Annotated in this window: 42 protein-coding genes and 1 pseudogene (2 of these 43 only partly in view); 19 read left to right on the forward strand and 24 right to left on the reverse strand. The window is 75.9% G+C overall.

The genetic code is table 11. From position 1 onward, the window contains the following. From ACZ6CZ_RS05270 to ACZ6CZ_RS05295, 6 genes are all read right to left on the reverse strand, one after another. Positions 1 to 27, reverse strand: partial view of a PP2C family protein-serine/threonine phosphatase gene (locus ACZ6CZ_RS05270; RefSeq protein ID WP_469014978.1) — the 5' end (the start) only. Its footprint begins 1,683 nt before the window's first position; the window shows 27 of its 1,710 coding nt (coding positions 1-27); it begins with the start codon at positions 25 to 27; its stop codon lies off the left edge, out of view. Continuing rightward, positions 11 to 1,072: a SpoIIE family protein phosphatase gene (locus tag ACZ6CZ_RS05275; protein ID WP_469016542.1), complete on the reverse strand. Its 1,062-nt coding sequence runs from the start codon at positions 1,070 to 1,072 to the stop codon at positions 11 to 13. The genes ACZ6CZ_RS05270 and ACZ6CZ_RS05275 overlap by 17 nt, the downstream gene beginning before the upstream one ends. Then, a complete protein-coding gene (locus ACZ6CZ_RS05280; protein WP_469014983.1) occupies positions 1,069 to 1,515 on the reverse strand; it encodes an anti-sigma regulatory factor in 447 nt (148 codons plus the stop codon). The genes ACZ6CZ_RS05275 and ACZ6CZ_RS05280 overlap by 4 nt, the downstream gene beginning before the upstream one ends. Then, positions 1,515 to 1,895, reverse strand: a complete 381-nt coding sequence (locus ACZ6CZ_RS05285; protein WP_469014988.1) for an STAS domain-containing protein — start codon at positions 1,893 to 1,895, stop codon at positions 1,515 to 1,517. Before ACZ6CZ_RS05285 ends, ACZ6CZ_RS05280 begins: the two co-directional genes overlap by 1 nt. Continuing rightward, a complete protein-coding gene (locus ACZ6CZ_RS05290) occupies positions 1,892 to 2,782 on the reverse strand; it encodes an STAS domain-containing protein (protein WP_469014992.1) in 891 nt (296 codons plus the stop codon). Before ACZ6CZ_RS05290 ends, ACZ6CZ_RS05285 begins: the two co-directional genes overlap by 4 nt. A gap of 141 nt (positions 2,783 to 2,923) precedes the next feature. Continuing rightward, positions 2,924 to 4,093 carry a PP2C family protein-serine/threonine phosphatase gene (locus ACZ6CZ_RS05295; protein WP_469014998.1) on the reverse strand — a complete coding sequence of 390 codons (1,170 nt, stop codon included), beginning with the start codon at positions 4,091 to 4,093 and terminating at the stop codon, positions 2,924 to 2,926. A 202-nt stretch (positions 4,094 to 4,295) separates the two neighbouring features. Between ACZ6CZ_RS05295 and ACZ6CZ_RS05300 the strand changes: the two genes are divergently transcribed. Continuing rightward, positions 4,296 to 4,733 (forward strand): MarR family winged helix-turn-helix transcriptional regulator, encoded by a 438-nt coding sequence (locus ACZ6CZ_RS05300; RefSeq protein ID WP_469015002.1) that lies wholly within the window; start codon positions 4,296 to 4,298, stop codon positions 4,731 to 4,733. A gap of 414 nt (positions 4,734 to 5,147) precedes the next feature. Here the strand turns inward: ACZ6CZ_RS05300 and ACZ6CZ_RS05305 are convergent, their stop codons facing one another. From ACZ6CZ_RS05305 to ACZ6CZ_RS05315, 3 genes and pseudogenes are all read right to left on the reverse strand, one after another. Continuing rightward, positions 5,148 to 5,582, reverse strand: a complete 435-nt coding sequence (locus ACZ6CZ_RS05305; RefSeq protein ID WP_469015005.1) for an ATP-binding protein — start codon at positions 5,580 to 5,582, stop codon at positions 5,148 to 5,150. Positions 5,583 to 5,768: 186 nt separating this feature from the next. Continuing rightward, positions 5,769 to 5,861, reverse strand: a pseudogene (locus tag ACZ6CZ_RS05310). Between the two features lie 184 nt (positions 5,862 to 6,045). Next, positions 6,046 to 7,266, reverse strand: coding sequence for an acyltransferase family protein (locus ACZ6CZ_RS05315; protein WP_469015009.1), 1,221 nt, complete (start codon positions 7,264 to 7,266; stop codon positions 6,046 to 6,048). A 392-nt stretch (positions 7,267 to 7,658) separates the two neighbouring features. Here ACZ6CZ_RS05315 and ACZ6CZ_RS05320 point away from each other — a divergent pair, with 392 nt between their 5' ends. From ACZ6CZ_RS05320 to ACZ6CZ_RS05335, 4 genes are all read left to right on the forward strand, one after another. Then, positions 7,659 to 13,970 carry an amino acid adenylation domain-containing protein gene (locus ACZ6CZ_RS05320; protein ID WP_469015012.1) on the forward strand — a complete coding sequence of 2,104 codons (6,312 nt, stop codon included), beginning with the start codon at positions 7,659 to 7,661 and terminating at the stop codon, positions 13,968 to 13,970. 65 nt (positions 13,971 to 14,035) lie between these two features. Next, complete coding sequence (locus ACZ6CZ_RS05325; RefSeq protein ID WP_469015014.1) at positions 14,036 to 21,346, forward strand: amino acid adenylation domain-containing protein; 7,311 nt, start codon at positions 14,036 to 14,038, stop codon at positions 21,344 to 21,346. Further along, entirely contained in the window at positions 21,343 to 22,578 is a 1,236-nt protein-coding gene (locus ACZ6CZ_RS05330) for a cytochrome P450 (RefSeq protein ID WP_469015018.1), read from the forward strand. Before ACZ6CZ_RS05325 ends, ACZ6CZ_RS05330 begins: the two co-directional genes overlap by 4 nt. 77 nt (positions 22,579 to 22,655) lie before the next feature. After that, positions 22,656 to 23,924: an MFS transporter gene (locus tag ACZ6CZ_RS05335; protein WP_469015021.1), complete on the forward strand. Its 1,269-nt coding sequence runs from the start codon at positions 22,656 to 22,658 to the stop codon at positions 23,922 to 23,924. A 15-nt stretch (positions 23,925 to 23,939) separates the two neighbouring features. On the opposite strand, the gene ACZ6CZ_RS05340 is transcribed toward ACZ6CZ_RS05335, so the two are convergent. The 3 genes from ACZ6CZ_RS05340 to ACZ6CZ_RS05350 form a co-directional block, all read right to left on the reverse strand. After that, positions 23,940 to 26,855, reverse strand: coding sequence for a helix-turn-helix transcriptional regulator (locus ACZ6CZ_RS05340; RefSeq protein ID WP_469015024.1), 2,916 nt, complete (start codon positions 26,853 to 26,855; stop codon positions 23,940 to 23,942). 151 nt (positions 26,856 to 27,006) lie between these two features. Further along, on the reverse strand, positions 27,007 to 27,210 hold the full coding sequence (locus tag ACZ6CZ_RS05345; RefSeq protein ID WP_469015027.1) for a hypothetical protein: 204 nt from the start codon (positions 27,208 to 27,210) through the stop codon (positions 27,007 to 27,009). Between the two features lie 187 nt (positions 27,211 to 27,397). Further along, the gene (locus ACZ6CZ_RS05350) at positions 27,398 to 30,535 is read right to left on the reverse strand and encodes a type 2 lanthipeptide synthetase LanM family protein (RefSeq protein ID WP_469015030.1); all 3,138 of its coding nucleotides are present in this window, start codon (positions 30,533 to 30,535) and stop codon (positions 27,398 to 27,400) included. Between the two features lie 611 nt (positions 30,536 to 31,146). On the opposite strand from ACZ6CZ_RS05350, the gene ACZ6CZ_RS05355 reads away from it, so the two are divergent. Both ACZ6CZ_RS05355 and ACZ6CZ_RS05360 read left to right on the forward strand, forming a co-directional pair. Next, on the forward strand, positions 31,147 to 31,758 hold the full coding sequence (locus ACZ6CZ_RS05355) for a LuxR C-terminal-related transcriptional regulator (RefSeq protein WP_469015032.1): 612 nt from the start codon (positions 31,147 to 31,149) through the stop codon (positions 31,756 to 31,758). Continuing rightward, positions 31,755 to 32,429 (forward strand): response regulator transcription factor, encoded by a 675-nt coding sequence (locus ACZ6CZ_RS05360; RefSeq protein WP_469015036.1) that lies wholly within the window; start codon positions 31,755 to 31,757, stop codon positions 32,427 to 32,429. The genes ACZ6CZ_RS05355 and ACZ6CZ_RS05360 overlap by 4 nt, the downstream gene beginning before the upstream one ends. A 63-nt stretch (positions 32,430 to 32,492) precedes the next feature. Here the strand turns inward: ACZ6CZ_RS05360 and ACZ6CZ_RS05365 are convergent, their stop codons facing one another. From ACZ6CZ_RS05365 to ACZ6CZ_RS05375, 3 genes are all read right to left on the reverse strand, one after another. Beyond that, on the reverse strand, positions 32,493 to 33,233 hold the full coding sequence (locus ACZ6CZ_RS05365) for a Type 1 glutamine amidotransferase-like domain-containing protein (RefSeq protein WP_469015037.1): 741 nt from the start codon (positions 33,231 to 33,233) through the stop codon (positions 32,493 to 32,495). A gap of 332 nt (positions 33,234 to 33,565) precedes the next feature. Continuing rightward, the gene (locus tag ACZ6CZ_RS05370; RefSeq protein ID WP_469015041.1) at positions 33,566 to 34,411 is read right to left on the reverse strand and encodes a 4'-phosphopantetheinyl transferase family protein; all 846 of its coding nucleotides are present in this window, start codon (positions 34,409 to 34,411) and stop codon (positions 33,566 to 33,568) included. Continuing rightward, the gene (locus ACZ6CZ_RS05375; protein ID WP_469016545.1) at positions 34,404 to 34,637 is read right to left on the reverse strand and encodes an MbtH family protein; all 234 of its coding nucleotides are present in this window, start codon (positions 34,635 to 34,637) and stop codon (positions 34,404 to 34,406) included. The genes ACZ6CZ_RS05370 and ACZ6CZ_RS05375 overlap by 8 nt, the downstream gene beginning before the upstream one ends. A 357-nt stretch (positions 34,638 to 34,994) precedes the next feature. On the opposite strand from ACZ6CZ_RS05375, the gene ACZ6CZ_RS05380 reads away from it, so the two are divergent. The 5 genes from ACZ6CZ_RS05380 to ACZ6CZ_RS05400 all read left to right on the forward strand — a co-directional run bounded on the left by ACZ6CZ_RS05380 (position 34,995) and on the right by ACZ6CZ_RS05400 (position 42,711). Continuing rightward, positions 34,995 to 37,322 carry a lantibiotic dehydratase gene (locus ACZ6CZ_RS05380; RefSeq protein WP_469015043.1) on the forward strand — a complete coding sequence of 776 codons (2,328 nt, stop codon included), beginning with the start codon at positions 34,995 to 34,997 and terminating at the stop codon, positions 37,320 to 37,322. Then, complete coding sequence (locus ACZ6CZ_RS05385; protein ID WP_469015045.1) at positions 37,322 to 38,950, forward strand: amino acid adenylation domain-containing protein; 1,629 nt, start codon at positions 37,322 to 37,324, stop codon at positions 38,948 to 38,950. The genes ACZ6CZ_RS05380 and ACZ6CZ_RS05385 overlap by 1 nt, the downstream gene beginning before the upstream one ends. Beyond that, positions 38,947 to 39,915 carry a threonine ammonia-lyase gene (locus ACZ6CZ_RS05390; protein WP_469015048.1) on the forward strand — a complete coding sequence of 323 codons (969 nt, stop codon included), beginning with the start codon at positions 38,947 to 38,949 and terminating at the stop codon, positions 39,913 to 39,915. The genes ACZ6CZ_RS05385 and ACZ6CZ_RS05390 overlap by 4 nt, the downstream gene beginning before the upstream one ends. After that, positions 39,912 to 40,178 (forward strand): acyl carrier protein, encoded by a 267-nt coding sequence (locus tag ACZ6CZ_RS05395; protein ID WP_469015053.1) that lies wholly within the window; start codon positions 39,912 to 39,914, stop codon positions 40,176 to 40,178. The genes ACZ6CZ_RS05390 and ACZ6CZ_RS05395 overlap by 4 nt, the downstream gene beginning before the upstream one ends. Positions 40,179 to 40,368: 190 nt before the next feature. Next, entirely contained in the window at positions 40,369 to 42,711 is a 2,343-nt protein-coding gene (locus ACZ6CZ_RS05400) for a lantibiotic dehydratase (protein WP_469015057.1), read from the forward strand. Between the two features lie 69 nt (positions 42,712 to 42,780). Here the strand turns inward: ACZ6CZ_RS05400 and ACZ6CZ_RS05405 are convergent, their stop codons facing one another. Continuing rightward, on the reverse strand, positions 42,781 to 43,971 hold the full coding sequence (locus tag ACZ6CZ_RS05405) for an AI-2E family transporter (RefSeq protein ID WP_469016547.1): 1,191 nt from the start codon (positions 43,969 to 43,971) through the stop codon (positions 42,781 to 42,783). A gap of 239 nt (positions 43,972 to 44,210) precedes the next feature. Between ACZ6CZ_RS05405 and ACZ6CZ_RS05410 the strand changes: the two genes are divergently transcribed. From ACZ6CZ_RS05410 to hypE, 7 genes are all read left to right on the forward strand, one after another. After that, positions 44,211 to 46,010 carry an enoyl-CoA hydratase-related protein gene (locus tag ACZ6CZ_RS05410; RefSeq protein ID WP_469015063.1) on the forward strand — a complete coding sequence of 600 codons (1,800 nt, stop codon included), beginning with the start codon at positions 44,211 to 44,213 and terminating at the stop codon, positions 46,008 to 46,010. Then, a complete protein-coding gene (locus ACZ6CZ_RS05415) occupies positions 46,007 to 46,594 on the forward strand; it encodes a hydrogenase maturation protease (RefSeq protein WP_469015068.1) in 588 nt (195 codons plus the stop codon). The genes ACZ6CZ_RS05410 and ACZ6CZ_RS05415 overlap by 4 nt, the downstream gene beginning before the upstream one ends. A gap of 30 nt (positions 46,595 to 46,624) precedes the next feature. Further along, positions 46,625 to 47,356 carry a hydrogenase nickel incorporation protein HypB gene (gene hypB, locus ACZ6CZ_RS05420; protein WP_469015072.1) on the forward strand — a complete coding sequence of 244 codons (732 nt, stop codon included), beginning with the start codon at positions 46,625 to 46,627 and terminating at the stop codon, positions 47,354 to 47,356. After that, entirely contained in the window at positions 47,353 to 49,743 is a 2,391-nt protein-coding gene (gene hypF, locus ACZ6CZ_RS05425) for a carbamoyltransferase HypF (protein ID WP_469015078.1), read from the forward strand. Before hypB ends, hypF begins: the two co-directional genes overlap by 4 nt. Before the next feature lie 76 nt (positions 49,744 to 49,819). Next, positions 49,820 to 50,155 carry a HypC/HybG/HupF family hydrogenase formation chaperone gene (locus tag ACZ6CZ_RS05430; RefSeq protein WP_469015081.1) on the forward strand — a complete coding sequence of 112 codons (336 nt, stop codon included), beginning with the start codon at positions 49,820 to 49,822 and terminating at the stop codon, positions 50,153 to 50,155. Then, positions 50,152 to 51,294, forward strand: a complete 1,143-nt coding sequence (gene hypD / locus ACZ6CZ_RS05435) for a hydrogenase formation protein HypD (RefSeq protein ID WP_469015085.1) — start codon at positions 50,152 to 50,154, stop codon at positions 51,292 to 51,294. The genes ACZ6CZ_RS05430 and hypD overlap by 4 nt, the downstream gene beginning before the upstream one ends. 97 nt (positions 51,295 to 51,391) lie before the next feature. After that, positions 51,392 to 52,381, forward strand: a complete 990-nt coding sequence (gene hypE, locus ACZ6CZ_RS05440) for a hydrogenase expression/formation protein HypE (RefSeq protein WP_469016550.1) — start codon at positions 51,392 to 51,394, stop codon at positions 52,379 to 52,381. A gap of 61 nt (positions 52,382 to 52,442) precedes the next feature. Here the strand turns inward: hypE and hypA are convergent, their stop codons facing one another. The 8 genes from hypA to ACZ6CZ_RS05480 form a co-directional block, all read right to left on the reverse strand. After that, a complete protein-coding gene (gene hypA / locus ACZ6CZ_RS05445) occupies positions 52,443 to 52,805 on the reverse strand; it encodes a hydrogenase maturation nickel metallochaperone HypA (protein ID WP_469015089.1) in 363 nt (120 codons plus the stop codon). 7 nt (positions 52,806 to 52,812) lie between these two features. Continuing rightward, entirely contained in the window at positions 52,813 to 52,962 is a 150-nt protein-coding gene (locus ACZ6CZ_RS05450; RefSeq protein WP_469015094.1) for a hypothetical protein, read from the reverse strand. 92 nt (positions 52,963 to 53,054) lie between these two features. Beyond that, complete coding sequence (locus tag ACZ6CZ_RS05455) at positions 53,055 to 53,261, reverse strand: hypothetical protein (protein WP_469015097.1); 207 nt, start codon at positions 53,259 to 53,261, stop codon at positions 53,055 to 53,057. A 62-nt stretch (positions 53,262 to 53,323) separates the two neighbouring features. Next, positions 53,324 to 53,917 carry a DUF5947 family protein gene (locus ACZ6CZ_RS05460; RefSeq protein WP_469015099.1) on the reverse strand — a complete coding sequence of 198 codons (594 nt, stop codon included), beginning with the start codon at positions 53,915 to 53,917 and terminating at the stop codon, positions 53,324 to 53,326. Then, a complete protein-coding gene (locus ACZ6CZ_RS05465; RefSeq protein ID WP_469015101.1) occupies positions 53,914 to 54,498 on the reverse strand; it encodes a NifU family protein in 585 nt (194 codons plus the stop codon). The genes ACZ6CZ_RS05460 and ACZ6CZ_RS05465 overlap by 4 nt, the downstream gene beginning before the upstream one ends. Next, positions 54,491 to 56,284: a nickel-dependent hydrogenase large subunit gene (locus tag ACZ6CZ_RS05470; RefSeq protein ID WP_469015105.1), complete on the reverse strand. Its 1,794-nt coding sequence runs from the start codon at positions 56,282 to 56,284 to the stop codon at positions 54,491 to 54,493. The genes ACZ6CZ_RS05465 and ACZ6CZ_RS05470 overlap by 8 nt, the downstream gene beginning before the upstream one ends. 91 nt (positions 56,285 to 56,375) lie before the next feature. Continuing rightward, positions 56,376 to 57,467 (reverse strand): NADH-quinone oxidoreductase subunit B family protein, encoded by a 1,092-nt coding sequence (locus tag ACZ6CZ_RS05475; RefSeq protein WP_469015106.1) that lies wholly within the window; start codon positions 57,465 to 57,467, stop codon positions 56,376 to 56,378. Beyond that, positions 57,464 to 57,671 carry the final stretch of a hypothetical protein gene (locus tag ACZ6CZ_RS05480; RefSeq protein WP_469015108.1) on the reverse strand. Its footprint extends 1,388 nt past the window's final position, so the window shows 208 of its 1,596 coding nt (coding positions 1,389-1,596); its start codon lies beyond the right edge, outside the window; it ends in the stop codon at positions 57,464 to 57,466. The genes ACZ6CZ_RS05475 and ACZ6CZ_RS05480 overlap by 4 nt, the downstream gene beginning before the upstream one ends.

Raw genomic sequence — 57,671 nt, forward strand, 5'->3', positions numbered from 1 at the left:
CGTCCAGAGGTCAGTGTCGGCTGTCATCGGCGCTGGTCCGGCGGTCGGGGGCCAGTACGGCCACGCTGGTGTCGTCGCGTACGGGGCGGGCCGGACTGCTGGCGTCGCGCAGGACCGCCGCGGCCACCACCGCCGGTTCGAGTGTGAGCAGGTGGGGGTCGCCGGGTGGGGACCAGCGGCTGGGCAGCCCGTCGCTGTGCATGACGAGCAGACTGTCCGCACGCCAGGGCGCGCGTCGTACCGGCACCATGGCCGGGAAGTAGGCGCCCACGATCCCCGGGTGGGAGATCAGCGGGGTCCACGACTCACCGGTGCGCAGGCGCGCGCCGATGTTGCCGACTCCGGCGTAGTGGAGTTCCTCCGCCTTCAGGTCCAGCTGTGCGACGGCGACGGCCGCGCCCCGGGTGGGACGCAGCTCGGTGTGCAGCCGGCGCAGCATCTCGTCGGGCGGCAGGTGCGCCGCGCCGGGCAGTGCCTGCACCGCGGCGGCGGAGGCGCGGGAGGCCTTGGCGCCGTGTCCGAGGCCGTCGGCGAGCAGCAGCGTCAGCCACGGCCCGGAGCGCGCCCAGCTCCAGGCGTCACCGGAGTACGGGTCCTGGGCGAGGGCGACGTTGATCCCGCCGACCCGCGGGCCCGCGGCCGGACCGGAGTCGCGCACCGGCGGCTCCGGGTCGATCCGGGCCGCCGCCACGGTCCCGCGGCCCCGGACGCTGTACACGTCGAAGGCGTTGGCGATCCGCCGGCAGCTGCCCAGCCCGGCGCCGAGCGAGGTGCCCGTGGTGTAGCCGTCCCGCATCGCCGCGCCGACGTCGGCGATCCCGGGGCCGTGGTCCAGGGAGCACACCTGCACCGAGGACGCGCGGACACCGGCCGGCGGCTCGACGAGATTGACCACCATGCCGCCGCCGCCGGCGTGCTTGAGCAGGTTGGTGGCCAGCTCGGTGGCCACCAGCTCCGCCACCGCCGTACGGTCCCGGTCCAGGCCGGCGAGCGTACCGGCCTCCTGGACCGCCACCCGGACGTCCCGTACCCGCGTGGAGTCGTGCACGGGGACCTCCCACACCCGGCTCATCCCGCCCCCGGCCGGGCCGACGGCACCGCCGTCACCCATGCGACGGCCGTGACGGTGGTGCCGCGGCCGGGCTCGGTCTCGACGCCGAACTCGTGCACGAGCCGCTTGGCGCCGCTCATGCCCAGCCCCAGGCCGCCCCCGGTGGTGTAGCCGTCGGTCATCGCCAGGTCGAGGTCGCGGATGCCGGGACCGGTGTCGGTGAAGGTCATCCGCAGCCCGCGGGCGCGGCCGTTGTCGAGCGCCGCGATCTCCGCCTGGCCGCCGCCGCCGTGCACCAGGGTGTTGCGCGCGAGTTCGCTGGCCGCGGTGACCAGCTTGGTCTGCTGCACCAGCCCGAAGCCGAGCCGGGCCGCGTACTGCCGGACCTGCCGGCGGACCCAGGCGAGGTCCGCGTCCGAGCCGATCGGCAGGGTGGTCGCACAGGCATGACGTGACGCGGGCATCACGGCTCCCTCGGGCCGAGCAGTTCCATCGCGCGCTCGACGTCCAGGGCGGTGTCCAGGCCGGGCAGGGTGAGACCCAGCTCAACCAGCGTGATCGCCACGGCGGGCCGCATGCCGGCGAGGACCGTACGGGCCGCCAGCAGCCGGGCGGTGGAGGCGATCTCCGCGAGCACCCGGCCGAGGAACGAGTCGAGTATGTCCACGCCGGAGATGTCGATGACCACACCGCCGACCGGGCCGGCGGCGATGCGCCGGCTGAGGTCCTGCTGGAGCTGCTCGGCCAGGGAGTCGTGCAGTTCCCCCGGCAGCGTGACGAGCAGCACGTCTCCCAGCGCCAGCACCGGCACCGGACCCGACTGCACGGGGTAGGAGTGGGTCACCGCGCGATCGCCCCGAACTCCGGACGGACGGAGATCTCGATGCCCTGTTTGCCGAGCGCGTAGGCGAGGGCGTCCGCCAGGGAGGCCCGGGTCTGCACGGTCCCGAGGTCGATGCCCAGGTGCACGATGGTCTGCGCGATCGCGGGCCGGATGCCGGAGACGATGCACTCGGCGCCCATCAGCCGGGCGGCGGCGACCGTCTTCATCAGGTGCTGGGCGACGAGCGAGTCCACCGTCGGCACACCGGTGATGTCCAGGATGGCGTACCGGGCACGCTGTTCGACGATCGCCTCCAGCAGGCTCTCCATGACCACCTGGCTGCGGGCGCTGTCCAGGGTCCCGATCAGCGGGACGGCGACCGTGCCCTCCCACAGCTTGATGACCGGGGTGGCGACCTCCATCAGCTGCTCGCGCTGCCGCTCGATCAGGTCCTCGCTCTCCATGATCGCCGTCTCCATCACCACCAGGCGCAGCGTGCCCATCAGCACGGTGAGGGCGAGGACGCCCTCCTGCGCCTCGGCGCCGGCCGGGTCGGAGTACTCCTGGCGCAGCAGGGCCACCGCGGGGGCGCGCAGCGCGGCCACCTCGTCGGCGATCTGGGCGGGGGTGGAGCCGGTGCGCGCCCGCGAGGCGGCCATCCGCGCCAGCTGGTCACGGACCGACACGAACCCGGGGGCCGCGATGTCCTCGAGCCGCCCGCTCAGCGCCACCTCCGAGAGCGCGTCCAGCACCGCCTTGCACGCCTCGACCGCCTCGTCGCGGGAGACGGTGAAGACCGTGCGGAACAGGGGGGCGTCCGCCCAGCGCTGGGCGATCTGCTCCCGCCGGCTCTCGAGGAAGGCGCTCACCACCCGGGGCGCCGCCTGGGCCGCGTCCTGCTCCGACACTACGCATCCTCTCCCTTCGACGAGCCGACCGGATGGCTCGGCTCCTCGGCTTCAAGTCAATCCTTGCCGCATGACAACAGTAGCCCGCGCGTTCCCGCGCGAACAAACCTCCGCACGCCCCCGCACCTCCTGCGACCTGCCTCAACCGGGTGAACGTCCGCGCCAGTCGAGGCACACCACCATGGCGTCGTCGTCGGGCGTGACGTGCCCGCGGTGACCGGTCAGCTCCCGCAGCACGGCACGCGGCACGTCGGCGGCCGGCAGCAGCCGGGTGGCCTGGATCGCCCGGGCCAGGGCGGCGTCGCCGTACACCTCGCCGCGCGGGGAGGCGACGGAGTACACGCCGTCGCTGACGAGGACCAGGCGGTCGCCGGGCTCGACCCGGAACGACTCGGCCACGTAGTCGGTCTCCTCGAACATGCCCAGCGGCAGCTGGGCCTCGAAGGGGACCCGCTCCACCGTCCCCCGGCGCACCCGCAGCAGCCGCGGGGACCCGGCGTCCACCACCCACGCCCGGCCGGTGTCCAGCTCGAAGTCGAACATCAGCGCCGACACGTAGCCGCGGCCCTGGTAATGGGCGTAGACGGCCTGGTCGGCCAGCGCCGCCTGGTCGGCGAGCGGGAGCCCGGCCCGCCGCGCGTTGCGCAGCGCGCTCACGGCGAGGCTGGTCAGGAGGGACGCCTCCATCCCCTCGCCCATGCCGTTGGTGACGTACAGCAGCAGGTGGTCCTCGGTGGCCGACCAGTCGAAGTTGTCGCCGAAGATCGCATAGGCCGGCTCCAGCTGGGCACCCAGCTCGTACTCGGGGCGCGAGCAGGAGCGGCCGGGCAGCAGCTGCCACTGCATCTCGGCGGCCAGGGTCAGCCGGTCCTTGCGCCGGGCCTGCATGTACAGGTCGGTGTCCCGGTCGGCGACCACCACCTCGTGCGCCAGCACCTGCGCGATCTCCGCCAGCTCGCTCAGACAGCCGCCCAGGTGGTCGCCGCCCGGCAGGGTCACGGTGAGCACGCCGAGGCGGTCGCCGCGCACGGTCACCGGCAGGTGGGCGCGGACCAGATCGTCCTCGGCGGGCTCGACGAAGGGTTCCTGCGAGCCGAACGCCCGGCCGGGCGGGCTGCCGTGCACCGGCAGCGGCTCCAGGGTGTCCGGCAGCACGGTCACCGGCTGCAGAACCGAAAGGCCGTAATCGGCCATGAGCAACACGACGGTCCGCGCCGCGTACCGTTCGGTCAGGACGCGGCGTGCCGCCTCGGGCAACTCATGGGGAGCCGCTGTACGCAAAGCGCGCTCAGCGGCCACGAATCTGTTCATGATGGACTGATGCAACCAATCATCCGCCGGACACGAAGGGCCTGGTCCGGGCGACGGTACGGCCCTCCGGCGCGAACGCACCGGCGCCGGACCGTCTCCTGCCGCGTGGCGTGCCTAGTACGCTGGCGGCCGTCCCAGTGCCTGCGAGAGTGTGACAGTGCCTGACTTCCCGCCCCGCCCGCAATCCGCCGAGGTCGCACGTATGACCGCGACGGCCGCGGAGCTGCTGGAAGTCCTGTGGGGGCGGGCTTCCACCGCGCCCGCTTCCGCGTCCCAGGTCCGGGTGCTGCTGGTCCTGGAACACCATGACGGCATCAACCTGCGCACGCTCGCCGACAGTCTGGCCTCCACACCGCCGTCCACGAGCCGGCTGTGCGACCGGCTCCAGGCCGCCGGTTTCATCGAGCGTGCCGTGAGCGCCGCCGACCGGCGCGAGGTGCGCCTGCGCCTCAGCGGCCGCGGCCGGGCGTACCTGGCCGACCTGCGGCTGCGCAGAGAGCAGGAGGTGCGGGAAGTGCTGGCCCTGATGCCCGCCGCCGGCCGGAGCGCGCTGCTGGCGGGCCTGGAGACGTTCTGCGACGCGGCGGCGGCGCAGATCCGGGACGACGAGCCCGGCGACCCGGGCCGCCGTACGGCCTGAGCCGTGAGCACCCGACGGTGCGACACGTGCCGGTGCGGGAGCACGGGTCTCGGGCCGCTGCCCGTGTCCCGTGACCGACCGGATGGTTTCCCGCGCACGTCCGACTGGCACCTCACTGGATCGAGCGGCGGCCGCCGTCTGGCAGCCGCCGGCTTGAGTTCGTCTCGAGGTCCGTCTACCCCGATTCCGGCCGGCCTCTCCTGTCGCGTGTGCCGGAGGGGCCGGCCGGGGCGGGTTCACCGGGGTGCGTGCGGCGGGGTCTGCGGGGTCTCTGCGGGGTCGGACGTGGCCGCGCCAGGCGCCGGTCTCCACGCCGCCGCGCCGCTCGGTGACGTGGTGGCGGAGTCGTCCGTCCGGTGGTGACGACGCCGGCCTGCTCGGCCCCGCCGGACACCGTGAGCGCCCCGGCCGCCCTCAGGCGGTCAGGGGCAGGACGGCGGCGACGCGCTTGCCGTCGGTGAGGCGGGTGATGTCGACCCGTTCGCTCAGCGCGTGCACCAGCCGCAGCCCGTGCCCGCCGACCCGGCCCGGGTCGGCGGGCTGGAGCCGGGGCGGCCGGGGCGAGGTGTCCCGGACGGTCACGCGCAGCACGCTCCGGTCGGCGGCCAGCTCCAGCAGCAGCCCGCACGGCCCGGGGGCGTGCCTGACGGCGTTGGTGATCAGTTCGCTGACGACCAGCAGGGCGTCCTGGAGCGGCCGGGTGTCGAGGGCGAGACCCGCCCGGCAGGCGAGGGCGGCCAGGGCGCGCCGCGCGTCGGCGACACGCGGCACCCCACGCGCCCAGGTCGCCTGGTAGCGCAGCTCGGATACGGGTGCCTGCGTCGCGTGCGTGCGGGTGGAGAGGTCCATGCGCGGTGCCCTTTGAGGTGGGGGGTCCGTCGGCCTTCCGGGGGGTGTGGGGTCCCGGAGACCCGGGTTCGCAAAGGTGTGCCGTCAGCCCGGCTACCCGCTGGGACGTCACTCAAAGGCGGAGCGGCGCGCGGATCTCCGCGTGCGTCTCCGGGCGGCGCGTGGCGCGCCCCGGTGGGGCGTGGGCGGAAAGGGCAGGATTCGAACCTGCGTGGGCGGTGAAGCCCGACCTCGAGACGTGCTCGCGGGTCCCCGATAAGCCGCTCCGGGCACCTTTCCCTGTTCCCGGCCACCGTTCCGGCGTGCCGTTCACAGGAACGACAGTGCCAGGGCCGCCTCGAGCGGCGCCGGGGCGGCGGTGGTGGCCGCACGGAGTATCTCTCGAGCACAAAGCCCCCCGGCCGGGCGGCGGCGGCGCGGTACGGCGGTGCGCGGCCGCCCGCCCAGGAGGGGGGTACGGGGCTCAGCCGGAGGCGGCGTCCGGGGCGGGGGCGGCGCCGGCCGGTTCCGGTGCGCCGGTGCGCGCCCGGGGCTGCGCCGGAGGTGACTGCGGCGGGGCGGAGGGCGTTCGGCGCCCGCCGAGCAGCAGCCGGCGCGCCGGGCGCTCCACCGCCTCGTACAGGACCCAGGACAGCGCGAGGGAGACGGCGAAGGCCGCGGCCGTGGCGGCCAGACCCGCGCCGGCGCCGAGCCGGGGACGGGTGCCGAGCACGCTCGTGCCGGCCTTCAGCACCAGCAGGTGGACCATGTAGAAGGCGAAGGAGAGTTCCCCCAGCCGGACCAGCCGCCGGCGTCGCCACAGCGAGGGCAGCCCGTGCAGGTCCGCCACGGCCGCCGCCGGGATCAGCAGGGCGAACCCGGCGAGGGTGCAGAGCGTCGCGGAATACCCGGGGGAGACCTGCGGCACCAGGAAGTAGCCGGTGACCGTCAGGGCCAGCGACGCCTCCGGGCCGGGCCCCCGCCACCGCCCCAGGAGCACCAGCCGCGCCACGGCGGCGCCCAGCACGAACTCGGGCAGCCGGGCGGCGGGCAGGGAGCTGAGCGGCTGGTCCAGCCAGTGGTGGGTCTCCGCCCGGGCCAGCACCGCCACCGCGAGCACCGACGCCCCGGCCAGTGCCGTCGCCCCGCGGGCGCCGAGGCGGCGCAGCAGCAGGGCCAGCAGCGGGAAGCAGGCGTAGAAGAAGGCCTCGCAGGCCAGCGACCAGCTGACCGGGTCCAGCGTCTGCCACCAGGGACGCCACCAGGAGTGGACGAGCAGGAGGTTGGCCAGGCCCTGCCGCGGTGTCGGCCGCGCCAGGTGCATGGGCGCGTACGCCATCACCAGGGCGAGCACCAGGGTGACCAGGTGCACCGGGTACACGCGGGCGAACCGGCGCCGCCAGAAGGCGAGGGCCCGGTCCTCGGTCCGCGCGGACCACATGAGGACGAACCCCGAGAGGACGAAGAAGAACGACACGCCGCTGGCCCCGGCGCCGAAGCCCCAGGTCATCAGGCGGCCGCCGCGGCCTCCGAAGTAGTGGAAGTTGCTCACGTGCAGCCCGAAGACCAGCAGGGCGGCCACCCAGCGCAGCGCGGTCAGGGACGGCAGCGACGGCGCCGGTGCGGGCGGAGGGGGCGTGGGACGGGTCGGGGTCGTGGTGGCGGTGGCGGGTGGCGTCCGGGGCACCCTGGTCGCCGTCGTCATGGGGTCCTCACCTGCCGGTGGTGTTCGCTCGGGGCATGAGGGGGGACGTCGCCCGTTCCCCTCCTTCCGGTAGCCGCCCCTGCGGCCGTCCCGCTCACGGGCGGACACGGAGGGCGTCAGGGACATGGAGGACATCACCCTGCCGCCGCCCGGCCGCGCGCGGCGGGCCGTACACCCCGACCGCCCGGCGAGGCCACCCGTTCGGGGGAGGAAACGGCCTTACCGGGCGCCACCCGCGGCGCGACTTCCGGGCGCCGCGGGACCGCGGACCCGGCCCAGGTGCGGAAAGGACGGTCCGGCAGCCGGGACTGCGTCCGGTGCTGCGTCTTCTTCCCTATGGGCCGCGGGCCGCCGGCGGCAGGCTGCTGCAAAACACGGCTTGGAGGCTCACAGTGACAGCAGGCCCGGCCCCGGAAGGGGCACCGAACGACGGCGACACCCTCACGGCATCCTTCGCCCAGCGGCGGCTGTGGTTCCTGGACCAGCTGGCCGGCACCTCCACCGGCGCGATGCTCCCGCTGGTCCTGCGTCTGCGCGGCGACCTCGACCCGGACCGCCTGGAGCGCTCCCTCGCCGGGATCGTGCGGCGGCACGACGTGCTGCGCACCCGGTTCACGGCCGTCGACGGCGAGCCCGTACCGATCGTCGACGCCCCCGCCGGCACCCTGCTGGAGCGGACCCGGGCCAGTGGCTCCGAGGACCTGTTCGCCCGGTACCTGGGCCGCCCGGTCGACCTGGCCGCCCAGCACCCCCTGCGCGCCACCCTCGCCCGCGTGGCGCCCGACGAGCACCTGCTGCTGATCGAGGTCCACCACATCGCCGTGGACGGCTGGTCCTGGGGCATCCTGCTGGACGAACTCGCCGCCGGCTACCGCGGTGAACCGGTGGCGCCGCCCGCCGTCGCCTACGCCGACCTCGCCCGCGCCCAGGCCGGCCGGCTCTCCGGCGGCCGCCTGGAACGCCTGCTCGGCCACTGGCGCGACCGCCTGGCCGGACTGACCCCGCTGGAGCTGCCCACCGACCGACCCCGGCCCCGCGTCTGGGACGGTTCGGGCGACGTCGTCCGCTTCGACCTGCCCGCCGACCTGATCGCCGGCGCCGACGCCCTCGCCCGCGCCCACCGCGCCACCCGGTACATGCTGCTGCTCACCGCCTACCAGGCGCTCCTCGGGCAGTGGGCGGGCCGCACCGACGTCGCCGTGTGCAGCACCCTCGCCGACCGCGCCCAGCGCGGCGCCACCGGCGTCGTCGGACCGCTGGTCAACACGGTCGTGCTGCGCACCGAGCTGTCCGGGAGGCCGGGCTTCGCGGACCTGCTGGAGCGGGTGCGCGGCCGCGTCCTGGAGGACCTCTCGCACGCCGAGGCGCCCTTCGACCAGGTGGTCGGCGCGGTCGGCGGGCACCGGGACCTGTCCCGGCACCCGCTCGCCCAGGCGTCGTTCACCCTGCTCAACAGCCCGCTGCGCCCGGTGGAGATGCCCGGTCTGGACGTCGGGCTGGTGCAGCCGCCGCTGGCCGAGACCCCGCTGGACGTCTTCCTGGACCTGACCCTGCGCACCGACGGCAGCGTCGCCGCCGTCCTGCAGTACGCCACCGCCCTCTTCGACGCCGCCACCATGCGGTCCTTCGCCCGCGCCTACGTGGCGCTGCTGCGGGCCGTCGTGGCCGATCCCCACGCGCCGGTGGCCGACCTGGCCCGCGCCGCCCTGACCGCGGGCCGGGGCACGGCCGGCCGGCCCCGTCCGGAGTGGCACCACGCCCCCGACCGTCCCACCGCACCGCCGGCCCCGCTCGCCTTCGCCGGCCGGCCCGACGCGACCGCGCTGGTCTGCGGCGACGAACGCGTCAGCTACGCAGAGCTGGACGGCATGACCGGCGGCCTCGCCGCCGCGCTCACCGCCGCCGGGGCCGGCCCCGGCAGCGCCGTCGGCGTCCTGCTGCGCCGCGGCCCCTGGTCGGTCGCCGCGATCGAGGGCGTCTGGCGGGCGGGCGGCGTCTACGTCCCCCTCGACCCCGAACTGCCGGCCGAGCGGCTGCGGTTCATGGCGCGGGAGGCCGGCCTGAGCTGTGTCGTCGCCGACGCGGCGACCGGGGCGGCGGCGGCCGGGCTGGCGCCGGTCACGGTCGGCGTCGACGCCGTGGCGGCCGACCCGCACGGGCCCCGGCACCGGCCCGACCCGCGCGACCTCGCCCACGTCATCTTCACGTCCGGCTCCACCGGCCGGCCCAAGGCGGTCGGCGTGGAGCACACCGCGCTCGCCTCCCACGTCGAGGCCGCCCGCCGGCGCCTGGGCGTCACCGCCGCCGACCGGGTGCTCGCCTTCGCCTCCTTCTCCTTCGACGCCTCCCTCGACCAGGTGCTGCCCGCGCTGACCTCGGGCGCCACCGTCGTCATGCGCCCCGACGAGCCGTGGCTGCCCACCCAGGTGCCCGAGGTCGTCCAGCGGCACGCCCTCACCGTCGTCAACGTGCCGCCGACGTACTGGTCGGAACTGACGCTGTCCCTCGACCGCCGCGCCGCGGCCCGGCTCGCCTCCCTGCGGCTGCTCGTCCTCGGCGGCGAGGCCGTCCCGGCCGACACCCTCGCCGTCTGGCGCGCCGCGGTGCCGTGGGCGCGGGTGTGCAACGCCTACGGGCCCACCGAGACCACGGTCACCGCGACCACCTACGAGGCCGAGGGGCCGACCGCCGACACCGTGCCCATCGGCCGCCCCCTGGGCGAGCGCCGGGTGTACGTCGTCGACGCCGACGGGGAGCCGGTCCCGGTCGGTGTCTGCGGCGAACTCCTCATCGGCGGCCGCGAGGTGGCCCGCGGCTACCTGGGCCGCCCCGCCCTGACCGCCGAACGCTTCGTGCCGGACCCGTTCGGCCCGCCCGGCGGCCGCCTCTACCGCACCGGCGACCTGGTGCGCTGGACGCCCTCGGGGAACCTGGAGTTCCTGGGACGCGGCGACGACCAGGTGAAGATCCGGGGCTTCCGCATCGAACTCGGCGAGGTCGAGTCGGTGCTGCGCGCCTGCCCGCTGGTCGCCGCCGCCGCCGTACGGCCCGACCGGGCCACCGGGCGCAGCCTCACCGGCTACGTCGTGCCCGCCGCACCGGCCGACGGCGACGCGTCCGCCACCGTGCCGCGCGCCGACCTGCGTGCCTGGTGCGCGCGTTACCTGCCGCACTACGCCGTCCCGTCCGAGTTCGTGGTCCTGGACGCCCTGCCCGTCGGCGTCTCCGGCAAGCTCGACCGGGCCGCCCTGCCCGACCCCGCCCACGCCCGCGGCGCCGACGGCGCGCCGCAGGTGGAGCCCCGGGACGAGACCGAGCGGATCGTGGCCGAGATCTGGGCCGACGTCCTGGGCCTGGAGCGCATCGGCATCGACGACAGCTTCTTCGACCTCGGTGGCCACTCCCTGCTCGCCACCATGGCGGTCTCCCGCATCGCCCAGCGCCTGGGCCGGGACATCGAGCTGCGGACCGTCTTCGAGAACCCGACCGTGCGCGGCTTCGCCCCGCGGGTCGCGGCCGCCCGCGCGGCCGGCGCCACCGAGGTGGTGCCCGTGGACCGGTCGCAGCCGCTGCCGCTGTCCTTCGCCCAGGAACGCCTGTGGTTCCTGGACCGCACCTCGGACCGCGGCGACTCCTACCTGCTGTGGTACTGCTGGCGGGTGCGCGGCGGCCTGGACCGCGCCGCCTGGCAGCAGGCCCTGGACGACCTGGTCGGGCGGCACGAGGTGCTGCGCACCGCCCTCACCGAGAGCGACGGCCGCCCCGTGCAGCAGGTCCTGGACGCCGTACCCGTGCCGCTGCACTGGGAGCGGGCCCCCGGCGGCGAGCCGGCCGAGCGCCTGGCGGCGGTGCGGCGCGCGGCGGTCGCCCTGGCCACCCGCCGCTTCGACCTGGCCCGGCCGCCGCTGCTGCGGGCCGGGGTGTGGGAACTCGCCGGTGACGACCACGTGGTCGTGCTGTCGCTGCACCACGCCGTCACCGACGGCTGGTCCAAGGGCGTCCTCGTGGAGGAGCTGGCGCAGCACTACGCCGCCCGGCTGGCCGGCCGGCCCGCCGGACTCGCTCCGCTGGCCGTGCAGTACGCCGACTTCGCCGTCTGGCAGCGCGAGCGCGCCGACAGCGGCGCCCTGGAGGAGCAACTCGCCTACTGGGAGCGGACCCTGGCGGCCGCCCCCGCCCTGGAACTGCCCACCGACCGGCCGCGGCCCGCGGTGTTCAGCGGCCGGGGCGGCGCGGTCGAGGTCGACCTGCCCGCCGGCCTCGCCGACCGGGTGGACGCCTGGGCCCGGGAGCGCGGCGTCACCCGCTTCATGGTGCTGCTGGCCGCCGCCCAGGCCGTCCTGGCCCGCTGGACGGGACAGACCGACGTGACGGTGGGCACCCCCGTCGCCGGCCGCGGCCGGGTCGAACTGGAGCCGCTCGTCGGCTTCTTCGTCAACACCGTGGTGCTGCGCACCGACCTGTCCGGACGGCCGGACTTCGCGGCGCTCCTGGAGCGCGTCCGGGACGGGGTGCTGGGCGCGTTCGACCACCAGGACGTGCCGTTCGAGCGGGTCGTGGAGCGGCTGCGGCCCGAACGCGACCTGTCCCGCAACCCGTTGTTCCAGGTGATGGTCGACGTGCAGGACTCCGCCACCGGCGGCCCCGCCCTGCCGGGCCTGGAGGCGGCCGACTTCGCGCTGCCGTGGGGCTCGGCGAAGTTCGACCTCACCGCCACCTTCCTGGTGCGGCCCGGCCGGTTCGCCCTCAACGTGGAGTACGCCGCCGACCTGTTCGACCCGGCCACCGCCACCCGCTTCGCCCAGCACGTGGGCCGGGTGCTGGCGGCCGCGCTCGCCGCCCCCGCCACCCCGGTGGACGAGCTGCCGCTGCTGTCCCCCACCGAGCGGACCCACCTGGTGGCGAGCGCCGGACAGGCGCCCGCGCCCCGGCCCGCGCCGCCGCTGCGGATCACGGGCCGGCCGGCCGACCCGGCCGTGGTGTGCGAGGACCGCACCCTCGACCACGCCGAACTGGACGCCCTCACCGGCGGACTGGCCGCGGCCCTCGCGGACGCGGGCGTACGGCCGGGCGACGCGGTCGGGGTGTGCCTGGGCCGCGGTGTGTGGCCGGTGGCCGCGATGCTCGCCGTCTGGCGCGCGGGCGGCGTGTACGTACCGCTCGACACCCGGCTCCCGGCCGAACGGCTGCGGTACATGCTCGACGAGGCCGGGGTGCGCCACGTCGTCACCGACAGCGGCACCGGGGAGCTGATCACCGGCCTGGGCGCGGTCGCGGTCGACGTCGCACGGGTGCGCCCCGCGCCCGGCGGCCCCCGGCACCGGCCCGGCCCCGGCGACCTCGCCTACGTCATCTTCACCTCCGGCTCCACCGGCCGCCCCAAGGCCGTCGGTGTCGAGCACCACGCCCTGGACGCCCATGTGGCCGCCGCCCGCGAACAGTTCGCGCTGACCGCCCGCGACCGGGTGCTCACCTTCGCCTCCACCTCCTTCGACGCCTCCCTGGAACAGATCCTGCCCGCCCTGAGCGCCGGAGCGGCCGTGGTCGTACGGCCCGACGCGATCTGGTCACCGGACGAACTGGCCGACCGGGTCGCCGCCGAGCGGATCACCGTCATGGAACTCACCCCGTCCTACTGGGCCGAGGTGGTGGCCCGCCTCGACCGCCTCGCACCGCGGCTGGCCTCCCTGCGGCTGCTGGTGACCGGGGGAGAGGCGCTGCCCGCCGACCCGCTGGAGCGCTGGTTCGCGCACCTGCCCGGGGTGCCCGTGGTCAACACCTACGGCCCCACCGAGGCGGTCATCTCCGCCACCGCCCGCCGGCTGGAGCGCGCCCCGCACGGCCGGGTGCCGATCGGCCGCCCCCTCGGCGGCCGCCGCGCCTACGTCGTCGACCCGCACGGCGCCCTCGCCCCGGAGGGCGTCCCCGGCGAACTCCTGCTGGGCGGCGGTGAACTGGCCCGCGGCTACCTCGGCAGGCCCGCCCTGACGGCCGAGCGGTTCGTGCCCGACCCGTTCGGCGCACCGGGCGGCCGGCTGTACCGCACCGGTGACGTCGTACGCCGGCTGCCGGACGGGGAGCTGGAGTTCCTCGGCCGCAACGACGACCAGGTGAAGATCCGCGGGTTCCGCGTCGAACCCGGGGAGGCCGAGGCGGTCCTGCGCGGCCATCCCGGCGTACGGGCCGCGGCCGTCGTCGTGCGCACCCTGCGCGGCGAACCCGCCCTTGTGGGCTACGCCGCCGGCAGCGGCCTTGCCGAGGAGTCGCTGGAGAACCACTGCCGGGCCCGGCTGCCGCACTACCTCGTGCCGTCGGCCTTCGTCGTGCTCGACGCGCTGCCGCTGACCGTGCAGGGCAAGCTGGACACCGCCGCCCTGCCGGAGCCGGCCGAACCCGCCGCGCAGGCCTTCGTCGCCCCGCGCACCCCGGCGGAGACGGTCGTCGCGCAGATCTGGTGCGAGGTCCTCGACCTGCCCCGGGTCGGCGTCCACGACGACTTCTTCGTCCTGGGCGGGCACTCCCTGCGGGCGGTCGCCGTCACCTCCCGGCTGCGCTCCGCCTTCGACTGCCCCCTCCAGGTCCGCGACCTGTTCGAACACCCCACCGTCGAGCGGCTCGCCGCCGAGGTGGAACGCCGGCTGCTGGAACTGATCTCGCAGATGAGCGACGACGAGATCGACCTCTCCCTCACGGCCGACTTCTGAGCGCCGGGGCCCGGCCGCCCCCGCACCGACGGCTTTCTTTCACGAGTAGGAACGGAAGTGCCCTGATGACCACTTCGGACGTGCGTCCCGGTCCCCTCGCCACGAGCAGCGGCCTGTCCCCGGCCGCGCGGCGCCTGCTGGAGCAGCGGCTGCGCGGGCGGGCGGCCGCCCGTGACGACGGCCCCACCCGCATCCGGCCCCGCCCGGACCGCATCCCGCTGTCCGCCGCCCAGCAGCGCCTGTACTTCCTCGACCGGCTCGACCCCGGCGCCGCGACCTATCTGCTGCCCGCCGCCTGGCGGTTCACCGGCCCGCTGGACGTGAGCGCCCTGGCGGCCGCCGTCACCGCCCTGGCCGACCGCCACGAGCAGCTGCGGACCGTCTTCCGCGAGCACGAGGGCACGCCCTACCAGCAGGTGCTGCCGGCCGGCGGCACGTCCCTGGACGTCGTCGACCTGCCCGGCGCACCCGATGACGGGCAAGCGGACGCCCTGGACGCGGCCGAGCGGGAGCGGCGCCTGGCGGCCGCCGTGCACGCCGCCGCCACCCGCCCCTTCGACCTGGCCCACCACCCGGCCTTCCGGGCCACCCTGATCCGCGCCGCCGCCGGTCACGACGGCCCGGACGAGCACCTGCTGGTCCTCGCCATGCACCACATCGTCTCCGACGGCTGGTCGCTCGACCTGATCGTCCGCGACCTCGCGGAGCTGTACCGGGCCAGGACCGAGCACCGCGACCCGCGCCTGCCCGACCTGCCCGTCGACTACACCGACTACGCCCTGTGGCAGCGCGACGCCGACCAGAGCGCCGCCCTCGACCACTGGCGCTCCCGGCTGGCCGGACTGACCCCGCTGGAGCTGCCCACCGACCACCCCCGCCCCGACACCCCCGGCAGCCGCGGCGCCGCCCACACGGTCACCCTGCCGCCCGCGCTGACCGGCCACCTGGCCGACCTCGGCCGGCGCACCGGCACCACGCCGTACATGACGGTGCTCGCCGCCTTCCAGGCCGCGCTGGCCTTCCACAGCGGGCAGAGCGACATCGCCGTCGGCACGGTGGTCGCCGGCCGCGAACGGCCCGAGACGGAACAGCTCGTCGGCTTCTTCGTCAACACCCTGGTGCTGCGCGGCGACCTCTCCGACGACCCGACCCCCGCCACGCTGCTGGAGCGCACCCGGGAGCGCGTCCTGGACGCCTTCTCCCACCAGGGGCTGCCGTTCGAGCAGGTCGTCGACGCCCTCAGCCCCGAACGCGACCTGGCCCGCAACCCGCTCGTGCAGGTCCTCTACACCCACTCCGCGGCGGGCGGACCCACCGGCTTCGCCCTGGGCGACGTGACCGGCACGCCGTACCGGATCGACCTCACCACCGCCAAGTTCGACCTCACGCTCGACCTGCGCGACGGCGACGGCCGTACCGACCTGGTCTTCGTCTACCGGCCCGACCTGTTCGACGAGGCGTCCATCGCCGCCCTCGCCCGGCACACCGTGGCCCTGCTGGAGGCGTTCCGCACCGCCCCCGGCACCCCGCTCAGCGGCATCGACCCGCTCAGCCCCGCCGAACGCGCCCACCTGCTCGGCCCCGACGGCCCCGCCCACCGCACCACCCCCGCCGCCCCGGCCCTGCCCGCGCCGACCGCGCCCGAGCGGCTCGCCGGGCACGTCGCCCGCACCCCGCACGCACCGGCCGTCAGCGGCGCGGGGCGCACCCTGACCTACGCCGCACTCGACGCCGCCGCCTCCCGGCTGGCGCTCCGGCTGCGGGCCGCGGGCGTGACCCCGGGCTCGCTCGTCGGCGTCTGCCTCGACCGCACGCCCGACCTCGCGGTCGCCCTGCTCGCCGTGTGGCGCGCCGGTGCCGCCTACCTCCCGCTCGACCCCTCCCACCCGCGCGCCCGGCGCGAGTTCACCGTCACCGACTCCGGCATCGACTGGGTCGTCACCGACCGGGCCACCCGCGCGGCCGTCGAGGGCATGCCGGTCGGCATCGTCCAGCTCGACGACACCGCCGCACCGGACACCGGGCAGGCCGACGGCGGCGACCTCGCTCCCGCGCCCGGCGACCTCGCCTACGTCATCTACACCTCCGGCTCCACCGGCCGGCCCAAGGGCGTCGAGGTCACCCACGCCAACCTCGCCTGGCTGCTGGGCGCCGCCGACCGGCACTTCGGCTTCGGCCCGGACGACGTCTGGACGCTGACGCACTCCCCGGCGTTCGACTTCTCGGTGTGGGAGCTGTGGGGCCCGCTGACCAGCGGCGGCCGGGTCGTCGTGCTCGGCGCCGACGAGGTCCGCGACCCCGCCGCGGTGCACCGGGTGCTGCGCGAGGAGGGCGTCACCGTCCTCAACCAGACCCCGGCCGCCTTCAAGGGCCTGCGCGCCCACCTCGCCGCCGCCGGGTCCGGCTTCGGCGACCTGGCCCTGCGCACGGTGATCTTCGGCGGCGACGCCTTCGACGTGCGCGACTACCGCGACTGGTTCACCGCCCCGGGCCGCCGTCCGGACCTGGTCAACATGTACGGCATCACCGAGACCACCGTCCACGTCACCTTCCGCGCGATCACCGAGGACGACGTCAGCGCGGCGGTGCGCTCACCCATCGGCCGCCCGCTGGACGGGCAGCACGGGTACGTCCTCGACGCCTGGGGCCGGCTGGTCCCGCCCGGCAGCGTCGGCGAACTGTACGTCTCCGGCGGCGGCGTCGCCCGCGGCTACCGCAACCGCCCCGAGCTGACCGCCGAACGCTTCCTCGACGACCCCTTCGGCCCGCCCGGCGCCCGCATGTACCGCACCGGCGACCTGGTACGGGTGCTGCCCGACGGCCAGCTCGGCTACGTGGGGCGCGCCGACCACCAGGTGAAGATCCGCGGCTACCGCATCGAACCCGGCGAGATCGAGACCGCCCTGCGCGCGCTGCCCGGAGTCGCCGACGCCGCGGTCGTCGCCCGCCGCGACGGCGGCACCGCCCGGCTCGTCGCCCACGTCGTCACGCCCGAGGGCCGCCCGCTGGACGCCGCCGCCCTGCGCGAGGGGCTGCGGCTGACCCTGCCCGACTACATGGTCCCGGCGCTGTTCGCGCGCCACGAGCGGCTGCCCCTGACCGCGAACGGCAAGGTGGACCGCGCCGCCCTGACCGCCGTCGCGCCCGCCGACCGCGGACCCGGCGGCCAGGTGCCGCCCGAGGGCCCGGTGGAGCGGACCCTGGCCGGGGTCTGGACCCAGGTGCTCGGCTGCGAACACGTCGGCCGCGGCGACAACTTCTTCGACCTGGGCGGCGACTCCATCCTGGCCCTGCGTCTGGTCGGCCTCGCCCGGCAGGCCGGACTCGGCTTCACCGTCGCCGACGTCTTCCGCTCCCGCACCCTCGCCGACCTCGCCGCGGCGGCGACCGAGGCCATCGACACGCCTCCGCCCGTCGCCCCGTTCTCCCAGCTCGACCCCGCCGACGCCGAACGGCTGCCCGACGGCCTGGAGGACGCCTACCCGCTGACCATGCTCCAGGCCGGCATGCTGCACGAGATGCTCGCCGACCCCTGGCGCGGCGCCTACCACAACGTCACCGACCTGAAGATCACCGTGCCCGAGGGGTTCGACCGGGCCGCGTTCCAGGCCGCCGTGGACGCCGTCGTCGCCGGCCACCCCATCCTGCGCACCTCCGTCGACCTCGTCTCCTACCGCGAACCCCTCCAGCTGGTGCACCGCGCCGCCCACCTCCCCGTCGGCTACACCGACCTGCGCGGGCTGCCCCGAGAGGAGCAGCGGGCCCGGCTGCGCCGGTTCGTGGACGAGGAGTTCGCCCGCCGCTTCGACCTGGCCGCGGCCCCGCTGGTCCGCATCCACCTGCACCACGTCACCGACCACGAGCTGCGGCTCGTCCTCACCGACTGCCACGTCGTCCTGGACGGCTGGAGCCTGACCTCCCTCATCGCCGACCTCCTGGCACTGCACCGGGAGGCCGTCGCCCACCGCACCGCCCCCCGCCCCCCGAGCGCCCCCGCCTTCGCCGAGTACGTGGCCCTGGAGCGGGCCGCCGTGGGCAGCGAGGAGTCCCTGGAGTACTGGCGCGAGCGCCTCGCCGACCTGCGCCCGGTACGCCTGCCCCGCCGGGCGGCCGGCGCCGGCGCGGACCTGCCGCCGGTGCACGAGGTACGCCGCTCCTACGCCCACCTCGCCGAACGCATCGGGCAGCTGGCCAGGCGGGCCGGGGTGCCCCGCCGCACCGTGCTGATCACCGCCTTCCACCACACCATGAGCCTGTTCGCCCAGCGCGACGACAGCGCCCTCGGCCACAGCGTCGGCCTGGTCACCAACGGCCGGCCCGAGGTGCCCGGCGCGGACCGGATGCGCGGACTGTTCCTCAACACCGTGCCGTTCGGCGTCGCCCGCCCGCGCGGGAGCTGGCTGGCCTACCTGCGGGACGTCTTCACCGCCGAGCAGGAGATGCTGCCGCACCGCCGGGTGCCACTGGTCCGCATCGCGCGCCTGCGGCCCACCGAACCGGACCTGACCGACGCCGTGTTCAACTACGTCAACTTCCACCGGCTCTCCCACGACACCTGGGACGAGTCGCTGGAGATCGCCCGCACCATGTTCCCGCTGCTGGTCAACGCGAGCGTCAACGAGTTCACGCTGGACGCCGACACCGAGCGCGTCGCCCCCGCCACCGCCGAGCAGCTCGCCGACGTGCTGTGCGCCCAGCTGGAGGCGATGGTCGCCGACCCCGGCGCCCCCGTGACCCGGCCCGCGCTCACCGGCGCCGCCCGCAGAACCGCCCTGGAGGACTGGGCGCGCGGCCCCGCGATCCCCTCCTCCCCGCTGCTGTTCCACGAGCACATCGCCGCCCACGCCGCCCGCACCCCGCACGCGGTCGCCGTCGAACACCTCGGACGGCAGGTGACGTACGGCGAACTCCACGACGGCGCCGAGCGATTGGCGCGGCGGCTGCGGCGGCTGGGGGTGGGCCCGGAGACGGTGGTCGGCATCTGCGCGGAGCGCGGACCGGACCTGGTGCGGGCCGCCGTCGGCGTGCTCCGCGCGGGCGGCGCCTTCCTGCCGCTCGACCCGCAGCACCCCACCGAGCGGCTGGCGTTCATGGCCGGCGACAGCGGGATGCGGGTCCTGCTCACCCAGACGGCGCTGGATGGCACGGTGCCCTTCGACGGGCCGGTGATCCACCTCGACGCGGACGCGCCCGCCGACACCGCCGATGCCCCGCGCACCGGCGAACCCGGCGCCGACACCCTCGCCTACATCATCTACACCTCCGGCTCCACCGGCACCCCCAAGGGCGTCGCCATCCCGCACCGCGGCCTGTCCAACATGCTCGAGGGCCAGCGCGACCTGGTGCGGCCCACCCCCGAGGACCGGGTGCTGCAGTTCGCCTCCTTCGGCTTCGACGCCTCGATCCTGGAACTCACCTGGTCCCTCGCCAACGGCGGCCGCCTGGTGACCGCGCCGAGGGACGCCCTGCGCCCCGGCCCCGACCTCGCCCGCACCCTGCGCGAGGGCGGCGTCACCTGCGCCATGCTGCCGCCCAGCGCCCTCGCCGTCCTCGGCGAGGACGACTTCCCCGGCCTGCGCGTGCTCCAGGTCGCCGGCGAGGCCTGCCCGGCCGAACTCGCCGACGTCTGGGCCCGCGGCCGCCGCTTCCAGAACGTCTACGGCCTCACCGAGACCTCCGTGTGGTCCGTGGCCGCCGACCTGAGCCCCGGCCAGGGACGGCCGCCCATCGGCACCCCGATGCGCAACACCCGCGTCCACGTCCTCGACGAGGACCTCCAGCCCGTCCCCGCCGGCGTCCCCGGTGAGATCTACCTCGGCGGTCAGGCCGTCGGCCGCGGCTACCTCGGCCGCCCCGCGCTCACCGCCGCCACCTACGTCCCCGACCCCTACGGCGCCCCCGGCGAGCGCCTGTGCCGCACCGGCGACCTGGGCACCCACCGGCCCGACGGCTCGGTGGAGTGGCTCGGCCGCCGCGACAGCCAGGTCAAGCTGCGCGGCTTCCGCATCGAACTCGGCGAGATCGAGCACGCCCTGCGGCAGCTGCCCGAGGTCCGCCAGGCCGTGGTGCTGCACCGCACCGACCTGCCCGGCGAACCCGCCCTCGTCGCCTACCTGGTCGCCCGCAGCCCCGAGGAGCCCGACACCGAGCGGCTGCGCCGCGCCCTGCGCGCCTCGCTGCCCGGATACATGGTGCCCGCCCGGTTCGTCTTCCTCGCCGCCCTGCCCGTCAACCGCAGCGGCAAGATCGACAGACGGGCGCTGCCCCTGCCGCCCGCCGACCGCGCCGACAGCGAGACCGCCTACGTCGCACCGGCCACCCCGGCCGAGAAGGTCCTCGCCGAGGTGTGGCGCGAGGTCCTGGGACTGGCCCGCATCGGCGTCCACGACGACTTCTTCCGCATCGGCGGCAGCTCCCTGTCCACCGTCCGGGTCTCCCTGATGGCCGCCGCACGGGGACTGACCGTCTCCGTCGGCGACCTCATCGAGCACCCCACGATCGCCCAGCTCGCCGAGCACGTCACCCGGGCGGACGCCGCCGCCGTACCGGCCGCCGTCACCTCCGAGGTGCGGCTGCGCGACGGACGCGGCGCGCCCCTGTGGTGCGTGCACCCCACCGGCGGCAGCGCCGCCTGGTTCGTGCCGCTGGCCCGCGCCCTGCCGCCCGGCCGCCCCGTGCACGCCTTCCAGGCACGCGGCCTGCTCGGCGGCGTCGACCCGAGCACCGTCTCCGGCATCGCCGCCAACTACGTCGCCGAACTCACCGAGTCCGACGACCGCGGCCCGCACACCCTGCTGGGCTGGTCCATGGGCGCCAACATCGCCCTGGAGATGGCCACCCAGCTGCACCAGGCCGGCCACCGCGCCGCGCCGCTGGTCCTCGTCGAGCCCTACCTGCCCAACCCCGCCGCCCGGACGAGGCTGACCACGGTCGCCAAGGACCTGCGGGAGGCGCTGCGGCTGCGGGACCGGCTGCGCGCGCTGCCGCCCTCGCCCCGGCGCGACCGGGCCACCGCCGAACTCACCGCCGCCCTCCTGGGCGCCGGGATGAGCCCGGCCGAGGCCTCCCTGGTCGAGGACGCGCCGATCGAGGTCTGGCACTCGCTGCTCGCCGCGCTCGCCGCCTACGAGGTCCGCCCCTACCCCGGCCACATCCACCTGGTGGTGGGCAGCGAGGCCGCCGGACTGCCCCGCGGCCGCACGATGCCCGGCCTCGACGTCGACTACGACACCTACGTCGAACGCTGGCGGGAGGTGGCGGGCGAGGGACTCACCCTGCACGTCAGCGACGGCGACCACATGTCGATGATGGCGGAGCCGAGGGTGGCCGGCATCGCCGCGCTGTTCGCCTCGCTCGGGACGGAGGCCGGACGATGACCGTCACCACCGCCGCCCCCGCCTTCGCCGAGCGCTACCTCCTCGCCCCCGACATGGTCGCCGAGCCCTACGGCTACCTCGACGCGCTGCGCGCGCACGCACCGGTCCACTGGAGCCCGATGCACCACGCCTGGCTGGTCACCGGATACGACCAGGTCATGCAGTGCCTGCGCGACCCCGCGGTCTCCGCCGACCGGGTGCGCCCCCTGATGGACGCCGTGCCGCAGGGCGCCCGCGAGGACGCCGAGCGCGCCTTCTCGATCCTGTCGCGCTGGATGGTCTTCAACGACCCGCCCCAGCACCGCCGGCTGCGCCAGGTCTTCCAGGAGGCCTTCGCCGCCCGGGCCGTGGCCCGCTACCGCACCTTCACCGAGCGGGCCACCGCGGCGGTCCTCGGCCGCCGCGCCACCCCGGGCCGGACCGGCGACCTGCTGGCCGACGCCGCCAAGCCGCTGCCCGCCCTGGTCTTCGCCCGCTGGCTCGGCATCCCGCCGACCCACGCGCCGTCCTTCTGGTACTGGAACGCCCGCGTCGCCGACCTCGTCCTCGGCACCGCCCAGGAGGAGAGCGAGTACCGGGCCTCCCTCCAGGCGCTGGTGAGCCTGGAGGACTACCTGGCCGGGCTGGTGAACGAACGGCGCGCCGAGCCGGGTGACGACCTGATCGGCTCGGTGCTGCGGGCCGGACGGGTGGGGGAGTCCGTCACCGTCGAGGAGTTCACCGGGATGCTCACCCAGATGGCGTTCGCCGGCGGGGAGACCACCAGCAACCTCATCGCCAACACCGTCCTGGCCCTGCTGACCCGGCCCGACCAGCTGGCCGCCGTCCGCGAGGACCCGGCGCTGGTGGCGGGGGCCGTGGAGGAGACGCTGCGCCTGGACGGCCCGTCCAAGATGTCCATCCGCACCGCCGCCCGCGACCTGGACCTCGACGGCCGCACGCTGCGGGCCGGGGACCGCATCTTCCTCGTCACCGCCGCCGCCAACCGCGACCCGGCCCGCTTCCCGGACCCCGGCCGGTTCGACGTCCGGCGCACCGGCGCCACCCACCTCGGCCTCGGCTTCGGCGCCCACTTCTGCATCGGCGCCGCACTGGCCCGGCTGGTCGCCGTCGCCGTGGTCGGCACGCTCGTCCGCGACCACCCGGACCTCGCCCTGGCCGACCCCGCGGGGCTCACCTGGCAGCCGTCGCTGCTCAACCGCGGCCTGACCGCGCTGCCCGTCCGCTATTGACCGGCGACCCGCAGCGCGTGCGGCACCCGGCACCGCCCGCCGGGTGCCGCACGCGCCCCACCACGAAAGGCCCCACCATGGCCACCACCACCCTCGCCGGCGCCGGCCCGCGCCTGTGGGCACCCGCCCGGCACCGCCCCTTCCGGCTCCTGTGGCTGGGACAGTCGCTGTCCCTGCTCGGCGACGGCTTCAGCGTCGTCGCCTTCTCCTGGATCACCCTCCGCCTGACCGGCTCCACCCTGACCCTCGGCTACGTCCTCGGCTTCCAGGCCGTGCCGCGCGCCCTGCTGACCCTGGTCGGCGGCTCGCTCAGCGACTCCTGGTCCACCCGCACCCTGATGGTCGCCTCCAGCTGGACCCGGGCCGTGCTCATGGCCGGGGTCGGGGCCGCCGGGCTGAGCGGGCACCTGACGGTGTGGATGCTGTGCCTGGCCGCCGCGGCCTTCGGCGCCGTCGACGCCTTCTTCCAGCCCGCCCGGGTCTCCATCCTGCCGTCCGTGGTCGACGAGGAACTGCTGACGCCGGCCAACGCGCTGCTGGGCACCGGGGCCCGCACCGCGGCGGTCGTCGGACCCGCCGTCGGCGGCGCGGTCATCGCCGTCACCGCCGCGCCGGTCGCCTTCCTCGTCGACGCGGTCTGCTTCGCGCTGTGCGGCTGGTGCGTCTCCCGCATCCGCACCGCCCCACGCACACCGGCACCCGCCGCCGCGGACGGCGGGGCGTCCGGCCGCCCCGAGGCCCCGGCGTCCCTGGGCGCCCGGATCCGCGAGGGCGTCGCCTACACCTGGCGCGACCCCCGGCTGCGCACCGTCGTCGCCCTCGACACGGCCGTCAACTTCTGTTACGCCGGGCCCTTCACCGTCGGCTTCGCCACCCTGGCCGACCAGGTGCTGCGCGGCGGCTCGGCCACCCTCGGCGTCCTCAACGGCTCCCTCGCCGGCGGGGCGATGCTCGGCACCCTGGCCGGCGGCGCGCTGGGGGGCCGCCCCCGGGTGGGCCTGCTGGTGGCCGCGCTCGCGGGCTGGCTGGGCGCCGGGATGGCCGTCCTCGGCCTGGTGCACAGCACCCCGGCCGTGGTGGCGACGGTGCTGGCCATGGGCTTCGCCATCGGCTTCCAGGGCGTGTTCGGGCTGAGCTGGATCCAGCGCAACATCCCGCAGGGCGTGCTCAGCCGGGTCGTCTCCGTCGACATGGTCCTCGGCTACGCCGCAGCCCCGCTGTCGCTGATCCTGTGCGGCGCGCTCGCCCGGGTCGCCCCCTTCGCGCTGTTCGGGATGGTGGCGGCCGTGCTCGCCGTGACCGCGGTGGCGGTGCTCGCCTCGCGGGCGGTGCGGGAGATGCGCTGAGCGGCGGTCACGGGGTCACGGCGTCCGCCAGGCGGCCGACCGCGCGCACAGGTCGGCGCGGTTGGCCGCCCCGGTCTTCGTCATCAGGCTGGCGATGTGCTTCTCCGCCGTGCGGGGGGAGATGAACAGCCGGTCGGCGATGTCCTTGTTGCTCAGCCGCTCCGCGAGCAGGCGGAACACCTCGAACTCGCGGACGGTGACCCCTTGGGCGCGCAGCTGCTCGGGGATGCCGCTGGTGCCCGTGCGGTGCTGGTGCACCGGGGCGCCCAGCCGTCTGAGGCCGGCCCGGCAGGCGTTGGTCACGGCCGGCACGTCCCGCTCGTGGAAGTGGTGCTCCGCCCGCCGCAGCCAGCTCACCGGATCGCCCCAGCCGTCCTCGTGGGCCGCGTCCGCGATCAGCCGCAGTCCGAGGTGCTGGGCCGCCGGGTAGGCCTCGGCCACGGCCAGCGCGGCCTCTGCCGTCTCCGCCGCCCGCGCCGCCTTGCCCTCCCGGCCCAGCAGCACGGCGTCGGCGAGCATCACGAACTGGCGGTTCCACCGCATCCGGGCGACGGCGGTGGCGGTGATCTCCTCGTGGCGGGCGCGGCCGGCGTCCCCGGCGAGCACGTCCAGCAGCAGCATGATGCCGCGGGTGCCGCTGAGGTGGTAGGTGGAGGGGTTGCCCCGCTCCAGCTCCACCACCGTGCGCAGTTCGGCGCGGGCCAGTTCGCGGTCCTCCTCCATCAGCGCGCAGAAGGCGCGGGCCAGGCCGAGGCTCAGCGGTTCCTCCTGCGAACCGGCGCCGTCCCACTCGGCGAACGCGGCCAGCGCCGCGTCCATCGCCGCCCGGTCGCCCAGGTGGGCGCCCAGCGTCGCCTGCGCCATCAGCACGTACCGCACGGCCGGGGCCAGCCGCAGCCGGCGTACGACGGCCAGGCACTCCTCGGCGGCGGCGCGGGCGGCGTCGTACTCCCCGCGCAGCACGGCGTCGAGGACGAGGATGCCGTCCACGGTGTGCACGATGTTCACCGATCCCAGCCGCAGCGCCTCCTCGCGGGCGGCCAGCAGCCCGGTGGTGTCGCCCTCGGCGAGCCAGGTGCCGCCGCCCATGCGGGTGGCCGCGTACATCCGCTGCAACGGCAGCCGGTGGCGTTCGGCGGCGGCGAGCGCCTGCTCCAGCATCGCCTGGGACTCGTCGGGGTCGCGTTCGCGGGCGACGGTGGCCAGCAGTTCCCAGGCCTGGCAGGCGACGGCGGGCAGCCCGTACCGCTCGGCGGCGTCCGCGGCGGACCGGGCCAGCTTCTCCGCGTGCTGGGTGCGGTCGGGGCCCGGGGTGTCCAGGGCGAGGTAGGCGGCGGTGACGTCGACGGCCGCCGCGGTGGCCTCGTCCGGGGCGGCGCCGAGCACCTCGCGGGCCCGGGTGATCTGCCGGTTGCCGTCGTACCAGCGGCCCGCGGTGTGGGCGACCTTGGCCAGCCGGGTGTGCAGGGTGGCCAGCCGGGCCGGGCTCAGCCCCGAACCGTCCAGCGCGTGCAGGTCCTCGGCGAGGTCGAAGGCGCGGGCGAAGTCGCCGGCCTCGGCGAGCGCGGGCAGCAGGTGTTCGAGCACCTGGGCCCGGGCCTGCGGATCGCTGCCGGAGGCCAGCAGGCTCTCCGCGCGGCTGAGCAGGGTGACCGCGGAGCCGAGCGCCCCGGCCGCCAGCGCCCGGGCGCCGGCCTCGGCGAACAGCCGCCCGGCCCCGGTGGTGTCCCCGGCCTCCCGGCGCAGCCCGGCCGCCAGCGCGCACCAGTCGCCGGGCAGCCCGGGGTGCAGTTCCTCGACCGCCTCCGCCCCGCGCCGGGCCAGCTCGGCGCGCTGACCGGGCGTCAGCTGGGTGAACAGCGCCTCCACGGTGAGGGAGTGCCGGAAGGAGTACCAGTCGGGCGCGGGCTCGTCGGGCAGCACCAGGCGGGCGGCGACCCCGGCGTGCAGATGGCTCAGCAGGGCCCGGTCGTCGATGCCGGTCATGCGCTGGAGCACGGTCAGCGGGAAGCGCCTGCCCAGGACGGCGGCGGCCGACAGCAGGGTCAGGCCCTGCGCGCCCAGCCGGTCGATCCGGCGCAGGATGCCGCGGGCCAGCGTCGAGGAAACGTCACTGCGCAGATCTCCCACCGCACGCCAGCCGTCCGGCCCCTGCACCAGCGTGCCGGCCCCGATCATCGACTGGAGGAGTTCCTCGACCAGGTACGGGCTGCCCGCGCTGTCCTCCCACAGCTGCTGCCGCACCGGCGCGGGCACCTCCTGGGCGCCGGCCACGCCGAGCTGGGCCGCGACCATGTCGTCGACCTGCGGGCGGGTCAGCGGCGGGAGTTCGACCAGGGTGGCCACGCCGCGCCGCCGGGCGGACTGGGCGAGGTCCAGCGCGTCGCTGAAGTCCGTGCGCACGGTGGCCAGCAGCAGCACGGGGCTGTACTCCAGGTTGTCCACCAGGTATTCGAGGACACCGAGGGTCTCGGGGTCGGCGTCGTGCAGGTCCTCCAGCAGCAGCAGCCGGCCCTGTCCGCGGGAGGCGGCGATGAGCAGGCGCAGGACGGCCTCGCCCAGGATCACCATGGAGCTGTTCTCGCGCTCGCCGGTGTCCCAGTCGGGTATCAGCCGTCCGAGCACCGGGCGGTAGGGTCCGAGCACCAGGTCGTCCAGCGGCTCGCCGCTGCGGAACAGCGACATCAGCGCCTCGGTCAGCGGCCGGAACGGCACGGCCGGGCCGGTGGTGCTGCTGCGTCCGCGCAGCACCCGCATCCCCGTCCCCAGGGCGGTGCCCACCGCCTCCGCCGCCAGCCGCGACTTGCCGACACCGGCCTCGCCGACCAGGAAGACGACGCCACCGCGTCCCTCCCGGGCATCGGACAAGGTCCGCTCCAGCAGGTGCAGTTGGGAGTCCCGCCCGACCAGGGATGGCGCATGGGAACGCATGAACGCAGATGATAATCGGAAATTCGGGACCTGTGGCAGGACGCCCCGTTCCCAACTCCGCGCCGCCCCGCGCGAACACGGCGGCGCGGGTGCCGCCCCCTTCCCGTGGGGCGGACCCGCGCCGCCGTGAGCTGCCGGCGCCGGCGGCCGGTCAGCGGGGCGCGGAGACCGAGGTGTCGATGCTGCTCAGGGTGATGACGATCCCGCTGGTCAGCACCATCCCGGCCAGCACCCGGGCACGGGCGCAGGCGCGGTTGCGGCCCGCGAGGGTGATCCCGCCCGCCGCGTCCTGCTCGGTGGCGGCGGCGGCGTCGGCGGCGGTGGCGGCGGGGGTGGCGGTGACGTGCTGGTCCATGACGGTGAGCCCCTTGTGAACGGACCGTGCGGGCGCACGGGCGGATGGGAGGTGGACGTAACGCCGTGGTGCGGGAGGCGGCCGGGCGGTGACGGCCCGGCGGTGACGGTCGGACGTGACGGTCGGACGTGACGGTCGGACGTGACGGTCGGGTGGTGGCGCCCGGTGACCGGGCGCGGGCCGATGGTCAGGTGCCGGGGTGGTCCAGGAGCAGGACGGAGGGGACGCGGCGGGGGTGGGCCAGGCGCAGCAGGCCGTGGCCGATTCCGGCCAGGCCGGTCAGCAGGCCGGGGGAGGGGACGTGGTCGGGGGTGGCGCACCGGTGGGCCTGGGCCTCCACCAGCGCGAGCACCTCGCCGGTGCGCCGGGTGAGCGCCTCGCCGGCCGGGCCGCCGGCCACGGACAGCGCCTCCAGCGTGCCGAGGGTGCCGTCGCCCTGGCTGAGGTCGGGGCGGACGTCCAGACCGGCCAGCAGCCGTCGGGCCCGGGGCAGGTCCGGGTGGCCGGGCAGCCTGGTCGCGGCGGCCACGATCCCGGCGAGCCCGGAGGACCAGGACGGCTCGGCGGGCCCGGCGACGGCGTCCGCCAGCGCGGCACCCAGCATCGCCCGGCCGGCCTCGGCGTGGGCGGCGGCCCGGCCGGGCCGCAGGGCCGCGTACCGCAGCAGCGCCCAGCCGATGCCGGCGGCGCCGTCCGCGAAGCCGGTGGCGCCGCCGGTCGCGTCCGCCGTCGTCGGCAGACCGCCGGCCACGGCGTCGGCCAGCCAGAGTGCCTCGGCCGACCCGGTCGCCTCGTGGACGGCGACGGCGGCGGCCAGCGCGCCGGCCCGGCCGGCCGCGAGACCGGGGTCCGGGCAGGCCGCCACGGCGTGCCGCAGCGCGGTCAGCGCGTACGGCAGGCACTCCGCCAGCTCCGGCCCACCCGCCGGGTCGTCCGGGTGCGCGGGCCGGTCGCCGAGCAGGGCGGTCAGCCGCACCAGGGCGTACAGGATGCCGCCGAGGCCGTCGTAGGCGCCCGGTCCGGCCGCCGCGCTCAGTTCGGGATCGTCGGCCAGCGCCTTCAGCAGGGCGGGCAGCGGCCGTACGGCCTCGCGGGCGAGCGCGGCGTACCGCCCGGCTCCGGCCAGCGCGTCGGCCTCGGCCAGGAACAGCGCCACCCCGCAGTAGCCCTGGGCGAGCCCGGCTCCCAGGGGCAGCACCGCCCAGTGGGGCCCCGACACCCGTTCCAGGCCCAGCCAGTTGGCCCGGCCCCCGGACCGGACCGCCCGGGCGGCGATCTCGTCGGCGATCCCGCAGGCCGCGGCCAGCAGCCGGGAGGCCTCCGGCGCCACCGCGGGCACCGCCGCCACGGCCAGTTCCGAGCGGGGCCGCTCCAGCGGGGACCCGGCGCCGCGGGCGGCGAGGGTGGCGCGGACGATCCACTCCTGCTCGCGGCAGTCGATGTCGTCCATGCGGGCGATCTTGTCGCGTACCGCGGTCAGGCTCGCCACCGGCAGCAGGCCGGGCAGCCAGGTTCCGTCGGCCGTCCGGACCCCTGTGCCGGACGGCCGGTGGACGAACAGGGGCACGTCACCGCGCCACAGGTCCGCCGTCTCGTGCTCGACGAGCCGGCCGCGGGGCGCGTCGTGCGCGGACTCGGTCCACAGCACGGCGAAGACACCGTCACGGGCCAGCGCGTCGCCGAGCAGCGACGGGTGGGTCGACTCCTCCAGGAGGGTCGCGTACAGCCGGGTCGAACGGGCGATCAGCCGGGCCGGGCTGTCCGACCGCAGCACCAGCGGCCCGTCGTCGGCGAGGAGTTCGGCGCCGTGCTCGGCGATGGCCGTGTACGCGGTGCGGAACCCCTCCAGCAGGGCGGCGCGGTGGTCGGCGCCGTCCAGGGGGCGGCCGTCGGGCAGCGGGTGGTTCTGCGCGGCCGGGCTGAGCAGCGGGGCGCGCACCGCCCGCATGGTGTCCGTGCCGCTGTCCAGCCAGTGCAGCCCCTCGCTCGGGTAGGTGCCGTCGGTGGACCGGCCGAGCGCGGAGATGTCGAGCGCCCCGTGCTCCCCGATCAGCAGGTGCGGCAGCAGGCAGGTGCGGTGCACCGAGGCCTGCAGGGCGTCCGCGGCCGGGTCGCAGCCCGCCGTCGTGGCCTGCGCGAGCCCGGTGTGCAGCAGCGTCTCGGCGTCCACCAGCACCGGCTGGTCGCCGCACGCGATGACGTTCTCGTAGTGCATGTCCGCGCCGTCCACCGCGTACAGCAGGGCCAGCAGCGCGCCCTGCCGGCGGTAGAAGGCGTCGGCCTCCGTCACCGACCGGCACCAGCGGTGCTCGACGAACTCCAGCCAGCCGTACTCCGCGCGGCGCAGGGTCCGCGCCGTCCGCAGCAGCAGCCCGGGCACCTTGGCGCCCAGCCAGCCCACCAGGTCGTCCAGCAGCGCGTGCTGCTCCAGCGGCCGCGGCTTGTAGACCAGCCGCGCCCCGTCGGCGAAGCGCAGCACCGCCACCGACCGGTTGCCCTGGTGCCCGTCGCCGAGCCCGAGGTCGACGCCGGCCAGCGCGCCGGGAGCGCGGCCGTCCAGCAGGACGGCGGTCAGCTCGTCGCGGTCGGCCCGGAAGCGGTCGATCAGTTCGGCGGCGGCGTCGGCGGCGTCCAGCGCGGTCTGGCCGAGCATCCGGGCCAGCACCGGGTAGGCGGCGAACAGCGCGCCCAGGCCCTGCCGGGTGCCGGTGGCGGCGACGAAGGAGGCGAACCGCTCGCGCGGGCCGGCCCCGGCCAGGCGTCCGGCCCGGCGGGCGGAGTCGAGTTCGTGGACCAGCGTGCGCGCGGCCTGGCCGACCAACTGGTGGGTGAGCCGTGCCTCGAACGCCGCCCGCCACACCGCGCGTTCGGCGTGCGGGACCCGCTCGAGCGGGCCGTCGAGCCGGTCGGCGGCCGCGGCGACGAGCGGCCGTACGACGGGGGCGAACGCCTCCGGGCCCTGGGCGGTGTCCCTGGCCGCGAGCACCGCCGCGGCGCCGTCCGCGGCGTCCTCGGCGCTGTCCTCCAGCGCCCGCTCCACGTAGGCGGCCCAGCCCGGCTTGTCCGCCCGGGCGGCCAGCCGCTCGGCCGGCTCGGCGGCGAGCGCCGCGGCCGTGCCGGTGTCCACGCCGAGGTGCGCCAGCCGCGCGGCGAACCCGTCCAGGTCCCCGGCGGCGGCCCAGGGGGCGCGGCCGGCGGTGGGGGCGGTCGGCGCCGCGGGATGTCCCGGGGCGGCGAGCCGCTCCGCGAGGGACAGCGCCGGGGCCCACCAGGTGTGCGGCAGGCAGGCGCTCCGGGGAGTCGGGAGGCTGGCGGTTTCAGTCACGGCACGAAGGTCGCAGATCCCGTAGGGCCCCCACATGGGGAAGCGACCCCCATATTCTGCGCGGGCCCCCGCCCCGCCCCGCCGGCACTTGGCGACCGGTGCGCCGCCCGGGCGCCGGGAACGGCGGAAACCGCAGGTGGGCGGGGTGACGCCGAGGGCGCACAAGCGGCCTCCGGTCCCGCGGCACCGGAGGCGGACTACGTACGTTCCTCCGTCGGCAGGGCCCTCCACCGCCCCTCCCGGCCCCCGTCCGGGCCCGGCTACCCACGACCGGCGCTCCCCCCGCGCCCCGCCCGCCCCCCGGTCCCGCTCCACCCGCACTCCGGTTCCGCTCCACCCGCACTCCGGCCGGACTCCACCCGTGCCCCGGTCCGGTCCAAGCGCCCTCCGCCCCGCCCCCGGTGCCCTCCCGGGCCGCTTCCGGCGTCACCGCGCCGCCGCCGCGGGGGCCGCCCGGGGCGCCGTGCGGGGTGCGGGCACGCCGCCGGGGGCAAAGCTGGGGAACGACTACCGATGTTCCCCACCGGGCCGGCCCGCCACTGTGCTGTGCAGTACCCCAGACCGCCCGCAAGGCTCACGACCGGGCGGACGACCTTCCCAAGGAGCAGCAGATGGGAGCACCCCTACCCGTCGGTGTGGTCGCCCTCGACCCGGTGCTGGAGGCCGGCACCCGCAGTACCCTGCTCGCCTGCCCGGAGCTGGCCGTGTGCCGGCCCGGTGACGCACGCGTCGCGGTCCTCACCGTGGACCGCCTGCAAGCCGGGGAACTCGACATGGTCCGCGCCACCCGCGCCGCCGAGAACCGCCCCGCCGTCGTCCTCGTCGCCGGCACCCTGGAATCCGGGGACGCCCTGCACGCACTGGCCGCCGGCGCCCGGGGCCTGCTGCTGCGCCGGGAGGCCGACGCCGCCCGCCTCGCCCACGCGGTGCTGGCCGCCGCCCGCGACGACTGCACCCTCCCGCCCGACCTGCTGGAACAGGTCCTCGACCGGGCCGGGACCTCCCGGCACACGGCCGGCGGCTGGGCGGGCAGCGCCCTGTCGGACCGCGAGCGGTCGGTGCTGCGGCTGGTCGCCGACGGCCACGAGACCGCGGAGATCGCCCAGCGCCTCGCCTACTCCCCGCGCACCGTGACCACCGTCGTCCACGACATCACCCAGCGCTTCCGGCTGCGCAACCGCGCGCACGCGGTGGCCTACGCACTCCGGGCGGGCCTGCTGTGACCACACTGACCGCGGCTCCCACCGCCGCCACCGCTCCCGCCGTCCCCGTCCCCACGCCCCGGATACGCGTCCCCGCCGCCCGCGGGGCGGACCGCGTCCGCGCCCTCGCCGAGCGCGCCGGGCTGGTCTTCGCCCCGCCCGCCGCCGACGGCGAGTGGCAGACACCCAAGCCCGTCCAGCGGGCCCAGGAGACCCGCACGGTCACGGTGCTCGTCGCCGACGACGCGGAACAGGCGCTGCGCGGCGCCCGGGACGGCGGACCGCTGCTCGTCGTCTGCGGCACCGTCACCCACGCGGGGCTGCGGCTGGCCCTGCGGGCCGGCGCCGTGGTGCTGCGGGCCGCCGACCTCACCGGGGAGAGCCTGGTGGCCGCCGTGCGCCGGGCCGGCCAGCCGCACCCGAGCATCCCCTACCCGGTCCTCTCCCACGTCCTGACGACCGGCCCCCGCCCGGCCGGACACCCCGCGGAGCCGGCCGGACCGGCGCTCACCGCACGGCAGACCTCGGTCCTGCGCCTGATGGCCGACGGCCACGCCAACGCCGACATCGCCCGGCTGCTGTCCTGCTCCGAGCACACCGTCAAGAACGTGATCTACGAGGTGATGGCCCGCCTCCAGGCCCGCAACCGGGCCCACGCGGTCGCCCACGCCGTCCGCCACGGCCTCATCTGACCCCGGGTCCACGTCCTGGGCCGCCGCCCCGGTCACGTCTCGAAGCCCCGTCGGCCTGCCCGCTCAGTAACCCGGAGCGGGCAGCGGACGGGGCTCGAGGCGTTCCTCCACCGCCCGGTCGCCCTCGCGGGTGACCAGGTAGGCGCCCTTGCCCGGGAGTTCGGTGACGGCCTCGACCAGCTCGGTGCCCCGGTAGACCAGGCCGACCCCGTCGTCGGTGCAGTGGGCGGCCGGCAGGGTGCCGTCGGCGACGAGCCGGTGGATCAGCGGGCGCCGGCCGGCGTCGGAGTCGTAGTGCACGCCGTTGCCGTACGGCAGGAGGCCGAGGCCGTCGGTGACCGGACGCAGCTCGGGCCCGAAGGAGTCCGTGGCGCCGCCCCGGAACCAGCAGATCGAGCCGGCGCTGACGCCGCTGAGCACCACGCCGGCCTGCCAGGCGCGGCGCAGCACGGCGTCCAGGCCGTGCACCCGCCACACGGCCAGCAGGTTGGCCACGGAGCCGCCCATCACCCAGACCACGTCGTGCTCCAGCAGCGCCCCCTCGATGTCGTCGAGGTTGGGCATGGGGAACAACTGCAGCGGCGTGAGGTCGAATCCGGCGACCCGGGCGGCCTCGGAGATCCGCGCGGTGACGTGTTCCGCGTCGCCGACGGCCGTGCCGACGTACATGATCCGCGGGCGTCTGCCGTGGACGCCGGAGAGGTCCACCGCGTGGTGGACCAGGGCGTCGAACAGCACCCTGGTACGGCCCCCGACGCGGTGACCGCCGGAGGTGGCGAGGATGGTCGGTTCCGCAGCGGTCACCCGGTGATCGTAGCGCGGGGCGCCTGGGGTAGGTGGGGAGAGCGGGGAAAACGCGGCCCTCAACGGCCAGGGAGAGCGCCGGAGTTGCTGCACCGAGAGTGACGGGCCCAGCAGGACGCCGGAGGTGCCGGGCCGAGCCCAACGGCCTTGGAGAGCCCGAAGCGCCGGGCGGCGCCCAACGGTGCAGCGGTGTTGCGGAGTTGCCCGGACGCGCGCATCGACTCAGCCGGGTCCTGAAATCGCTGACATCGCCGGAACGCGCGCAACGGCCGAACGAGGCCCGGGAGTTCCCGGGCCCCGCTCGGCCGTCGCCGTCGTGCCGTGCGGCGCGCTCACGGTGTCCGCAGTGCCACGGCCGCCGCGTACCCGGCCGGGACGAGCACGTCCCGCAGGGTCCAGCCGGGCGACGGCAGGGCCGGCCGCGGCCCGGTGCCCACGTAGTCCAGTGCCGGACTGCGCACCAGGCCCGTGCCCAGGCCCTTGAGGTAGGCCTCCTTGCGGACCCACGCCCGGGTGAACGCGGCCGGGCGCTCGTGAGCGGGCAGCCGGGCCAGTTCACCGGCCTCGGCGGCGTGCAGCGCGGACTGCGCGCTGAGCACCGCCTGGGCGGTGGCCAGCCCCTCCACGTCGACGCCGACCGGGGCCGGGGCGAGCGCCACCAGCACCAGGCCACCGCTGTGCGACAGGGAGAAGTGCACCCCGGGCGTCCGCAGCGCCGGCCTGCCGTGCGGACCGCCGCAGCCCGCGCACGGCTCGCGCACCAGCGGCAGCGCCTCGGCCCGGATGCCGAGCACGTCGCTCAGCACGCTCCGCAGCGCCGCGTGGGCCACCACGTAGGCGTCCCGGTCGGTGTCGTGCCTGAACGCGCGGGCCCGCGCCCGTTCCTCCGCGTCGAGCAGCTCCCGGGCCCGGCGCAGCGTCCACTCGTCCTGCGCGCCCACCTCGGCCAGGTACAGCTCCAGCGGCGCGGCCGGGGCCCGCCGTCCCGGCAGCCACGCCTGCCGCCGCAGTCCGGACAGGTCCAGGGCGGCCGGGCAGAGCCGGTCCGGCAGCGGCACGGAGGCCGGACCGGTGCCCCCGCCGCCCGGCGCGTCACCGAGTGCCCCCGGCCCGCCCCCGGACGGTGGCGGGGCGTGGGCCGGCAGGGCGAGGACCGGACCGGAGGGCCGCTCAGACATCGGCCTCGGCCAGGCGCCGGCGCAGGCTGAGCGGCCGCATGTCCGTCCAGATCACGCCGATGTGGTCCAGGCACTCCTGCCGGCTGCCGCGCCGGCCCTCGGGGTGCCAGCCCGCGGGCACCGGGCGGTCCGCCCGCCAGATCGAGTACTGCTCCTCGTCGTTGCGCACCACGAGGTACACGTCCGGTGCCTCCGTACGGCCCTCCTCGCCGTCGGAGCCGGTCACGGAGCTGTCGTTCGTCACGGTGAACCTCCCGCGTTCGCTGGGTCTTCGGGGGTCAGCGTGCCCGGGTGCCCGTGCCGGCGGCAGGGACGAACGCGCTGACCCGGTGGCGCGCGTTGCTGCCGGATCTTCTCTGGTGGCGGACGGCCGCGCCGCGGGACCGTGCTCATCGGTCGCAGGGAGCCCGATCCCGGCGGCCGGCGGCCCGAGGGCCGCGGTCCCGACGGCCCGGCAACCCGACGACCGCGATCCCGAGGGCCCGGTGGGCCGACGGCCGTTGTCCCGACGGCCGTCGGCCCGGCGACCGGCCGTGCCACGCGGTCGACCCCGCGATCCCCCTTTCCGAGAAGGAGCCACGCGATGTCGGAGGAGCACGGAAACGTCCTGCTGCCCAGCGGAGGATGGCGGCTGTGGGAGCAGTTCGCGCTGCGCGGCCCCGGCTTCCCCGCCGACGGGGTGCTGCGGCTGGCGCCGCCCGGACTGGCCGAGGCCGCCGACAAGTTCGGCCCCGGCGCCGACCTGACGGGCCCGGAGTGGCAGGCCTTCACCGAGGACGTCACCGCGGCCGCCGTCGGCACCGCCCGGCACCTCCAGCACATCGCCGCCCAGCCCCGCTTCCAGGCCGCCCTGGCCTGGCAGAACCCGGCCGTCCTGCGCTCGGGCATCGCCCCGTTCCTGCGCTGGACGCCGACCGCGACGAGCCGCAGCAGCATGCCCCGCCAGCGGGAGGAACTGGTCGCCCACTACTGGCAGCGGTTCTGCGTGAAGAACGACACGATCGGCTTCTTCGGCCCGGTCGGCTGGGGCCGCTGGGACCCGGCCGCGCGCGGCGTCGAGGTGCACCCCGGGCAGGGCTTCCTCGCCGCGTCCGAGGTCTACTTCTCCGGCTGGGCGGTGGACGCGCTGGCGAAGGTCCTGGCCGAGGACCCGGAGCTGATGCGCTGGATACCGCCGCGCCGGGTGTCCTTCGTACGGATCGCGGACGGGACCGTACGGGTCCCGGGCCGCCCCGCCCAGCCGGCGGACGCCGCCGCACTGGCCGTGCTGGAGCTGTGCGACGGCACCCGCCACCCGGCCGCCGTCGCCGCGGCCCTGGGCACCACGACCGACGACGTCCTCGCGACGCTGGAGGAACTGGTCGCCCGGCGCTGGGTGCACTGGCGCCTGGAGGTGCCCGCGGCCACCCACCCCGACCGCGCCCTGCGGCAGGTGCTGGAGCGGGTCCCCGACGAGGCCGTGCGCGAGCGGGCGCTGGCCCGGCTCGCGGTGCTGGAGCGCGGCCGCGACACCGTCCGGGCGGCCGGCTCCGACGCCACGGCACTGACCTCCGCCATCACCGCCCTGGAGGCCGACTTCGCGGCGCTGACCGCCACCGACGCGCAGCGCGCCAAGGGCGCCCGCACCGCGCCCTGCCGGGGCCTGGTCTACTCCGACGCCCGGCGGGCCGCGACCGCCACCGCCGGCGCCGCCCTGCTGGACCACCTCGCACCCCTGGAGCTGTGCCTGACCGCGGCCCGCTGGATGACCAACCGGTTCGCCGACGCCGTACGCACCCGCCTGCGTGCCGTGTACGACCGGCTGCGCGCCGGCGGCGAGCCCGTGGACCTGGGCACGCTCTGGCTGCACACCCTGCCCTCCCCGCACCCGGAGGCCGGGGCCCTGATCGACGCCGTGCAGGCGGAACTGCGCGCCAAGTGGGCCCGGGTGCTGGACCTGCCCGCCGGGGTGCGCCGGGTGCGCCTGACCACGGCGGAGCTGGCCGAGCGGGTGCGCCGGGAGTTCGACGAGAGCGGCGACGGCTGGTCGCTGGCCCGCTACATCAGCCCCGACGTCCTGGTGATCGCCGAGGACGACGACGCCCTCGCCCGCGGCGACGTCGACCTCGTGCTCGGCGAGATGCACTGCGCCCTGAACACGATGGGCGCCTCCCTCTTCGTGTACCAGCACCCCGACCGGGACGCGCTGCTCGCGGAGACCACCCGCGACTTCCCCGGCCCGCGCCTGCTGCCGATGCTGCCCAAGGAACTGCCGCTGAAGTGGTCCTCGCGCAGCCGCCCCTCCCTGGACCGGCCCGAGGACCACTACGTGGCACTGGTCGACCAGACCGGCGACCCGCACCGCCCCAGGACCGTGCTCGGCGCGGACGTCACCGTCGAGGACCGGGCCGGCCGGCTGACCGCGGTCCTGCCCGACGGCACCGCCTACGACCTGCTCGACGCCTACGCCAACACCCTCACCCAGCGCGTCATGGACCGCTTCACCCTCCGCCCGGAGGGCGACCACACCCCGCGCATCACCGTCGACCGCATGACCGTCGCCCGCGAGACCTGGCAACTCCCGGTCGCGGACGTCGACTTCGCGGAGGAGAAGGCGGAGGCCGCGCGGTTCGTACGGGCCCGGCACTGGCAGCGCCGGCACGAGCTGCCGCGGTTCGTCTTCGTCGTCTCCCCGGCCGAACCGCGCCCGTTCTACGTCGACTTCGACAGCCCCGTCTACGTCACCATCCTCGCCAAGGCCGCACGCCGGCTGGCCCGCAAGGACCCCGGCGCCCGGCTGAAGGTCAGCGAGATGCTGCCCACCCCGCAGCAGGCCTGGCTCACCGACGACGAGGGCCGCCGCTACACCTCCGAACTCCGCTTCGTCGCCGTCGACCGCACGGTCACCGGCCCCACCGCGCGGGAGGCGTGATGCGCACCGTCGCCGACGACATCGCCGCGCACGCCGCCCGCCACCCCGAGCGGACCGCGCTGTCCACCCCGGACGGGGAGGTGACCTACGCGCGACTCGCCGCCCGCATCGCGGAACTGGCCCGGATGCTGCGCGCCCGCGGAGCGGGACCGGAGACGGTCTGCGCCGTCGCGGTCGAGCACGGCACGGACGCGGTGGCGGCCATGGCCGCGGTGCTGCGCTGCGGAGCCGCCTTCCTCACCCTGGACACCGGCCAGCCCCGCGAACGGCTCGCCGCGTTCGTCCGCAGCGGGCGCGCCACCCTGCTGCTGACCACCTCCGCGCTCGCCCCGCGCCTGGACCTGCCGGTACCGGCGCCGCCGGTCCTCCTCGACCGGCCCGCGCCGCCGGACACCAGCCCCGCGGGCGGCCCCGGCACCGCTCCGGTCGACCCGCGCGCCCTCGCCTACGTCAGCCACACCTCGGGCAGCACCGGCGAACCCAACGCCGTCCTGGTCGAACACCACGCCCTCGACACCTATCTGCGCGACACCGCCCGCGCGTTCGGCCTCGGCCCGGACACCGTGGCCCTTCAGACGGCCCCGCTCGGCTACGACGCCTCCGTCCGGGACACCTTCGTGCCGCTGCTCGCCGGTGCCCGGCTGGTGATCGTCGAGCGGGCCCGGCTGCTGCGTCCCGCGGAGTTCGTCCGCACCCTGCGCGAACACCGGGTGACGGCCCTGCTCAGCGTCACCCCGTCCTTCCTCTCCCACCTCGCCGGGCAGCACGGCCTCACCGACCCGCTCGCCGGGGTGCGGCTGGTGGCCTCCAGCGGGGAGTCGCTGCGGCCCTTCCTCGCGGCCGGCGGACGCGCCCTCGTCCCCGGCGCGCTGATCAACCAGTACGGCCCGACCGAGTGCACGATGACCACCACCCGGTACGCCGTCCCCGAGGCCCCCGACGCGTCCGCCGACCTGGTGGGCAGGCCCCGCGCCGGCACGCTGGTCCGCATCCTGGACGCCGACCTGGCGCCCGTCGCCGACGGGGCCGTCGGCGAGGTGTACATCGGCGGGGCCGGAGTGGCCCGCGGCTACGGCGGGCGGCCGGCGCGCACGGCGGAGTGCTTCGTGCCCGACCCCCTCGGCCCGCCCGGCGCCCGCCTCTACCGCACCGGAGACCTCGCCTCCCGCGGGCCCGAGGGCCTGGAGTTCGCCGGCCGCGCCGACCGCCAGGTGAAGATCCGCGGCTACCGCGTCGACCCCGCCGAGGTGGAGGGCGCCCTGCTGTCCCACCCCCGGGTCAGCGGAGCCGTCGTCACCGCGCACACCGACGACCGGGGCCGCGCCCACCTCCTGGCCCACCTCACCGGGGACCTCACCGGCACCGCGGACGCCGCGCTGCGCGCCCACCTGGCCCGGCTGCTGCCCCCGCACCTGATGCCGCGCCGCTTCGTCCGCCTCGACGCGCTGCCCACCACCCGCGGCGGCAAGGCCGACCGCCGGGCCCTGTCCGCGCCGGAAGGCACCGGCGCCGAGGCCGGGGACGACGCCGGCACCGCGCACCGGGGACAGGACCACCAGCTGGTCCAGCGACCTGCCCGCCGGCCGGCCCGCGCCGCCTGCCTCCCCTCCGCGGGGAGCACCCCGTGACCACCACCGACCTCCGCCTCACCCCCGCCGACCTGCGCGCCGCCGCCGCACGCATCGCCCCGTACACCGTCCGCACCCCGCTGCTGCCGGGCCCGGTCACCGCCTCCGGCCGCACCCGCCTGCTGCTGAAGGCCGAACACCTCCAGAACGGCGGCTCGTTCAAGATGCGCGGCGCGGCCAACGCGGTCCTCGCCCTGGGCGCCCGTCGCGTCGTCACCGGGTCCTCCGGCAACCACGGCATCGCCCTGGCCCGGCTCGCCCGCGCCCTCGGGCTCCGGCTGACGGTGGTGCTCGCGGCGGGCGCCGCCCCCGCCAAAGCCGCCGCCATCCGGGCCCTCGGTGCCGTCACCGTGCGGGTCGACGGCGGCGTGGCCGAACGCGAGGAACGGGCGCGCGCCCTGGCGGCCGAGCAGGACGCCGTGTTCGTCCCCTCCTCCGACCACCCCCTGGTGGTCGCCGGACAGGGCACCGTCGGCGCCGAGGTGCTCGCGGACGCCCCCGGCACCGACACCGTCTACGTCCCCACCGGCGGCGGCGGACTCCTCGCGGGCGTCTGCCTCGCCGCCCAGGACCACCCGGTGCGCGTCGTGGGCGTCGAGCCCGTCACCGCTGCCCGCTACGCCCTCTCCCTGGCCGCCGGCCACCCGGTCCGGCTGCCGCCCAGCGCCACCGTCGCCGACGGGCTGCGCGGGCAGTACCCCGGGAGCGTCCCCTACCCCATCGTCCGGGACCGCGTCGACGACCTGATCGCCGTCGGCGACGCCGAGATCCTGGCCGCCGCCGCGCTCCTTCGCCGCCACGGCGTGGACGCCGAGCCGAGCGGCGCCGTCGCCCTGGCCGGTGCCCTGCGCGCCGGCCGGCGCGAACGCGCCGTGGCCGTCGTGTCGGGCGGCAACACCCCCGCCCGGCTGCACCACCTCCACCTCACCCACACCCTCACCCTCACCGAGGAGCAACTGTCATGACCCCCAACGCCGTCCCCGCCACCGTCACGGCCACCGCCACCCTCGACCTCCTCGTCGGGATCTTCCGGGACGTCCTCGGCCTGGACGACCTCACCCCCGACACCGACTTCTACGAGGCCGGCGGCGACTCCCTGACCGCCTTCCAGATCACCGGACGCCTCCAGGAGGAACTGGGCGTGGACCTCCCCGTCTCCCTGGTGTTCGCCTACCCCACGCCGGCCGACCTCGCGGAGGTCGTCGACGCGGACTACGGCCGACCCTGACCGGGACGGCGACCGCCGGGGACCGGGAGGCGATGGCCGGGGGCCGGGCCGCCGCCCGCCCGCCCGACGGCGGGCACCACCAGCCCGGTCCCAGCCCGCCTCCGCCCGGCCCCGGCCCAGCCCGCACCCGCGCCGCCCCTCCCTCCCCTCCGCTCCTCCCGACCTGACCCTCGCCAAGGAGAGCCGTGTCATGACCGACGACCTCGCGCCGACCCTCGGCCGCTGGCGGCTGTGGGAACAGTTCGCCCTGCGCGGCTCCGGTTTCCGTGCCGACGGAGTGCTGCGGCTGGCGCCACCCGGCCTGGCCGAGGCCGCCGACAAGTTCGCCGCGGACGACACCCTCGACGGTGCCCGCTGGCAGGACTTCACGGGGCTCTTCGCCGAGGCCTGCGTGGAGAGCGCGCGGACCTTGCAGGACATCGCCCGCACGCCCGCCTTCCGCGCCGCGGTCGCCTGGCAGAACCGGCCCGTGCTGCGCTCGGGCATCGCCCCGTTCCTGCGCTGGACGCCGACCGCGACGAGCCGCAGCAGCATGCCCCGCCAGCGGGAGGAACTGGTCGCCCACTACTGGCAGCGGTTCTGCGTGAAGAACGACACGATCGGCTTCTTCGGCCCGGTCGGCTGGGGCCGCTGGGACCCGGACGCGGACGGCGTCGAGATCGACCCCGGCCGCGGCGGCCTGATCGCCGAGTCCACCGTGTACTGGGCGAGCTGGGGCATCGACGCCCTCGCGCGCACCCTGGACGCCGACCCCGCCCTGCGCGAGTGGATCGCCCCGCGGCGCGTGCCGTTCGTCTCCCTGGACGGCGACCGGGTCCTGGTGCCGGGCCGGCCCCCGGTGACCGTCCCCGCCGACGCCGCCGCCGTGCTCGCCCGCTGCGACGGCGTCCGCCCGGCCCGGCAGATCGCCGCCGAGCTGCCGGACACCGACGTACCGGCCGTCCTCGGCGACCTGGTGGCCCGCCGCTGGGCGGTGTGGCGGCTCGAAGTGCCCGCCGACACCCACCCCGACCGCGCCCTGCGGGCCTGGCTGCACTCCACCGGCGCCGGCGAGGCACGCGGGCGCGCCCTGGCCGCCCTCGACCGGCTGGAGGAGGGACGCGCCCGGGTGGCGGCGGCCCGGGACGTGGACGACCTGGTCGAGGCGATGTCCGCGCTGGAGGAGACGTTCGTCGCCCTGACCGGGACCGCCGCGGTACGGGAGAAGTCGGCGACGACCGCCCCCTGCCGCGCCCTGGTCTACTCCGACGCGCGCCGGGCCGCCACCGCCCGCACCGGCCCCGCCGTGCTCGACGCGCTGCGCCCCCTGCGGCCGCTGCTGGACAGCGCCGGCTGGCTCACCTCCCGGCTCGCCGGGGCGGTCCGCGAGGAGGCGCACCGGGTCCACGCCGGCCTGGCCGCCGGAGGCGAACCGGTCGGCCTGGCGGAGTTCTGGTTCGCCTGCCTGCCGGTGCTGCACGGCCCCGCCCGCACCGCGGCCGCCGACCTCCAGCGGGAGTTCGCGGCGCGCTGGCGGCGCATCCTGGCCGCCCCGGCAGGCGCACGCCGGGTGGACGTACGCCTGGAGGACGTCGAGGCCGGGGTCGCGCGGGAGTTCGGCGGCCCGGCCGGCGGCTGGACGGCCGCCCGCTACATGAGCCCGGACGTGATGATCGCCGCCGACGGGACGGACGCCATCGCCCGCGGCGACTTCCGGCTGGTCCTCGGCGAACTCCACGTCGCCGCCAACACGCTGGGCGCGTCGCTCTTCACCCACCAGCACCCCGACCCGGACGAACTGCTGCGCCTGACCGGCCGCGACCACCCCGGGCCCCGGCTGCTGCCGGTGATCCCGAAGGAGCACCGGGCCCGGCTGTCGGCCCGCATCCGCCAGACCCTGATCCGGCCCGGCGACCGCCAGGTGGCCCTCGCCGACCACACCGCCGACCCGGCCCGCACCGTGCTCAGCGCCGACGCCACCGTCGAGGAACGCGACGGCGCCCTCGTCGTCCGCCTCCCCGACGGCACGCTCCTCCCGGCGGTGGACGTCTTCGCGCACGTCCTGACGACCCTGGCCATGGACCTCTTCCAGCTGCTGCCGGAGGCGGACCACTCGCCCCGGGTCACCGTCGACCGGCTGGTCGTCGCCCGGGAGACCTGGCGCCTGCCGGCGGCGGGAGCCGGCTTCGCCGACGACAAGGACGAGGCGCGCCGCTTCGTCCGCGCCCGCCACTGGCGCACCGGGCTGGGCCTGCCCCGCTTTGTGTTCGTCGTCTCCCCGGCCGAGTCCCGCCCGTTCTACGTCGACTTCGACAGCCCCGTCTACGTCACCATCCTCGCCAAGGCCCTGCGCCGGCTGGCCCGCAAGGACCCGGCGGCGACGGTCACCATCACCGAGATGCTGCCGACGCCGGAACAGACCTGGCTCACCGACGACGAGGGCGGTCGCTACACCTCCGAGCTGCGGTTCGTCGCCTACGACACCGACCCCGAGGCGGCAGCCCGGCCGGCGGGCGAGGCGGAGGCGGAGCCGGAGGCGTGGGCGCGGGGGTGATCAGGACGGCGGGCCCGGCACGCACGGGCCCGCCCCCCCCGTCACCCCGGCTGCGCCATCCCGTCCCCGTCACCCCGGCCCCGGCGCTGCGGGCACCGCCCGCAGCGCGCGCAGCACCGCCCACACCACGGAGACGAAGGGCACGGCCACCACCGCGCCGATCACCCCCGCGACGATGCTGCCCGCGATCACGGACACGGCGACGGCCAGCGGATGCAGCCGCACCGCCCAGCTCATCACCAGCGGGTGCAGCAGATGCCCCTCGAGCTGGCCGATGACGACGATCAGCACCAGGACGGCCGCCGCCGTGAGCGGCCCGCGCCCGGCGAGGGCGACCACCGTGGCCACGGCGAGCGCGACCGGCGAGCCCACCAGCGGCACGAACGCGGCGAAGAACTCCAGCAGGGTCAGCGGCAACGCGAGCGGCACCCGCAGCACGAACAGGGCGACGCCCACGAGCACCGCGTTGGTGGCGGCCACGATGATGATGCCGCGGGTGTACCCGGCGAACGCGCGCCAGGCGGCGCGTCCGGCCCGGTCCCACGCCGGACGGGCGCGCGCGGGCAGCAGTTCCTCGCTGGCCCAGCCCCACAGGCGCTCACCGGAATTGATGAAGAAGACGGAGGAGAACAGCGCCAGCGCGGCCCCCGCGGCCACCTCCACCAGCCGGCCGAGACCGCTGACGGCGCTGCTGAGCAGGCTCGAGCGGTGGGTGCCGAGGTAGCGCGTCACCTGGTTCTCCAGCTCCGCGAGCCGGCCCGGGCCGAGGCGGAACGGCGGCTGCCGCAGCCACACCTCGATCCGGTGGACGCCGCCGCCGAACTCACCCGCCAGCCTGCCCGACTCGCTCGCCACCGCGTTGGCGACGAGGGCGAGCAGCGCGGCCAGCAGCAGCAGGCTGCCGACGAGCGCGACGGCCACGCCCAGCGGCCGGGGCAGCACGCGGGCGAGCAGGTCGACGACCGGGCGCAACACCGAGGTGACGACGAGCGCGAGGAACAGGGCCACGGCGATGAGCTGGAAACGGCCCAGGACGGTGAAGACGCCGTAGACGACGATGCCGACGAGGACGAGCCGCCAGGCGTAGGCCGCGGCGACGCGCAGCCACGGCACGGTCTGCTCGGTGCCCGGCAGGGCTTTCGCGGGAGTACCGCCGTGCCCGGGGCGCCGTGGCGGACGCGTGGTCCGGCTGCCGGGCAGCGCGCCGCCGGTCCGCCGCGTCCGGCGCGGCCGGCCTGCCCCACGGCCCGCATCGGCCACTGTGTGTCCCGCCTCTCCGCCGTACTCGTGACGGTCCGTCACCCTGGCAGCACGGTAAGCGCAAGCCCGCGGGCGGCGACGTGCAACGCGCCCGGGCGCCGCGGTCACCGGTCCCACCGCCCGGGACCGGGGACGCGAGGGCGCCCGCCGGTCCGGATGGCGGAAGCGGCCGGGGCGGGGCGGGCGAAACGCCGCCGGGGTCCTTCCCGGAACCCGGGGACAGGACGAACATCCGCGTCATGGACATTCTGCTCGTCGTCAGCGCGTTCAACAGCCTGTCCCAGCGGGTCCACGCCGAGCTGTCCGACCACGGGCACCGGGTGGACGTCGTGCTCGCCTCCCACGGCGCCGACGCCGTCCGCGCCGCCGTCCACGCGACCCGGCCGGACCTCGTCGTCGCGCCGATGCTGAGGACAGCCCTGCCCGACGACGTGTGGCAGCGGCACACCTGCCTGATCGTGCACCCCGGCCCGCCCGGTGACCGCGGCCCCTCGTCGCTGGACTGGGCGATCGCCGAGCAGGCGCCGCGCTGGGGCGTGACGGTGCTCCAGGCGGAGGCGGCCATGGACGCCGGCGCCGTCTGGGCGTCACTGTCCTTCGAGATGCCGCCGGTGGGGAAGAGCGACGTGTACCGCAACGAGGTCTCCGACGCCGCCGTCGCCGCCGTCCTGCTGGCGGTGCGGCGCTACGCCGACGGCGCCCACAAACCGCAGCCGCAGAGCGACCCGGCGATCACCGTCGTCCGGCGGGACTTCTTCGGCCAGGAGCGGCGGCGGATCGACTGGGAGGCGGACGACACCGCGACGGTGCTGCGCAAGCTGCGCGGGGCCGACTCCCAGCCCGGCGTCCTGGACCGGCTGGCGGGCCGCGAGGTGTTCCTGCACGGCGGGCACCCCGAGGACGTGCTGCGCGGCCGCCCCGGCGAGCTGCTCGCGACCCGCGCGGGTGCCGTCTGCCGCGCCACGCGGGACGGCGCGGTGTGGATCCCGGAACTGCGCCCGCGCAAGAACTCCGGCGACCCGGCGCCCTTCCGCCGTCCGGCGGCCTCCGTGCTGGCCTCCTTCCCGGCGCCCACGACGGCGCCCACGACGGCGCCCACGGCTGGGGACGGCGCCGTCTCCACGGTCCGGCCGCGCCCCGGCGACCGGCCGTCCTGGCTGCCCGAGGACCCCGTACCGCTGGAGCTGCCCGCCGACCGGCGGACCTGGACCGACATCGGCTACCGGCAGCTCGGGGACGTCGGCTTCCTGCGGTTCTCCTTCCCCGGCGGGGCGATGAGCACCGGCCAGTGCCGCAGACTGCTGACCGCCTACCGGTACGCGCTCGCCCGTCCCACCTCCGTCCTGGTCCTCGGCGGCGCCCGCGACTTCTTCTCCAACGGCATCCACCTCAACGTCATCGAGGCGGCCGCCGACCCGGCCCAGGAGTCCTGGGCCAACCTCAACGCCATGGACGACCTGGTCGAGGCGGTGCTGCGCACCACCGACCGGCTGGTGATCGCGGCGCTCGGCGGCAATGCCGCGGCGGGCGGCGTGATGCTCGCCCTGGCCGCCGACGAGGTGTGGTGCCGCACGGGCGTCGTCCTCAACCCGCACTACCGGCGGATGGGTCTGTACGGCTCCGAGTTCTGGACCTACACGCTGCCGCGCCGCGTCGGAGCCGGCACCGCGCACCGGCTCACCCGCGAGGCACTGCCGCTGAGCGCCGCGTCGGCCGAGCGCATCGGCCTGGTGGACCGGCTGGTGCCGGCCGCGCCGCAGGACTTCGCCGAACGGGTCGAGCGCCTCGCGGCCGGTCTCGCCGACGCCCCCGACCTCGGCCGGCGGCTCGCCGCGAAGGCCGCCACCCGCCGCTCGGACGAGGAGGAACGGCCCCTCACGGACTACCGGCGCGCCGAACTCGCCCGGATGTCCACCGTCTTCTTCGACCCGCGCGCCCCCTACCACGCCCTGCGGTCGGCCTTCGTCCGCAAGACGCCGTCCGGCCCGGCCCGCCCGCTCGCCCCCGTCGGCGAGCCGGCCGCCGGAGGCGTGCGGTGACCCCGCGTCCCGTACGGCTGCTGGTGGCGGGTGTCGGCAACATCTTCCTCGCCGACGACGCCTTCGGACCCGAGGTGATCCGCGCCCTCGACGGGCGCCCGCTGCCGTCCGGGGTCCGGGTGCGCGACTTCGGCATCCGCGGCATGGACCTCGCCTACGAACTGCTCGGCGGCTACGACACCGCGGTCCTGGTCGACGCCGCCCAGCGCGGCCACCGCCCCGGCACCCTCTCCCTCGTCGAACCCGGCCCGCCGGACGGCACCGCCCCGCCCGAGGCCCACGGCATGGACCCGGCGAGGGTGCTGGCGCTGGCCCGCCACCTCGGCGACGAGCCGCTGCCCCGGGTCCTGGTCCTGGCCTGCGAGCCGCGGCTGCGCCCGCGCGACGACGAGGACATCGCCCCCGGGCTCAGCGCGCCGGTGCGGGAGGCCGTCGACCGCGCCGTCGAGGCCCTGCACACCATCGTGCCGGTGCTGCTCGCCGACCCCTCGGCCGACCCGGCGTTGGGCCGCCCGATGGAATCCGGGCACCTCGGCACGGCTGCGCTGCCGCACCTCGCGGCCGACGCGGCCGACCATCGGTGAGAGCCGCCGCCGAGCCCGAGGAGCAGTGCCATGTGCCGGTCCGACATCAAGCAGGCCGTGCTGGCGAAGAACGACGACCTGGCCGCGGGCCTGCGCGGTGACCTGGCCGCCCGGGGGGTCAGCCTGGTCAACCTGCTGTCCAGCCCCGGCAGCGGCAAGACCGAGCTGCTGGGCCGGGTGCTGGCCCGGGCGGTCGCGCGGGGCGTCCCGGTGGCCGCCCTCACCGCCGACCTGGCGACCGAGAACGACGCGGTGCGCCTGGCCCGCTCCGGAGCACCGGTGCAGCAGCTGCTCACCGACGGGCTGTGCCACCTGGAGGCCCGCCAGGTCCGCCGCCGCGTCGAGGGCTGGCTCCCCGACGACACGGCGGTGCTGTTCGTCGAGAACGTCGGCAACCTGGTCTGCCCCGCGTCCTACGACCTCGGCGAGAGCCTGCGGATCGTGCTGATGGCGGTGACCGAGGGCGAGGACAAGCCCCTGAAGTACCCCACCGCCTTCGGCTCCGCCCACCTCGTCGTGATCACCAAGACCGACCTGGCCGGGCCCGCCGGCTTCGACGAGGCCGCCTTCCGCTCCCATGTGCACCGGGTCAACCCGGGCGTGGAGATCGTCCGGTCGTGCGCCCGCACCGGCGACGGCGTCGACCTCGTCCTGGACCGGGCCCTCGCGGTGCGGGACGGAGCGCCGCCGCACCGGCCGCCGCTCGCTCCGCACCCCCACAGCCACCCGCACGGTGACCCCGCGCCCGCCCCCGCCTCATGACCGCACCCGTCACCGGCCAGGTACGCCGCCGGCTCACCGTGCGCGGCACCGTGCAGGGCGTGGGGTTCCGGCCTTACGTCCACCGCCTCGCCGCCGACCTGGCGCTGGCCGGATTCGTCGGCAACACCGCGGGCGGCGTGCTGATCGAGGTCGAGGGCCCGCCGGACGGTGTGGACCGGTTCTGCGACCTGCTGGCCCGGCAGCCACCCCCGCTGGCCGCCGTCACCGGCATCGGGACCGAGGAGGTCCCCGCCACCGGCGCCGCCGGCCCCTTCGCCATCCGCGCCACCGAGCAGTCCGGGCCCGCCGGGCAGCCCGGCACCCGCACACAGCTGCCGCCCGACACCGCGACCTGCGCCGACTGCCTGCGGGAGCTGGCCGACCCGGCCGACCGCCGCCACCGCCACCCGTTCATCACCTGCACCCACTGCGGCCCCCGCTTCACCATCGCCACGGCGATGCCGTACGACCGGGTGGCCACCACCATGGCCGGCTTCCCGCTGTGCCCGCGCTGCGCCCGTGAGTACGGCGACCCGCTCGACCGGCGCTTCCACGCCCAGCCCGTGGCCTGCCCCGACTGCGGTCCCCGGCTGCGCCTGGTGCCCGCCGCCGGCAGCGACGTCCGCCCGGCCCGGGACGCCGCCGCCCTCGCCGCCGCCCGGTCCCTGCTGGCCCGGGGCGGGATCGTCGCCGTGAAGGGCATCGGGGGCTACCACCTGGCCTGTGACGCCACCGACGCCCACGCCGTCACCCGCCTGCGCGCCCGCAAGGAGCGCGGCGGCAAGGCGTTCGCGGTGATGTGCGCCGACCTCGCCACCGCCGAGCGCTTCACCGCGCCGACCGACGCCGAACGCGCCGCGCTCACCGGCCCGCGACGCCCCGTCGTCCTGCTGCGCCCCCGCACCGGCGGCCCCGGCCCCCGGCTCGCCGACGAGGTCTGCCCCGGCAGCCCGCACGTCGGCGTCATGCTGCCCTACACCCCCCTGCACACCCTGCTGTTCGGACTCCCCGGTGACCCGCCCGGCCCGCGCGCACTGGTGATGACCAGCGGCAACCGCTCCGGCGAACCCATCGTCACCGACGACGCCGAGGCCCTCACCCGGCTCGCCGGGCTCGCCGACGCCTGGCTCGCCCACGACCGCCCCATCGCCTCCCCCTGCGACGACTCGCTGCTGCGGGTGCGCGCCGACGGCACCGCACAGGTGCTGCGCCGCTCCCGCGGCTACGTACCGCGCCCCCTGCTCCTGCCGGTGCCGGTGCGCCCCGCGCTCGCCGTCGGCGGCGACCTGAAGAACGCGCCCTGCGTCGGCGAGGGCGACCACGCCTGGTTCGGCCCGCACATCGGCGACATGGGAGACCTGGCGACGCTGGAGAGCGCCCGGCGGGCGGAACGGCGGCTCACCGGCCTGACCGGCGTCACCCCCGAACTGGTGGCCGCCGACCGCCACCCCGGCTACCACTCCGCCCGCTGGGCCCACCGCCGGGCCGCCGGCCTCGAACCGGCCCGGCCGGTGCTCGTCCAGCACCACCACGCCCACATCGCCTCCGCCATGGCCGAGCACGGCCTCGACGGCACCACGCCCGTCATCGGCGTCGCCTTCGACGGCACCGGCTACGGCGACGACGGCACCGTCTGGGGCGGCGAGGTGCTGCTCGCCGACTACGCCGGCTACCGGCGCTTCGCCCGTCTGACTCCCGCCCCGCTGCCGGGCGGCGACGCCGGCGTGGCCAACCCCTGCCGGCTGGCACTGGCCAGGCTCTGGGCCGCGGGCCTGCCGTGGGAGCCGCACCTGCCCAGCGTCACCGCCTGCACGGCGACCGAACTGACCGTGCTGCGCCGCCAGCTGGAACACCGGGTGGCCTGCGTGCCGACCTCCAGCATGGGCCGCCTCTTCGACGCCGTGGCGTCACTGGCCGGCGTCTGCCACCGCACCGGCTACGAGGCGCAGGCCGCCCTGGAACTGGAAGCGGCGGCCACCGCGGCCTGGGACGCCGACGAGACGGCGTACGGCTTCGCCTGCGGCCGCGGCCCCGGCCTCGTCGACTGCGACCCCGCGCCGCTGCTCGCCGCGCTCCTCGCCGACCGGCGCCGCGGCACCCCGGCGCCGATGCTCGCCGCCCGCTTCCACCGCGGCGTGGCACGGGCGGTCGCGGAGATCTGCCGGCGGGCCCGCACCGCCACCGGACTGACCACGGCCGTCCTGAGCGGAGGCGTCTTCGCCAACGCGCTCCTTGAGCGGGAGTGCGCCGCCCTGCTCGCCGCGGACGGCTTCACCGTGCTGTGCCACGGCGAAGTCCCCCCCAACGACGGCGGGCTGGCGCTCGGCCAGCTCGTCGTCGCCGCCCACCATCCCCTGCCCGGACGGGAGCCGGCAGCCGCCCGGTAGATCCGAGCGACCGGTGGACCGGGGCGACCGGCGCCCCCCGGACAGGTCCGCGGACAGCGACGAGACGGAGTGAGACATGTGTTTGGCCGTGCCTGGCAAAGTCGTGGCCATCGACCACAGCGCCGACCCGCTGACGGGTCTGATCGACTTCGGCGGCGTGCAGAAACAGGCCTGCCTGGAGTACCTGCCCGACGTACGGGTGGGGGAGTACGTCATCGTCCACGTCGGCTTCGCCCTGCAGCGCCTGGACGAGGAGTCGGCCCGGGCGTCACTGGAGCTGTTCGAGGAACTGGGGCTGCTGGAGGAGGAGTTCGGCGACGCCTGGACGCAGGCGGCCAAGGAGGCGGGGAGCGCCGCCCCGCCGGCCCCCCTGACGGGCACGCGCGGGGAGAGCGGGAGTGAGGTCCGGTGAAGTACATCGAGGAGTTCAACGACCCCCAGCTGGCCCGGCGGCTGCTGGACGAGATCCGCGCGACCGTCACCCGGCCCTGGGCGCTGATGGAGGTGTGCGGCGGCCAGACCCACTCCATCATCCGGCACGGCATCGACCAGCTGCTGCCGCAGGAGGTGGAGCTGATCCACGGCCCCGGCTGCCCGGTCTGCGTCACCCCACTCGAGATGATCGACAAGGCGCTGGACATCGCCGCCCGCCCCGGGGTGATCTTCTGCTCCTTCGGCGACATGCTCCGCGTCCCCGGCACCGACCGGGACCTCTTCCGCGTCAAGGGCGAGGGCGGTGACGTACGGGTGGTGTACTCACCGCTCGACGCCCTCGAGCTGGCCCGCCGCCACCCCGACCGGCAGGTCGTGTTCTTCGCCATCGGCTTCGAGACGACCGCGCCCGCCAACGCCATGGCCGTGCACCAGGCCCGGCGGCTGGGCCTGGACAACTTCAGCCTGCTGGTCTCCCACGTCCGCGTCCCCCCGGCGATCGAGGCCATCATGACCGCGCCGTCCTGCCGGGTGCAGGGCTTCCTGGCCGCCGGGCACGTGTGCAGCGTGATGGGCACTGCCGAGTACCCGGCGCTGGCGGAGCGGCACCGAGTGCCGGTGGTGGTCACCGGGTTCGAACCGCTGGACATCCTGGAGGGGATCCGCCGCGCCGTGCACCAGCTGGAGCGCGGCGAGCACCGGGTGGAGAACGCCTACGCCCGCGCCGTGCAGGACCGGGGCAATCCGGCCGCGCTGCGCATGATCGAGGAGGTGTTCGAGGTCACCGACCGTGCCTGGCGGGGCATCGGACGCATCCCGGCCAGCGGCTGGCGGCTCACCGACGCCTACCGCGCCCACGACGCCGAGCACCGCTTCGACGTCGGCGGCATCCGCACCGAGGAGCCCGCCGCCTGCCGCGCCGGCGAGGTCCTGCAAGGGCTGATCAAGCCCACCGAGTGTGCCGCCTTCGGCACGACCTGCACGCCGCGCACCCCGCTCGGCGCCACCATGGTCTCCTCCGAGGGCGCCTGCGCGGCCTACTACCTGTACCGCCGGATGACCACCGCGGCGCCGCAGGGATCCCGTATCGCGCAGGAGGAGATGAACCCCGTTGGCTGAACTGGCTCCCGCGGCCGCCGACACCACCCCCGAAACCGCCGTCGACCCCGCGAACTGGACCTGCCCCGCACCGCTGCGCGACCAGCCGGTGGTGGTGATGGGCCACGGCGGAGGCGGCGCCCTGTCGGCCGAACTGGTCGACCAGGTGTTCGCCCCGGCGTACGGCAACCCCGTCCTGGCCGCGCTCGCCGACTCGGCCGTCGTCGACCTCGGCGGTGCCCGGCTGGCGTTCTCCACCGACTCCTACGTGGTCAGACCGCTGGTCTTCCCCGGCGGCAGCCTCGGTGACCTGGCCGTCAACGGCACCGTCAACGACCTGGCGATGAGCGGCGCCCGGCCCGCCCACCTCTCCACCGCGTTCGTGCTGGAGGAAGGGGTCCGGCTGAGCGTCGTCGAGCGGATCGCGCGGGACATCGGCGCCGCGGCCCGGGCGGCCGGGGTCACCGTGGTCACCGGCGACACCAAGGTGGTCGAGGCCGGGCACGGCGACGGCGTGTACGTCACCACCGCCGGGATCGGCCTGGTCCCCGACGGCGTGGACATCCGCCCGCAGCGTGCCCGGCCCGGCGACGCCGTCATCGTCAGCGGCCCGATCGGCCTGCACGGCGTGGCGGTCATGAGCGTGCGGGCGGGACTGGAGTTCGGCGTGGAGATCGCCTCCGACACCGCCGCGCTGGCGGACCTGGTGGCGGCCATGCTCGCGGTCACCCCGGACATCCATGTGCTGCGGGACCCCACCCGCGGCGGGCTGGGCGCCTCCCTCAACGAGATCGCCCGCGCCTCCGGCACCGGCGTACGGATCTCGGAGCGCGCCGTCCCGGTGCCGGACGAGGTCGCCAACGCCTGTGGTTTCCTCGGCCTGGACCCGCTGTACGTCGCCAACGAGGGGCGGCTGGTCGCCTTCGTGCCCCGGGCCTCGGCGGAGGCGGTGCTGGCGGCGATGCGCGCGCACCCGCAGGGCGTCGGCGCGACCCTGATCGGGGAGTGCGTCGAGGACCACCCCGGCATGGTCGTGGTCGCCACCGGGCTCGGCGGCACCCGGGTGCTGGATCTGCCGCTGGGCGAGCAGCTGCCGCGCATCTGCTGACCCGCCCGCCCGTGACGCGGCCCCGCCGGTGCCCCAGGGACACCGGCGGGGCCGTTCGACGTCACTCCCCGGGCGCGCTCAGGGCCGGTACGACGTCCGTGATCTCCAGCTCCCGGCCGCGCCGCAGCTCCTGGGAGGGCCGGTCGCAGGCCGGGCACCAGAAGAACGGCGGCATGCCCACCGCGAACTCCTCGGCACAGGGCGCGCAGTAGGCGTGCGCGGTGACCTGTTCCACCACGAGGCGGGCCGCGGCCAGCGCGGTGCCGTCCCGGGCGACCTCGAAGGCGAAGCGCAGGGCGTCCGGCACCACCCCGGCCAGCTCCCCGACACGGACGGTGACCGACGCGACGGCGTCGGCCCCGTCCTCCCGGGCGAGTTCACCGGCCCGCTCCACGATCGCACTGGCGATCGACAGCTCGTGCACGACCGGCTCACGGGTACCGGCGGCGTGCGCGCAGGCCCCCGGTCATGCGGTAGATCTTCATCTCCCGCAGCAGGCTGGGCACCTCCCAGGCCAGGAGGGCCAGCACCAGGCCGCCCACCACGACGGCCTGCGCCTTCAGTACCTGGCGTCCCGACACCCCGGTCCCCCGCGTCCCGGCTCGCGGCCGGCGGCGTACCCCCCGGCCCGTGTCGCCGCATCCGACCCTCATCGCGCTCACGTGCTGCCCTTTCATCCCGGTGAGATGTTCGGCATGGCCTCCAGCAAGGCGTCATGCCGCTTCCAGTGGATCCCGGTGGAGCGGCGCGCGTCCGCGGTGCCGTCCTCGTGATGCCCGGTCTGACGCGCGTAGGGCCCCCTGTTGCCCTGGTGCAGACCGGGCACGTGGGTGGGCGTGTCGGGCTTCGCCTGGGGACGGCCGACTCTGATGCTGCCCATGGTGCTCTCCTTCCTCGCCTGAGCCCGCCCGGCCCGGTGGGCCGGTCCGGACGAGTGCGTGATCATGACCGTTCGGTGAGGTCGGCGAAGAACCGTTCGACGGCCGGCCAGACCCGGCCCCCGCCCGACAGCCCGCGCCACTCCCGGCGTACGACGGCGACCATGCGGAAGCAGTCGTCCACCGGCACGATCCAGTGTTCGTCGAGGCCGTGCACGGTGTTCACCAGCAGCGCCTCCACGTCGGGTTCCACGGTGGCGAGCTGCGGACACATCGCGGCCATCCGCTGCCAGGCCTCCGCCTCCACCTGCCACCGCATCGCCCCGGCCGGGCTCGGTCCCTGCGCGGTGACCGTGCCGTCCGCGCGGGGCACGAAGAACACCAGGCCCACCGGAACCCCCAGCACCTCCGTCTCCACCCGGGGGAGACGGACCCGGCGCCGGGGCACCAGCCGGTAGTGGCCGTCCGCGGCGCCCCGCCCGGCGAACAGCACCGAGCAGGGACCGCACACGCACCGCACCTCGGCGGCCCCGGTCTCGTAGAGATGGGGGTGCTCCTCGCCCACCGGGGCGGCGCACAGGTCGCACACCCCGGCCTCCGCCGCCGTACGGTCGGCGGCGGAGCGGATGACCCGGGCCAGCGCCCCGTCCGCGCTCACCGCGCCTCCTGCGGCGCCGCCGCGGACCGCAGCCGGATCGTGCCCAGGGGGACGAACGCGGGAGCCGCGGACCGCTCCGGCTCGCTGGGCACCGGCTCCACCCCGGTCAGCTCCGGAGCGGCGGCCAGGACGGCCTCGCGCACGGCGTCGGTGACGTCGGACGTGCCGCCGCCGCACCCCGAGCCGCAGCCTCCGCCGGTGCTCAGCCGCACCCGGGCCACCTGCCCGTCCAGACCGGCCCACTCCACGTCGCCGCCGCGCTCACGCACCGCGGGCCGCAGCAGTTCGACCGCGCGGGCGGCCCGCTGCTCGGCCGGGTCGGGGTGCACGTCGTGCAGCACCAGCAGGTGCCCCACCAGCTCGTCGTCGGTGAGCTGCCCGGTCAGCCGCTCGTCGGCGTGGTCCAGGACCCGGGCGAGTGCCTCACCGTACACCTCGGACAGCAGCCGCACCGCCTCCAGCGCGGAGCGGGCGGTCGGGCCCGGCGCCGACTCGAGACCCGCGAGCACCTCGTCGAGCCGGGCCAGCCGCGCCTCGACCGCCGGGTCCGCAAGCCGTCCGGCGGGGCCGGGGTCAGCCATGGTCGGCCCCGTAGGTCGGGGAGTGCACGGTGGAGAGCGTCCTGCCCTTGCCGACGTACATGTGCACACCGCACGGCAGACACGGGTCGAAGCTGCGCACGGTGCGCATGATGTCGACGCCCTTGAAGTCGTCGGGCCCGTTCTCCTCGAAGATGGGCTGGCCCTGCACGGCGTCCTCGTACGGCCCGGGGGTGCCGTAGATGTCCCGGGGGCTGGCGTTCCAGGGGGTGGGCGGGTAGGGGTGGTAGTTGGCGATCTTCTTGTCCTTGATCACCAGGTGATGGGAGAGGACACCGCGCACGGCCTCGTGGAAGCCGCAGCCGATCGCCTCGTCCGGCACCTCGAAGTTCTCGAACACCTTGGTCTCGCCGTCCCGCAGCATGCCCATCGCCTCCTCCAGGAACTGCAGGGCCATGGCGGCGGCGTAGGCGATGAAGTACGGCCGGGCGCGGTCCCGTTCGAGGGTGTTGCTCCACTTCGGGATCTTCCACTCCAGCGTCGTCTCCGGCAGCGACTCGCCCTTGGGGAGCGTGATGCGCACGCTGGAGCCGGTGGACTTGATGTACGGGGTGTCGACCAGGCCGTTCAGCGCGGTCGACCAGAGGCGGGCGAGCGGTCCGCCGCCGGTGTCCAGGGCGAGGTGCTTGTCGGTCTGCTGGTGGTACCAGCGCGGGCTCATCACCCAGCTGTAGTTGCCGTCGAAGTTCCGCTTCTGCGGCACCGGGACGGTCGTCTGGTTCCACGGGTGCCGCATGTCGACCGGGTTGCCCAGCGGGTCGTGGGTGACGAACGGCTGCTCGTTGACCCAGTCCTCGTAGAAGGAGCTGCCGAGCATGATGCGCAGACCGAGGTTGATGTCGACCAGGTTGTTGGTGACCAGTTCGCCGTCGACGATGATGCCGGGGGTGACGTACATCGCCTTGCCCCACTCGTTCATCGTCTCGTAGCGGTAGTCGACGACGTCCGGGTTCTGCCAGGCGCCCCAGCAGCCCAGCAGGATGCGGCGCCTGCCGACCTCCTCGTAGCCGGGCAGGGCCTCGTAGAAGAAGTCGAAGACGTCGTCGTTCATCGCCACGGCCTTCTTGACGAAGTCGATGACGCGCATCAGCCGGCTGAGGTAGTCGGTGAAGGTGTTCGGCGCGGGCATCGTGCCGACGCCGCCCGGGTAGAGCGTCGACGGGTGGACGTGCCGGCCCTCCATCAGGCAGAACATCTCCCGGGTGACCCGGCTGACCTTCAGGGCCTCCTTGTACACCTCGCCCTCGAAGGGGTTGAAGGCCTTCATGATGTCGGCGATGGTGCGGTAGCCGTGGATGTCACCGCGGGGCGCGTCGGTCCGCTCGGCGCGGGCCAGCACGCCGGGATTGGTGGCCTTGACCATCGCCTCGCAGAAGTCCACGAACACCAGGTTGTCCTGGAAGATCGTGTGGTCGAACATGTACTCGGCCGCTTCACCGAGGTTGGTGATGTGCTCGGCCAGCTTCGGCGGCTTGACCCCGTAGGCCATCTGCTGGGCGTAGTTGGAGCAGGTGGTGTGGTTGTCGCCGCAGATGCCGCAGATGCGGGAGGTGATGAACCCGGCGTCGCGCGGGTCCTTGCCCTTCATGAACACCGAATAGCCGCGGAAGAGCGAGGACGTGCTGTGGCACTCCGCCACTTCCCGGTTGGCGAAGTCGATCTTGGTGTAGATGCCCAGGTTGCCGATGATCCGGGTGATCGGATCCCAGGACATGTCCACGAGCTGGGCGGGTTTGCGCCCCGTGGGCCGCGACTCGGTTGTGGTCATGGGAGGTGGTGCCCCTCGCTGTTCGGGTTCGGTGGTGCTGGGACGGGATGCGGGCCGGTACGCGCGCCCGCAGGGCGCGCGGCGCCGGTGGTCACGGGCGGTAGCGGGGGTCGTAACCGCTGGTCAGCTTGCGCTTGTTGTGCCGCCACCGGGGCTCGTGGTTCACCATGTCGTTGGTCAGTCCGCGCAGCCGCCGCATGACGGCCCCGTACGGCTTGATGGCCAGGGACGACAGGGTCCCGCCGGGCGGCTCGTCCATGAACGGCATGAACACGTCGGGGAAGCCGGGCATCGTGCAGCCGATGCAGATGCCGCCGACGTTCGGGCAGCCGCCGAGGCCGCCCATCCAGCCCCGCTTGGGCACGTTGCAGTTGACCACCGGTCCCCAGCAGCCCGTCTTGACCAGGCACTTGGGGGAGTTGTAGTCCTTGGCGAAGCCGGCCTGCTCGTAGTACGAGCCCCGGTCGCAGCCCTCGTGCACGGTCTTGCCGAACAGCCACTGCGGCCGCAGCATGTGGTCCAGCGGGGGCGGCGGAGCGGAGCCGGCCGCGTGGTAGAGGACCCAGATCAGGGTCTCCATGAAGTTCTCGGGCTGGATCGGACAGCCGGGCACGTTGACGATGGGCAGGCCGCCCTGCGACGTGAAGTCCCAGCCCAGGTAGTCGGCCAGGCCCATCGAACCGGTGGGGTTGCCGGCCATCGCGTGGATGCCGCCGTAGGTCGCGCAGGTGCCGGCGGCGACCACCGCCCACGCCTTGGGGGCGAGTTGGTCGATCCACCAGTTCAGGGTCTGCGGCTGCCCGGTCTCCGGGTCGTTGCCGAACGACGTCCAGTAGCCGTCGCCCTCGATGATGTTCTGGTTGGGGATCGAACCCTCGATGACGAGGATGAACGGGGTGCCCAGATCGCCGCGTACCGCCGCCCGGTAGGGGGCGAGGAAGTCCTCGCCGCCCAGGCTGGGCGACAGCACCTTGTTGACCAGGTTCACCTTGGGCAGGCCGGGGATGAGCCCCAGCACCACGTCCTCGATGGAGGGCTGGCCGGCCGCGGTGAGCGAGACGGTGTCGCCGTCACAGCTCATGCCCTCGGAGATCCACAGGATGGTGATCTCGTCGAAGCCCGTGCGTTCCCCGGCCCGGCTGGGGTCCTGGCTGACATCGGCGGTGCCGCTGTTGGTGGTCATGTGGTCGGCCTCCGCTGCAGGGGGTCTCGGAGTCGGTCGGGGGCCGCGGGATACGGCCCGGAGTGCTCCGCGGGATCGAGCGGCTCGAGTTCCTCGGGCCGGAAGTAGTGGAAGCGGCCGTACCAGCCGTTCAGTTCGGCCGCGGGGTCGTCGTCGAGGGTGACCGCGAGGTGCACGCTGCCGTCCACGTCGTGGAAGACGGCC

Source organism: Streptomyces sp. NPDC041135 (genome assembly GCF_055592085.1).

Excerpts from the sequence above, each read along its gene's own strand:
- ACZ6CZ_RS05280 (WP_469014983.1), bottom strand. The coding sequence starts at position 1,515 with ATGCCCGCGTCACGTCATGCCTGTGCGACCACCCTGCCGATCGGCTCG.
- ACZ6CZ_RS05395 (WP_469015053.1), top strand. The coding sequence starts at position 39,912 with ATGACCCCCAACGCCGTCCCCGCCACCGTCACGGCCACCGCCACCCTC.
- ACZ6CZ_RS05410 (WP_469015063.1), top strand. The coding sequence starts at position 44,211 with ATGGACATTCTGCTCGTCGTCAGCGCGTTCAACAGCCTGTCCCAGCGG.
- ACZ6CZ_RS05295 (WP_469014998.1), bottom strand. The coding sequence starts at position 4,093 with ATGAACAGATTCGTGGCCGCTGAGCGCGCTTTGCGTACAGCGGCTCCC.
- ACZ6CZ_RS05300 (WP_469015002.1), top strand. The coding sequence starts at position 4,296 with ATGACCGCGACGGCCGCGGAGCTGCTGGAAGTCCTGTGGGGGCGGGCT.
- ACZ6CZ_RS05370 (WP_469015041.1), bottom strand. The coding sequence starts at position 34,411 with ATGTCTGAGCGGCCCTCCGGTCCGGTCCTCGCCCTGCCGGCCCACGCC.
- ACZ6CZ_RS05275 (WP_469016542.1), bottom strand. The coding sequence starts at position 1,072 with ATGAGCCGGGTGTGGGAGGTCCCCGTGCACGACTCCACGCGGGTACGG.
- ACZ6CZ_RS05325 (WP_469015014.1), top strand. The coding sequence starts at position 14,036 with ATGACCACTTCGGACGTGCGTCCCGGTCCCCTCGCCACGAGCAGCGGC.
- ACZ6CZ_RS05335 (WP_469015021.1), top strand. The coding sequence starts at position 22,656 with ATGGCCACCACCACCCTCGCCGGCGCCGGCCCGCGCCTGTGGGCACCC.
- ACZ6CZ_RS05305 (WP_469015005.1), bottom strand. The coding sequence starts at position 5,582 with ATGGACCTCTCCACCCGCACGCACGCGACGCAGGCACCCGTATCCGAG.
- ACZ6CZ_RS05385 (WP_469015045.1), top strand. The coding sequence starts at position 37,322 with ATGCGCACCGTCGCCGACGACATCGCCGCGCACGCCGCCCGCCACCCC.
- ACZ6CZ_RS05315 (WP_469015009.1), bottom strand. The coding sequence starts at position 7,266 with ATGACGACGGCGACCAGGGTGCCCCGGACGCCACCCGCCACCGCCACC.
- ACZ6CZ_RS05330 (WP_469015018.1), top strand. The coding sequence starts at position 21,343 with ATGACCGTCACCACCGCCGCCCCCGCCTTCGCCGAGCGCTACCTCCTC.
- hypF (WP_469015078.1), top strand. The coding sequence starts at position 47,353 with ATGACCGCACCCGTCACCGGCCAGGTACGCCGCCGGCTCACCGTGCGC.
- ACZ6CZ_RS05430 (WP_469015081.1), top strand. The coding sequence starts at position 49,820 with ATGTGTTTGGCCGTGCCTGGCAAAGTCGTGGCCATCGACCACAGCGCC.
- ACZ6CZ_RS05475 (WP_469015106.1), bottom strand. The coding sequence starts at position 57,467 with ATGACCACCAACAGCGGCACCGCCGATGTCAGCCAGGACCCCAGCCGG.
- ACZ6CZ_RS05470 (WP_469015105.1), bottom strand. The coding sequence starts at position 56,284 with ATGACCACAACCGAGTCGCGGCCCACGGGGCGCAAACCCGCCCAGCTC.
- ACZ6CZ_RS05345 (WP_469015027.1), bottom strand. The coding sequence starts at position 27,210 with ATGGACCAGCACGTCACCGCCACCCCCGCCGCCACCGCCGCCGACGCC.
- ACZ6CZ_RS05465 (WP_469015101.1), bottom strand. The coding sequence starts at position 54,498 with ATGGCTGACCCCGGCCCCGCCGGACGGCTTGCGGACCCGGCGGTCGAG.
- hypE (WP_469016550.1), top strand. The coding sequence starts at position 51,392 with ATGGGCCACGGCGGAGGCGGCGCCCTGTCGGCCGAACTGGTCGACCAG.
- ACZ6CZ_RS05340 (WP_469015024.1), bottom strand. The coding sequence starts at position 26,855 with ATGCGTTCCCATGCGCCATCCCTGGTCGGGCGGGACTCCCAACTGCAC.
- ACZ6CZ_RS05380 (WP_469015043.1), top strand. The coding sequence starts at position 34,995 with ATGTCGGAGGAGCACGGAAACGTCCTGCTGCCCAGCGGAGGATGGCGG.
- ACZ6CZ_RS05400 (WP_469015057.1), top strand. The coding sequence starts at position 40,369 with ATGACCGACGACCTCGCGCCGACCCTCGGCCGCTGGCGGCTGTGGGAA.
- hypB (WP_469015072.1), top strand. The coding sequence starts at position 46,625 with ATGTGCCGGTCCGACATCAAGCAGGCCGTGCTGGCGAAGAACGACGAC.
- ACZ6CZ_RS05355 (WP_469015032.1), top strand. The coding sequence starts at position 31,147 with ATGGGAGCACCCCTACCCGTCGGTGTGGTCGCCCTCGACCCGGTGCTG.
- ACZ6CZ_RS05455 (WP_469015097.1), bottom strand. The coding sequence starts at position 53,261 with ATGGGCAGCATCAGAGTCGGCCGTCCCCAGGCGAAGCCCGACACGCCC.